Below are 55461 nucleotides of genomic sequence, written 5' to 3' on the forward strand. Positions count from 1 at the left end.
CGATGCCGGGGCTGACCGCGATCTTCCTCGCGCTCACGATCCTCACCAGCGCCACCGGCTTCGTGATCCCGCCTTTGGTGACCGAGAAGCTGTTGCCGTCGCACATCATCGGCGGGCTTTCGCTGGTGCTGCTCGCGATTGCCTGCATTGCGCTCTATGCGATGCAACTCAAGGGTGTCTGGCGTCCGATCTATATCGTGACCGCGATGGTCTCGCTCTATCTCAACGTCTTCGTGCTGGTCATCCAGAGCTTCCTCAAGGTGCCGGCGTTGCAGGCGCTGGCGCCAGCCGTGCCGCCGAACCCGCCATCCGGGCCGGTCTTTGCCGTGGTGCAGGGCATTGTGCTGGTGTTCTTCGCCGTGGTGATCATCGGCGCCTGGCGCCGGTTCAGGCCGGTCACGTTCGCCTGATCTGATAACACCTCGTCATTCCGGGGCGACGCGCAGCGTCGAACCCGGAATCTCGCAATCTAATCTCTAGATTCCGGGTTCACGCTTCGCGTGCCCCGGAATGACGCATTGGCAACAAAGAGGAGCAATCAAATGCCCACCATCACCACCAAAGACGGCGTCGAGATCTTCTACAAGGATTGGGGCTCGGGGCAGCCGATCGTGTTCAGCCATGGCTGGCCGCTGTCGTCGGACGACTGGGACGCGCAGATGCTGTTCTTCCTGGGGCACGGCTTTCGCGTCGTCGCCCATGACCGCCGCGGCCACGGCCGCTCCGCCCAGGTCGCCGACGGTCATGACATGGATCACTATGCCGACGACCTCGCTTCCGTCACCGCGCATCTCGATCTGAAGAACGCCGTCCATGTCGGCCATTCCACCGGCGGCGGCGAGGTGGTGCACTACATCGCCCGCCACGGCGAGAGCCGGGTGGCGAAGGCTGCGATCCTGAGCGCGGTGCCGCCGTTGATGGTGCAGACGGCGAATAATCCCGGCGGCTTGCCGAAGTCGGTATTCGACGGCTTGCAGGCCCAACTCGCCGCCAACCGCTCGCAATTCTACCGCGATCTGCCGGCCGGGCCGTTCTACGGCTACAACCGGCCCGGCGCAAAACCGTCGGAGGCCGTGATCCAGAACTGGTGGCGGCAGGGCATGATGGGCGGCGCCAAGGCCCATTACGACGGCATCGTCGCGTTCTCGCAGACCGACTTCACCGAGGATCTGAAGAAGATCAACGTTCCGGTGCTGGTGATGCATGGCGACGACGACCAGATCGTGCCCTACGCCGACTCCGCCCCGCTCTCGGCCAAGCTTCTGAAGAACGGCACGCTGAAGACCTATAAGGGTTTTCCGCACGGCATGCCGACCACCGAAGCCGAGACGATCAACGCCGACCTGCTGGCGTTCATCAAGGGCTGAAGGTGAGAGGGGCTGTGCTCTGCACCGCGCGTCTCAACATTGCGCAGCCTCAATCCACCTCGCCCGGTGGCTCACTCCTCTCCCCACAAGGGCAGGGCTATCGCATATGGAATGAACCGATTCTTCCGCGCCGTCATGGCCGGGCTTGTCCCGGCCATCCACGTCTTCTCTTCGCGTGGAAACGAAGACGTGGATGCCCGGGACAAGCCCGGGCATGACGAGTTTGTGGGAACTCCGATCGCCTCAAACGGCCATATGCGATTGCCCTGCCACAAGGGGGAGGAGTCCGAAGCATGTGCTCGCCTTACGAGGACTATGTTTCGGAAGCGCCGTGATCGGCTCGCTCACTCAAAAATCGCGCGGATCGCGGCGAACAGGCGCTTGGCGACCAGGTCCGGCTTCTCGCGGGCGCCATCGTCGGCCCAGAGTTCGCTGCCGACGCGCATCGCGCCGGTCGTGATCATTGCGACCAGCCGGGCTTTCATCCGGTCGTTCTTGTGGTTGGCGCGCTTGAGCAACGCGTTGGCGAGCTCACGCTCAAGCCTTTCATATTTGGCCTGATCGCGCGCCTGCAGCGCTGGATTGTCGCGCTTCAGCCGCGCCAGCGCGACCGCCTCGCGCGGGTCGATCTGCTTGACCATGTCGGCGATGGCGTTCTCGGCGGCCTGCAGCATGGATTCAGTGGCCGGGCGCGCCGCAACGGCTGCGATCAGTGCCGCGGTACCGTCCTCCTGCCAGGCCAGCACCACGTCTTCCTTCGAGGCGAAATAGTGAAAGAAGGTGCGGCGCGAGACGTCGGCGGCGGCGACGATGTCGTCGAGCGTGGTCGCCTCAAAGCCGCGCTCGAGAAACAGCATCATCGCCGCCTTGGTCAGCCGTTCCCGGGTCTCCTGCCGCTTGCGTGCGCGCAGGCCCGCCGCCGGCGGCGCCGGATTCGCTTTGGATTGCATCGACTTGACCGGTTTCTTGGCCGATTTCCTGGCCGGTTTGCGCACGGGCGCCGGACGTTGCAATTTTTCACCCCTTGCAAAAATGCACTTAGTGCACATTTCGTCGGATGCGGCTGGACCCGCAAGAACCCGACAAGAAACCCGAATCGTGTCGCAAGGAGATATAAGCATGACCGGCTGGAGCACTGCAGACATTCCGCGGCAGGGCGGCAGGACCGCCGTGATCACCGGCGCTACCGGCGGACTCGGCTACGAGACCGCGCTGGAACTGGCGCGCGCCGGCGCCGATGTCGTGCTCACCGGCCGCAACGGCGCCAAGGGGCAGGACGCGCTGGCGCGGATCCGCTCGCAGCTTCCCGATGCCGCGGTGACCTATGAAACGCTGGACCTCGCGAACCTCGCATCGGTCGCCGATTTCGCCGGGCGCTTCGCCGCCACGCATACCGCGCTCGATCTCCTGATCAACAATGCCGCGGTGATGTCGCTGCCGAAGCGGCAGGTGACCGCTGACGAGTTCGAGATGCAGTTCGGCACCAACTATCTCGGCCACTATGCGTTGACCGCGCTGCTGTTGCCGCAGCTCCGCCGCGGCCACAACACCCGCGTCGTCAATCTCTCCAGCCTTGCGCATCGCTCCGGCGTCATCAATTTCGACGATCTGCAGGCCCGCCGTTCCTACGCGCCGTGGCGCGCCTACTGCCAGTCGAAGCTTGCGATGCTGATGTTCGCGCTCGAATTGCAGCGTCGCAGTGCGATCAACGGCTGGGGACTGATGAGCAATGCCGCGCATCCCGGCTACGCGCGCACCGAGTTGATCCCGAACGGTCCCGGCACCGACAGCCTGTCGTGGCGGTTCGGTCGATATTTGCAGCCGATCATGAGCCACTCCGCGGCGGCGGGCGCGTTGCCGACGCTGTTCGCGGCGACCTCAGCCGCGGCCCAGCCGGGCGGCTATTACGGGCCCAACGGATTCTATGAGTTGAAGGGCCCACCTGCGCCGGCGCGCATCATGCCGCACGCCAGGGACACCGCGGTAGCGGAGCGGCTATGGGATATCTCGGCTGCGCTGACCGGTGTATCGTTTGATCAGGTCGCAACCGCCGCCTGAACGGATCGGGCGGCAGCGGGGCAATCGAGATGAAGGTCATCCTGTTCGGCGCGACCGGCATGGTCGGGCAGGGCGTGCTGCGCGAATGCCTGCTCGATCCCGGTGTCGAGCGCGTGCTCGCGGTTGGGCGCAGCCCGACCGGGCAGCGCGATGCCAAGCTTGTCGAGTTGATCCACGACAATTTCGTCGATTACAGCGCGATCGAACCGCAGCTTGCCGGCTACGACGCCTGCTTCTTTTGCCTCGGCGTCTCCTCGATCGGCATGGACGAGGCACGCTACCGCCATCTCACCTACGACATCACACTGGCCGCGGCGACGGTGCTGGCGCGGCTCAATCCCGGCATGGTGTTCACCTATGTCACGGGACGCAGCACCGATTCCACCGAGCGCGGCCCGTTGATGTGGGCGCGGGTGAAGGGCAAGACCGAGAACGATCTGCTCAAGCTGCCGTTCAAGGCCGCCTACATGTTCCGGCCCGCCGGGATCCAGCCGCTGCATGGCGTCCGCTCCAAGACCGGCTGGGTGCAGGCGATCTATCTCGCGACCTCGCCGCTGCTTTCCTTTCTGGTGCGGGTCGCCCCGAGCTACATGACGACATCGGAACAGCTCGGCCGCGCCATGCTGAAGGTCGCCCGCGACGGCTACCCCAGGCCGGTGCTGGAGAGCGAGGACATCAATCGCCTCTGAAGCGCGGTGGCCGGTTCCCTCGAGCGGCGATTTCGCCAGGTCTCTTGGTACCTCCCGGGCCGCGAGGCGTTATAACCACCGTCATGTCCCCACCCGCGCCGCTGAAACTGATTGCCCTCGATGCCGATGACCTCGCGGTCATCTCGACCCATGTGCAGGACGCCCACGTCCAGCCCTCCGACATCGTCTGGCGCCAGGACGAGAAGCGGCTCGTGATCGGCCTGAACCGGCTGGACTGGGAGCAGACCCTGTCGGGCGGCACCTGCTCGCGGCGGCTGATCGCCGCGCTCAGGTTCGACCGGGTGCTGGCATGCAAGTCGCGCAATATCGACCTGGAGGCCCCGGAAGCCACCCTGGAACTGCTCGGGATCGAGTTCTATGCCTCCGACCTGCCGGGCGGCAGCGCGCTCCTGATGTTCGGCCATGGCGGGGCGCTGCGGCTGGATGTCGAGTGCCTGGAGTGCGAATTGACCGATCTGGGCATCGACGATCTCGGCGTGGCGCCGGGGTGATTGGGCACGTCATTCCGGGACGGTCCCAACGGGTCCGCGCAAAGCGCGGCCCGATGACAGGCTCCGGACCGAACCCGGAATCTCGAGATTCCGGGTCTGGTCCTTCGGACCATCCCGGAATGACATCCCCCAAGGGTTGACGGCCATTATCCGTCGCGCCATTGAGCAGGGACCCGAATTCCTCCTAAGAAAGCCGTCATGCCCGTTCGCCTGGACCGACAGAGCGCCGATTTCGAGCAGCGATTCCGCGATTTCCTGGCGGCCAAGCGCGAGGTATCGGCTGACGTCGAGCGCGCCACCCGCGCGATCGTCGACGACGTGGCGGCCCGCGGCGATGCGGCGCTGCTCGAGGCGACCAAAAAGTTCGACCGGCTCGATATCGAGGCGGCCGGCCTGCGCATTACCGCAGCCGAGATCGACGCCGCGGTTGCGGCCTGCGACCCCAAGACCGTCGAGGCCCTGAGATTCGCGCGCGACCGCATCGAGACCTTCCACCGCCGCCAGTTGCCGAAGGACGAGCGCTTCACCGATGCCGCCGGCGTCGAGCTCGGCTGGCGCTGGAGCGCGGTCGATGCGGTCGGGCTCTATGTGCCCGGCGGCACCGCGGCCTATCCGTCCTCGGTGCTGATGAACGCGGTGCCGGCCAAGGTCGCAGGCGTGCCGCGGGTGGTGATGGTGGTTCCGGCGCCGGACGGCAAGCTCAACCCGCTGGTGCTCGCCGCCGCCCATCTCGGCGGCGTGTCGGAAATCTACCGGGTCGGCGGCGCCCAGGCGGTGGCCGCGCTGGCCTACGGCACCGCGACGATCGCGCCGGTCGCCAAGATCGTCGGCCCCGGCAACGCCTATGTCGCCGCGGCAAAACGGCTGGTGTTCGGCAAGGTCGGCATCGACATGATCGCCGGGCCCTCCGAGGTGCTGGTCATCGCCGACGACACCGGCAATGCCGACTGGATCGCGGCCGATCTCCTGGCGCAGGCCGAGCATGACGTCAGCGCGCAGTCGATCCTGATCACCGACAGTGCACGGCTCGCCGCCGACGTCGAGCGCGCGGTCGAGACGCAGCTTGCGACCTTGCCGCGCGCAGAGATCGCCCGCACCTCGTGGAACGACTTCGGTGCGGTGATCAAGGTGGCAAAACTCGACGACGCGGTCGAGCTCGCCAATGCGATCGCGGCCGAGCATCTCGAGATCATGACTGCGGATGCCGAGGGCCTGTCGAACAAGGTCCGCAACGCCGGGGCGATCTTCCTCGGGGCTCATACCCCGGAGGCGATCGGCGATTATGTCGGCGGCTCCAACCATGTGCTGCCGACCGCGCGCTCGGCGCGGTTCTCTTCCGGCCTCGGGGTGCTTGACTTCATGAAGCGAACCTCGATCCTGCGGTGCGGGCCGGATCAACTCCGTGCGCTCGGGCCCGCCGCGATGACGCTCGGCCAGGCCGAGGGTCTCGATGCCCATTCACGTTCCGTCGGATTGCGCCTCAACCTCTCATGAACAAGCCACCAGACGACGAGGATTCCAACAATCGCATCGTCGCGGTGACGCTCGACGAGGAATCGATCGGCCGTTCCGGGCCCGATATCGAGCATGAGCGGGCGATCGCGATCTACGATTTGATCGAGCAGAACCTGTTCGCGCCCGAGGGCGCCGCCGGGCCGGGGCCTTACACCCTGCATATCGCGATCACCGGCAACCGGCTGATGTTCGATATCCGCAAGGAGGACGGCGCGCCGGTGGTCGCGCATCTGTTATCGCTGACCCCGTTCCGCCGCGTCGTGAAGGACTACTTCATGATCTGCGACAGCTACTATCAGGCGATCCGGACCGCGACGCCGGACAAGATCGAGGCGATCGACATGGGCCGCCGCGGCATCCATGACGAGGGCTCGCGCACGCTGCAGGAGCGGCTCAAGGGCAAGGTGCGCGTCGATTTCGAGACCGCGCGGCGGCTGTTCACGCTGATCACTGTGCTGCACTGGAAGGGTGAGGGCGCATGATCGGTGAAGCGGTGATTGACGGGGGCGTACCCCGATCGAAAAAAGCCTGATCGCATGGAAGCGCCGCGCGCGCGCAATCCCCAGGCCGTGCTGTTCGCATGCGGCCTGAACAGCGTGCGGTCGCCGATGGCCGAAAGCCTGCTGCAGCAGATGTTTCCGCAAGGCCTCTATGTCCGCTCGGCCGGCGTCAAGAAGGGCGAGCTCGACCCGTTCGCCGTCTCGGTGATGGCCGAACTCGGCCAGGACATTTCCAGCCACAAGCCGCAAACCTTCGAGGAGCTCGAGGACTGGGAGGGGCTGAACTTCGATCTCATCATCACGCTGTCGCCGGAGGCGCACCACAGGGCGCTGGATCTCACCCGCACGCTCGCCGCCGATGTCGAATACTGGCCGACGCAGGATCCGACCGGCACCAGCGGCAACCGCGAGCAGAAGCTCGCCGCCTACCGCGAAGTCTGCGACGGCCTCTTGCTGCGCATCCGCCGCCGCTTTGCCAAGGCCGGCGCGGCAAACCTGTGAGGCTCGGCGAGGCGAGCGGACCAGCGTGTTCCGATTCGCAGAACCGCCGCTTGTCGCCAGACTGACAAACAGCTGTGCTTATGGGGCCTGGTCTCCAGGCGGGGGCGCGATTCGCAGCCGGTTCCAAGGTTGTGCATCCATGCCCCATCCGATAGGTTCCGCCCGCGTCCGTCCTCCCGATTCAGCCCAAAAGCCCGCATGCTAGGCCGTCCCAAATTCGTTCTTGCTTCCGGTTCGCCGCGGCGGCTGGCCCTGCTCAACCAGGCCGGCATCGAGCCCGATGCGCTGCGCCCGGCCGATGTCGACGAGACTCCGCGGCGGGGCGAGTTGCCGCGCGCCTGTGCCAACCGCCTGGCGCGTGCCAAGGCCGACGCGGCGCTGAAATCGGTGCATCTTGACGACGACCTGCGCGGCTCCTTCATCATTGCCGCCGACACCGTGGTCGCGGTCGGCCGCCGCATCCTGCCCAAGGCCAATCTGGTCGACGAGGCCGCGCAGTGCCTGCGGCTGCTGTCGGGCCGCAATCACCGCGTCTACACCGCGATCTGCGTGGTGACGCCGCGCGAGGCATTCCGTCAGCGCCTGGTCGAAACGCGCGTGCGCTTCAAGCGGCTCAGCGAGGACGACATCCAGGCCTATATCGGCTCCGGCGAATGGCGCGGCAAGGCCGGCGGCTACGCGGTGCAGGGCATTGCCGGATCGTTCGTGGTCAAGATGGTTGGCTCCTACACCAATGTGGTCGGCCTGCCGCTCTACGAGACCGTGACCTTGCTCGGCGGCGAGGGCTTTCCGATCCGCCACGGCTGGCTCAACTCCGTCGCGGTGTGAGGTATCCACTGAGGTCGCATCGCAGATGCGATACGGGTGGGGCTCTTTCCTCCTGAACGACTCGCGGTGAGACCCCCCACCCCAACTGCTCCACATCGTCATGGCCGGGCTATGCAACGAGGCCGATAGCCGGACGCGATAGCCTGCCGCAGGGGGCGCGCTGCCAAAATATCGAAAACAACCCCATGCAAAGTAGCCGGCGGCTGCGGGCGTTCGACACGACAACTTGACTCGTCGGGCAAATCAGCGGCATTCTTCCATTATCCAGAAATCGCGGAGACGCCCCTCGCTCCGAGGCTTTCGCCCTGCGCTTGCGGGCGAGGTCGCCGTCTCGAGCCACGAGGCCAAGCACCTGCGCGGCCGGCGAAGACGCATATGCGATTGCCCTACCCGCAAGCAGAGGGGAGCGCAGCGGAACATGCGGCAGATGATGTAAACTCCGGCCCAGCCATGACCGACCAAGCCCGAACGCCCAAGGCCATACCCTCTGCCACCCCGCGTGCCTGCCCGATCTGCGGCAAGCCCGTCGAGCAGGCCTTCCGCCCGTTCTGCTCGGCGCGCTGCCGCGACGTCGACCTCAACCGCTGGCTGACCGGCCGCTATGTCGTCCCAGGCCGCGAGGACGACGCGGAGGACCCGGAATAGCCAAGATTTCCCAACAAGTTGGGGAAAGAGTGCCGGGCGGGCTCGCCGTGCCGAAGCCTTTGGCGAAGGCGGGTGGACACGGCGCCCCGACCTCTCTATAAACCGCCCGCTCGCTCCGGCCTTTCGGCCCCGCGGGTATGCCCAGGTAGCTCAGTTGGTAGAGCATGCGACTGAAAATCGCAGTGTCGGTGGTTCGATCCCGCCCCTGGGCACCATTCCTGAACAGATTTATGAAACCAAGGTTTGGGTTGACCCTTTCGGCCGAAAACGGACCGGATGTTGTCATTTGAGCCGACGGTCCTCCGACGCGATGATCGCGTCGACCACGCTTGCGAGATAGGCCTTCCGAGCAGCGACGTCGCCCGACACGAGTTGCTGACGCATCAGGCGGGTGAACCGATCGATAGCGATCGGGTCAATCTGGATGGGGGTTGCACTCGACTTCTTCGCACAATGGAGAGCCACAACGGCCCTACCCCGGCTTGCCATCAACGCGGCGATCCGGTTCTTGAGGGATCCGGATCCATCGGCACCGTCGATAGCGCCGGTCTCAATGGCCGCATAAAGGCGCTCCAGCCGTTCCTCGGCGTCGGAAGTTTGGCGTGCTAGCTAGAGCCTATCGCGCGAAAGGATCTTCATAAAGAGTCCGTCCGGCTGTCTCCGGCATGAAGCGCAGCGCGATCAGCCCAACAACGCATGTAGCCATCATGTAATAGGCCGGCATCAGCTCGTTCCCGGTAACAGAGATAAGGCCGCTGTTGATTGCCGGCGCCGTGCCGCCAAAAATGGATGTCGAAATGTTGTAAGCGCCGGCGAAGCCGGCGAAACGCACACGGGTGGGAAACATGGCCGGGAAAGTCGCCGAAATGGTCGCGAGTTGCGGTACGTAGAGCAGCCCGAGCAGAATGAAGCCGACACAGGCGCCGACGAGGCCCGTGCCCATGAGCATGTAGAGAGGGGCCACCAGCAGAAACAACCCGATCAGGGAGAAGCTCCACATCGGACGGCGCCCGATTCGGTCCGAGAGCCGGCCAGCAAATGGCAGGAACAGCATCATGAACAGCATGCCGAGGAGCGGCACCGCAAGCGCCTCATCCGGCGACAGGCCGATGCGGCTCTGAAGATAGGTTGGCATGTAGCTGAGCAGCGTATAATTGACGACATTGAGCGCAACCACCAGGCCGCCGACGACGAGCATAGGACGCCGGTGACGTGCCAGAAGGGCGATCAGGCCTGGTGAGGATCGTGCCTGGCTTGCGGTTTCGTGGGCACGGAAGACCGGCGTATCTTCCATTCTCGCGCGCAGATACGCGCCGACGAGGCCCATTGGCGCGGCGACCAGAAACGGAACGCGCCATCCCCAGTCGTGCATCGCCTGATCACCCAGAAAGAGCGAGAAGGATAACATCAGGAATGCGCCCAGCGAGAAGCCGGCCAGCGTTCCGAACTCCAGGAAACTCCCATAAAAGCCGCGTCGGTCATCGGGAGCGTACTCGGCCATGAACGTCGCGGCGCCGCCGTATTCGCCACCGGTCGAAAAGCCCTGTACGATGCGGAGAAGAACGAGCGACAGTGGCGCCCAGAAGCCGACGCTGTTGTAGGGAGGAATAAGCCCGACGCACAGCGTCGCGCCCGACATCAGCAGTATCGTTAGCGCCAACACGGATTTTCGGCCCACCCGGTCTCCCAGCGATCCCCAGAATATCCCGCCTAGCGGCCGTATGAGGAAGGAGATCGCGAACGTGGCCAACGCAAAAAGCACCGCTTCCCCGACGTCGCCGGGAAACAGTGCCGCGGAAATGTACGTCACGCCATACGCATAAATGCCGTAGTCGAACCATTCCGTCGCATTGCCGACGGCAGAGGCGGCAATCGCACGGCGCAACGTGGCGCGATCAGCAGTTGGATCAGGTGCGGAAACGGGGGCATTCACGATTGCTGTTCTCCGATCACCGCTGCGTCGGGCGTATTGGGGTCAAGCAGCGATGCAATCGGCGTCGTGCGTGGAAGAATCTGAAAGTCCTGCTGCTCGGGTGCAGGAACAGGTGGGGTTGCCGTCTGCCGCCACATGCCGAACGCGGCCGCGCCGCCGGCGCAAAGGGCGATGAAAAGGAAAAGCCCGCCGCTGCTCCAGCCTGTCATGAATATCGCTCCACCGATCGGCCCGAGCGCGGCGCCGACGGAATACAACAGCACCAGCCGTCCGCTTGCGGCGATACGTTGTGCGGCGTGCAGACGGTCGTTGCAATGGGCCACGCAGAGTGGATAGAGCGCAAAGCTGAGGCCACCAAACATTGTTCCGAGAATCAGCAGCCACGGGCCGACCGACGAGAGAAAGGAGATGCCCAGGCTGATACACAGGGTTGCCGCGAAACTGAGCACGATGACCTGGCGACGATCATAGCGGTCGGAAATGCGTCCGAGCGGCCATTGCAGGATCACGCCGCCAAGAATCACGATCATCATGAAGTGGGCTGTCTGCGATAAATCGAACCCTAGGCGTCGAACCTGCACTGCGGCCAATCCGTAAAATGCCCCTAACATCAAGCCGGTCGTCATTGCTCCGACAGCACCGAGGGGTGATGCGGCAAAGAGTGTTCGGGTTCCGAACGCCGCGGCTTCGGCAGGCGGCGGCGCCGAGTTGCGTGTGAGACAAAGTGGAATGATCGCGAGCGAGATTAGCATTGACGCTAGTTGAAACGGAACAGCAGGCAAATCACCGCTGGCTCCTAACAGCAACTGTCCCACCGCCTGTCCGCAATATAGTGCAACCATGTAGGCCGCTAGAATGCTGCCGCGCGAGGCCGCGTCAGCGCGTTCGTTTAGCCAGCTCTCGAGACAGACGAAGACGCCGGCGACGCAGAAGCCGTCGATCAGCCGCAGTCCCGACCAGAGCAGAGGATGGATGATTTGCGCGTAGCCGAGCGTGCTCGCGGAGAGAAGCGCAACGAACGCCGCAAAGGCGCGGATATGTCCCACGCGCCGGACGATACGCCCCGAGCGCAGGGCTCCGACGACCAGCCCGGCAAAATAGGCGGTCGCCACCGCGCCGATCACGATCGTGCCCTGTCCCGCCCGCTCGAGCCGCAAACTCAGGAGCGTCGCCATAAACCCGCTTCCCGCCATGAGCATAAAGATGGCGAGCAGCAGGCTACGAACCGGGGAGATTGCTGCAAGCATGACGATTGCGACGCGCGCCGTCAGGCCGCGCGCCGGCCTTCCGCTTCCCCGTCGGCCTCCACCGGGACACGATGCAGAACCCTGGCGCTAGCATCGAAGTGGCAAACGGTCACGACGAACTGAACGTCAGCATTGCGAATCTGATGCCGCGTCGCAATCACGTCGATTCGTGCGTTATCGAGGGCTCGCAGCGCATCGAACACCAAGCCTGGCCAAGCGATGTCGCTGTCGGCCATCGCTTGACGCCATCCGTCCGCGCCGTCATCGGCAACAAAGCGTGCATAGATACCGGGCTCGTAGGTCTTCTTGTGCTCCAGCAGCAGGTCAGTCATCCCGGCATAGGCGGAGACGACAAAGGCGCGATTGTAAAGGTCCTCGCCCTTGCGCTCCGCGATCGGAACGTCGTCGAATAGCGTGCCAGTCGCGGCCATCGATGTGCCGCCGATCTTCTCGACACTATGAAAACCGCTCATGCGAGAGCATCCTCCATCAACGGGCCGTGCTGAGGCACGAGAGCTTTCGGGTCGCTGCGCGCGGCAACGAAGCTCGGCCGCGGTTTTTTAACGCCGAATGGCGCCTGCAGCCGGTTGCTCACGGCGTTATAGACGAAGAACGCGTTAGCGCGTGGAAATGGCGTGATGTTGCCGTTCGATCCGTGCATCGTGTTGCAATCGAAGATCACCACCGTGCCCGCCTTACCGGTCGGCGCCACGATGCCGTGGCGGTGCGCCAACTCGGTCAGACTTTGCCGGTCGGGCACGCCATACTCCTGCTTCTTCAGTGACGTGCGATAGTGGTCTTCCGGCGTCGCACCAATACAGGTCAGGAAGACGCGGTGCGATCCGGGCATCAGCATCAGGGGGCCATTGTCCGGCGTATTTTCCGCCAGCAGGACTGACATGGAGAGTGCTCGCATGCGCGGCATGCCGTCTTCCACGTGCCAAGTCTCGAAGTCGGAGTGCCAGTAGAACTCCTTGCCTTCGAAGCCGGGCTTGTAGTTCAGGCGTGACTGATGGATGTAGACCTTGTCGTTCAGCAGGAACTGAGCGATGCCGGCCAAGCGTGCGTCGGCGGCGAGGCGCCCGATCACTCTACTCTGAGAGTGGATCTCGAAGACCGAACGGATTTCTTGGCTGTCCGGCTCGGCGATGATCGTTGCCGGATTGAGGCCGTTAGGGCTCGATAGCAGTTTCTTTGCCTGCGTCTGCAGGTGGTCGACTTCCTCGGGAGAGAGGACATCCTTGAGCACGAGGAAGCCATCGCGATCGAACTGCTCGGCCTGCTGCCGCGTTAGCGGTGCGCTCTCGCTCCAGTCGCTATGAATAACGGGATCGAGACGCGGAAGCATCTGGGCCTCCGAGGTGAGACGGGATGGGTAAATGTCTGTCAATGCCTTTCCCTCTTTCAGTTGTTTCAGGAGTTAACGGCCGCCTCGCGCGGCGCTTCGACATCGGTCGGATAGGCACCAGTCTCGTCGTGCACTTCCTGGCCGGTGACCGGCGGGTTGAACACGCAGGCCGTCAGGAGGTCAGTGTCCGGGCGAACGATATGCTGGTCGTTCTTGTCGAGTGCGTACATGATGCCCGGTGCGAGCTTGTGCGTTTCGCCGGTCCCGAGGTCTTCGATGGTCCCGGTTCCCTTCAGTATGAAAACCGCCTCGAGATGGTTCTGGTAGTGCATCTTGAGTTCTTCGCCCGCGTACATCGTCGTAATGTGGAAAGAGAAGCCCATGCCGTCGCTCTTGAGCAGAAGGCGGGCACTGTCCCAGCCCTTCGATTTGACGAGACGATCGGTCTTTCGAATGTCGCGGAGTTGACGAACGATCATTGTTCTTTCCTTTCGTTATTCGGCTGCAATGCCGTAGCTGCCGGTCCGCACCGCGCGGACCGACTCCTCGATGATGTCGAGGCCGGCCGAGAGAGCGGCGTCGTCGATAATGAGAGGTGCAAGCACCTTGACGATTTCGTCGTGTGAGCCGCTCGTTTCGATGATGAGTCCGGCGGCAAAACAGGCGCTGGTGATGGCATCGGCAGTTTCACCGGACCCGACGTCGATGCCACGCATCATGCCGCGGCCGCGTGTCGAAAGGCCGAATCCAGAAGCGATGGCATCCAGGCGTCGTGCGAGCAATCGTCCCTTGCGCTGGACGTCCTGCTCGAACTCATCATCCTTCCAAAAGTTCCGCAGAGACGCGGTTGCCGTGATGAAGGCGTGATTGTTGCCCCGGAACGTGCCGTTGTGTTCGCCGGGCAACCATTGATCCAACTCGGGTCGGAACAGTGTCAGCGCGAAGGGAAGCCCCATGCCGGACAGCGATTTTGCCATGGTGACGACGTCGGGCGTAAAACCCATGCCTTCAAAGCTGAAAAACGGACCGGTGCGCCCGCATCCGGCTTGAATATCGTCGACGATAAGGAGTGCGCCGTGGCGTTTTGCGATATCGGCGATTGCACGCAGCCAATCCGGCGATGCGGTGTTGAGACCGCCTTCGCCCTGAACCGTCTCGACTAGAATCGCGGCCGGCGCATCGAGCCCGCTGGAAGGGTCGGACAGCCGCCGTTCCAGTAGCGCGGCGGTGTCGAGATCCGGGCCGTGATAGCCATCGTAAGGCTCGTGGCTGACATGGCTGAGTGGTACGCCCGCGCCGGTGCGCTTGGCGGCATTGCCGGTGCAGGCCAGCGCACCGAGGGTCATGCCGTGGAAACCGTTCGTGAAAGCGATCACCAGTCCACGGCCGGTCACCTTGCGAGCCAGTTTGATGGCGGCCTCGACCGCGTTAGTGCCGGTCGGTCCGGTGAACATGACGCGGTAGTCCAGCCCGCGTGGCTTCAGAATCAGCGACTCGAATGTTTCGAGGAACTCCGCCTTGGCGTCGGTATGCAGGTCAAGCCCGTGCGTGATGCCGTCAGTCGAGATGTAGTCGATCAGCGCTTGCTTCAGCGCGGGATGATTGTGTCCGTAATTAAGCGTCGAGCATCCCGACAGGAAGTCCAGATAGCGTCCGCCCTGATTATCATACATCCAGACATTGTCAGCTCGGCTGAACTGGCGCGGCATGGTGCGCGCATAGCTCCGCACGACCGACTCCCGGCGTTCGTAAATGGATCGGTCCGGGATATGGCTGGTCGGCTCGGGTCGTGTATGGCGACCAAGTGTGGTTGTTGTGGTCATGTCGTCAGTTCTCCTGATCTCTGGCTCCGGGCTGTCGGTTTGGCAGGGGGCCAATGCGGGCCAGCCACTCTGTGGCGTGCTTACCGGCGAAATGCGCGTCGCACTCGAACATCACACTGCGGATCAGCGGAGCGCCCCACGCGCGGGCCAGTCCGTTGAACAATGCCCAGGATGGAGCGTTGTCGTCGGTCACTGTGGTGAGGAGATACTTGGCACTTTCGGCGGAAGGGCGATCCAGCAGCGCGTTGATCATGCGCTGAGCAAGGCCTTTGCCGCGCGCCGCCTTCGCGACCGCGACCTGCCAGACGAAGAAGCTGTTCGGTTCCGAAGGCGGGCGATAACCTGAAACCCATCCTAGAATTTGCGCGTGACGTTCCGCAACGAGGCAGGAGTCCATGAAGTGCGTGCACTGGAGGAGGTTGCAATAGGCGGAATTGGAGTCCAGTGGCGCGCAGGCTGCGACCAGGCGGGTAACCGCGGGGCCGTCAGCGGGCGACGGCTTTCTCAACTGGAACGCTTCGTTGGCATCCGGAGCGGCGTCGAAAGCCACTGGCGAGAATCCACCGAAAGCGTCGACCCGACGGCCGGCTATTGCTTCAGATTTCGAATTAATCGCTTCATTCTCCGAAATATATAGCGCGTTACTTTATAGGAAAATAAGTGGCGAAATCTTGAAAATCGGCTTGAGATCTCACATCAAAAGCTTCGTAGATATTTCGTTGTGCGAATAAAATTTGAAGGACTGACTTGGAACCGGTTACGATTCGCCTCGGCGCGGCCGTAGCTATAAGAAAAGCCACATGAAATCAGAGATCGCCTCACTGACGCTGCGCGCCCTGCGAAGAGTGCTGCGGGCAACTGAGATCGGCAGTCGCCAGCTGGCCATTGCAACCGGCCTTACGACATCGCAATGGCTCGTGTTGCGAGAGATCGACGCGCGCGAGAAAACCACGCCGGGTGTCATTGCGCAGGCGCTTCAGTTCGGTCAGGCAACGATCACGACGATCGTCGATCGGCTTGTGGCGCTCGATCTAGTGCAGCGCCAGCGTAACGCAAACGACAAGCGCCAGTTCCTTCTGACGGCGACGCCGGCAGGCAGGGACATCGTGGCCAACGCACCCGACTTGCTTCACCTGACGTTTACAGATCGCTTCGTCCAGTTGCCGCAATGGGAGCAGGCCATGATCCTTGCTGCAGTAGAGCGGCTGGCCATGCTGATGGACGCGCACAACATCGATGCCGCGCCATTGCTGGACAGCGGGGCCATCGATCGATCCCAACCCAGATAGGTCGATTGCCTCGACTGCGTGGACGGCTCGACAGAGCCGGATCTTCCCGCGCAGGTCACTTCCCCGGCTGAAGCAATTGCGGGGTGCGGGCGTTTCCTTGGTGGCCGACATATCGTCAGAAGCCGACGTCGGATCGGATGATTGCGGAGTCGGACGAGCCGCTCGGGCCGCTCGATATCCTGGTCAATAATGCTGGCGTCGCAGAACCGATCGTTCGTACCATCGATCAGAAACTCTCTGATTGGGAACGTGTCATGGACGTGAATCTCCGTGGCACCTTCCTCGCTTGTCGAGCTTCTTGCCGCGCGGCAGCGGAGGCGCCATCGTCAATATCGGCTCGTTGGCAGGGCTGGGTGGCATTCCGGTTCCAACGGGTACGGCGCTTCTAGGGCAGCGATCGCGCATCTGACACGAAATCTTGCCTGCGAGTGGGCCGCGAAAGGCATTCGGGTCAGTTGCGTTGCACCTGGCTATATCGAGGCGCCGATGTCGGCGGAGATGTTCGCCGATTCACGCGTCGAACCGCGGCCGGATCGAGCAGCGATTGCCAATGCGGCGGCTTGGCGCCGCGGATGAAATCGCGGCTGCCGTCGCTTTTCTCGTGTCCGATGATGCGTCCCACGTGGGTCCGGCGTCGTGCTCCCGGTTGACGGGGGTGTGCTTATGGCGGGCCGTAGGAGTTGCCGGCTGGTAGTGGCTACAGGCATCTTTTGACGGCGAGTCAAGCGCCAGGCGTGGCGGCCTTGGAAACTACATGGATATTTCAATGACATACGAGTTCGCAGGTTTGTTCTGAATGGCGCACCATTCAGAATAAGAATGCGAACTCATATGTTATTGAAATAACTATATAATTTAAGGCGTCAGCGCATGAGCCGCGTGCTCGGAGCTCTGCAACAGCAGTTCACTCGCGAGAGGCCGGATACATTTATGCAACTGAAATCGTCACCGACGACGTCACGACACCATGCATGGACGGGGCGGACCACACATGCCGACCAGACCATGGCGTCGACCAGCAACCGCTTCAGCCGTGTTCTCGTCTTCCAGCGTCTTCAGCCGCTTGGCTCCGACACCTCCATCCCGCCGAACTTCGCTCTTCATTTGTAGATGCTGGCGTCGCTGACGCCATGCTTGCGGCAGATCGGCGGGCCGAAACGTCGGCCTCATGCTCTTTCAAAATTCCGATGATCTGCTCTTCCGAAAGGCGGCTACGCTTCCGTGGTCGGGTCGTCGTGCGGCGCGTCATCACCGCAGTCCGCGTCGTAGCGTCGCATCATTCGGAACATTCTTGCCAAACCCCGGCGCAAGACTTTGACTTGTCCCAATAAAAAAGGGCCGATCCGCAAAGGATCGCTGTTCCAAGGGGGGAGGAGGCAGCCATGACCAAATCAAACAGGGGCAGCACTTCGAGCCGCCGCGGCTTTCTCAAGGTCGCTGCTGCGGGGGCCGCCGCGACGGTAGCCGCGCCGAGCGTCGTCAGCGCCCAGGGGCCGATCAGCATGCGCTGGCAAAGTACCTGGCCGTCAAAGGACATTTTCCACGAATACGCCCTCGACTACGCCAAGAAGGTCAACGACATGACCGGCGGCGAGCTCAAGATCGAAGTGCTGCCGGCAGGCGCTGTCGTGCCCGCCTTCGGCCTGCTCGACGCCGTCTCCAAGGGCGTGCTCGACGGCGGCCATGGCGTGCTGGTCTATCACTACGGCAAGCAGACCGCGCTGGCGCTGTGGGGCTCGGGACCAGGCTTTGCGATGGACGCCAACATGCTGCTGGCCTGGCACCGCTATGGCGGCGGCAAGGAGTTGCTCGCAAAACTTTATGAATCGATCGGCGCCAATGTCGTCTCGTTCCCCTACGGTCCGATGCCGACCCAGCCGTTCGGCTGGTTCAAGAAGCCGATCACCAAGCCCGAGGATATCAAGGGTCTGAAATTCCGCACCGTCGGCATCTCGATCGATGTGTATTCGGGGATGGGCGCTGCCGTGAACGCGCTGCCCGGCGGCGAAATCGTGGCTGCCATGGACCGCGGTCTTCTGGACGCGGCGGAGTTCAACAATGCCACCTCGGACCGCGTGCTCGGCTTCCCCGACGTCTCCAAGGTCTGCATGCTGCAGAGCTATCATCAGAACGCCGAGCAGTTCGAGATCACCTTCAACAAGGACAAGTACAACGCGCTGCCGGACAAGATGAAGGCGATCATCGCCAACGCGGTGGACGCAGCCTCGGCAGATATGTCCTGGAAGGCGATCGACCGCTATTCCAAGGACTATGTGGAGCTGCAGACCAAGGACAACGTCAAGTTCTACAAGACCCCCGATACCATCCTGAAGCAGCAGCTCGAGATCTATGACGGCGTGGTGCAGAAGAAGGCGGCCGAGAACCCGCTGTTCAAGGAGATCGTGCAGTCGCAGATCGCGTTCGCCAAGCGTGCGACACAATGGGAGCAGGACACGGTGGTGAACCGCCGCATGGCCTACGACCATTATTTCGGGCCCAACGCCGCGGCCAAGAAACTCTGATGCCGAAATAAACCCGGCACGGGCGCCGTCCGGACCACCCTCCGGACGGTGCCGTGTGTTACGTTGGGATCGTTTTTATGCCGAACCATTTCACATGAGCGTCCAGAGTTTACTGTACAAGATCGACGGTATCTCGACCTGGGTCGGCAAGGCGACCGCCTGGCTGATGATCCTCCTGATGAGCGTTGTCTGCATCGAAGTGTTCAAACGTTATGCCGTCAACATGCCGACGGCATGGATCTTCGACGCCGAGAACATGCTGTACGGGTCGCTGTTCATGCTGTGCGGCGCCTATACGCTGGCGCAGAACGCCCATGTCCGCGGCGACTTCCTGTACTCCTCGATGCGCCCGCGCACGCAGGCCGCGCTCGATCTCGTTCTCTACTTCGTCTTCTTCATCCCGGGCATCGCCGCGCTGATCTATGCAGGCTATTTCTACGCCGCGGATTCCTGGCACATCAACGAGCATTCCAACGTCACGGCGGACGGCCCGCCGGTCTACCACTTCAAGACCGTCATCCCGATCGCGGGCGCGCTGATCATGCTGCAGGGGATCGGCGAGATCATCCGCTGCATCGTTTGCCTGAAGACCGGCGAATGGCCGAGCAGGCTTGCCGACGTCGCCGAGACCGACGTCATCGGGGAGCAGCTCGCGCACTCTGAATTCGTGGACGAGGAATCGCGCAAGCTCGCCATCGAGGGCGCGGCGCGCATCGATGAAATGGCGCGGCAGCGCGGCATGGGCGGGGACCTGAACACATGAGCGATCCCGCGCTCGGCCTGTTGATGCTGGCGCTCATCGTCGTCGTCATCATGATGGGCTTTGCCACGGCGTTTACGCTGATGGGCCTCGGCATGTTCTTCGGCTTCATCGCCTTCTACGATCCGTCGCAGAACTGGACGCACAACAAGGTTTTCGAGCTGATGGTCCAGCGCACCTACGGCGCGATGACCAACGACGTGCTGATCTCGATCCCGTTGTTCGTGCTGATGGGCTATGTGATGGAGCGCGGCGCCCTCGTCGACAAGATGTTCTATTCGATCCAGCTCGCCTTCCGCCGCCTGCCTGCCTCGCTCGCGGTTGCGACCCTGATCGTGTGCACGTTCTGGGGCATCGCCTCCGGGCTCGTCGGCGCGGTGGTGGTGCTGATGGGCGTGATCGCCTTCAACCCGATGCTGCGCGCCGGTTATGACGTGAAGCTCGCCTCCGGCGTCATCACCGCGGGCGGCACGCTCGGCATCCTGATCCCGCCTTCGGTGATGATTATCGTCTATGCCGCGGTCGCCGGCCAGTCCGTGGTCAAGCTCTATGCGGCGGCGATGCTTCCCGGCTTCTTCCTGGCGTTCCTCTACCTCGTCTATGTCGTGGGCTGGGCGATGATCAACCCGAAGATCGCCCCGCCGCTGCCGGAGGAACAGACCCGCGTCAACGTGCCCGAATGGATCAGGAATTTCGCGGCGCTGTATTCGCCGAACCTGTTCGTCGGCCTGTTCAAGGCACTGCTCTCGCCCGCAAAGGCGAAGACGCTCCGGATCGACGGCAAGCCGATGGGCTATGGCGCGATCGTGCAGAACTTCCTCATTTCGCTGGTGCCGTTCCTGACGACCGCAGCCGCGCTCGGCACGGTCTGGTGGTACGTCGTGATCCACCAGCAGCCCGGCGCCGCGAGCGGAGCCGTCGAAGGCCTGCAGCAGCTCGGCAGCCCGGTCGAGCCGAAGGAGCTGTCGCCCGCTGAAAAGGGACCGGACACCCAGTTCTACATCTGGTTCGCGATATCAGTCGCCGTGCTGGCGGCGTGGACGGCGCGCTCTTACTTGCGCATGGACGGCGAACGCTTCGAAGTGTTGAAGCTCTTGACGTCGTCGGTGATGCCGCTCGGCATCCTCACCGTCGTGGTGCTGGGCGTGATCCTGTTCGGCATCACGACCGCGACCGAGTCCGCCGGCGTCGGCGCCGCCGGCGCCTTCATCCTCGCTTTCCACGCCCGCACGCTCGACTGGAAGCGCACCAAGGAAGCGGTGTTCCTGACCGCAAAGACGACCGCGATGGTGTGCTGGCTGTTCGTCGGCTCGGCGCTGTTCTCGGCGGTGTTCGCCATTCTCGGCGGTCAGGCGCTGCTGGAAAGCTGGGTGCTTTCGCTCAACATGACGCCCGTGCAGTTCATGATCTTGTCGCAGGCGATCATCTTCGTGCTGGGCTGGCCGCTCGAATGGACCGAGATTATCATCATCTTCGTGCCGATCTTCCTGCCGATGCTGAAGCACTTCAACATCGATCCGATCCTTTGGGGCACGCTGGTGTTCGTGAACTTGCAGGCCGCGTTCCTGTCGCCGCCGGTCGCGATGTCGGCGTTCTATCTCAAGGGCGTCGCCCCGAAGCACGTTACGCTGAACCAGATCTTCGCCGGCATGATGCCCTACATGCTGATCGTGATCCTGTGCATGGTGATCATGTATCTCTGGCCGGGCATGACGCTGTGGCTGCCGAACTATCTGTACGCGAGTTGAGGCGCAGCGGGGGGCACCGGGCGCTTGTCAAACGGAAATGGCGCACCATTCCCCCCGATGCGATCGTAGCCAGCCAACGCGCGGCATTCGCGGATGAAATGGGCCTGATCGAAGTCGCCGAGCTCGTGGATGATGTCGGTCCAGGGCCTGTTCGGTTCGTCGCGGCGGGCGATCAACGCCCTGTCGAACCGGATCGTTTGTGCAAGCAGTTTTGGTGTCATCCCGACTTCTGTCGCAAAACGACGCTGGAACTGACTGGTGCTGAGACCGGATTTTGCAACGAGGCCGCCGATCCGCGCACGGCCCCGGACGGCGATCATCCGGCGTGACGCAAGGCCGACGCTACTACCGTAATCAGCAATCGAAGCGTCGATGGCTCACGCGCGAACGCGAGCTGCAGCCGCGCCGGCGACGACGCTGCCGCTAGCAACAGGGCAAGAGAAGCAGGCGGCCCATGCAGGCCGCCTGGATCAATTAGCCTGAGGGCGGAAGAGCCCTATTGGCAGAGATGCGGGAGTCCGTCGGACCCCTTGAAAGTGGTACCGGGCCTGCAGACGATGCCGTTGTGCGACGCGTAAGTGTTCCAGTCGCCGTTCCACGCATAGTAGTCGCCATATGCGGCGGACCGATCGTAGGTGCCGTATCCGGGCCGATCGTAGGTGCCGTATGCGGCGTAGGAATTGCGCCAGCCGCCGAAGGGAGCGGTCGCGATCGCCGCGGCGGTTCCGACGGCAGCGCCGGCCACGCCGGCAGCGGCTCCCACCGGCCCCACGGGTTCGCGATAGGCGGCTCGCCGCTGATAATAGCCCCTCCTGCTGTCGTACGGGCTCCCGGCTCCTCGGTTGAGGCAGTTGGCACTGGCGAATTGAGATGAACAGGCGGCCGGGTTGGAGAAGACCGCTTGCGCCGATGCGGGGCTCGAAACTGCGGACGCCACTATCACGGCCGCGCCAAGAACTCTTAGACTCATCATGGCTTGCTCCCTGGATTTGGTTTGCTTGCGACGCTTGGCATGACTGAATGCCAAGTCTGCAAGTTGGCTTGCGAGTTCCCGTTTTCTCGCACCTAACCAAATGCAACCTCCGGAAGTGGTTCCTGCGCATCTCGTGCGCGGCATCAAATCGACGTGACTTGCCGATCGATTTGGAATGCGACCTCAGCAGAGGCGGCATGGGTGCGGCAGGGAGTCGCGGCGAGCAAGGAGAACGCGCCAAGTTGCGTCGGACGTGCGCGCGACGTTTGGCACGAACTGCATAAGTTGTGTGATACGAAAGCATCAACTCCCAACAAACGGCAGCACGCGTTACGGATCGCCACATTCGAGTTGATCTTCGTCCTGATAGTCGGATGATGATTTGCGATCTTGAATTGTAGCCGCTTCTGCATTTTGCACCGCGACCAAGCAACCCGTTCTTTTCAATTTGACGTTGTTGAGAACGACAGGTTTGGAAGGCGGCGCAAATGAAGTGCTTTACCGGCTCGACTCTCCTTGGATTTTGCGCGCGCAATCGCATGGAACAGGCGTCGGCGCGCGCCGCCCTGCAATCATTGGTCCAGTTCTTCAGGAACAAGCAGAGACCATGTGTCGCGGCCTGTCGGAGCCGGTTCCGGCTCGCCGCGCTTGTCGTGATTTTGTCGGGCATCGTGATCGACACGGCGATGGCTCAGACTTGCACCGTGGCAGCCGGTTCCACCGTAACGCTCACGATGGGAAATTGCACAATTGCGTCCGGTACGACGCTCACGGGGACACCCGCCGTGCACGCCAGCAATGCCACCACTCAGATCACCACCAACAACGTCACCATCAATCCCAACAATGGCGGCAGCGTCGGCGGTCTGGCCGATACACTTGGCTCGATCATCTTCAACTCGGGATCCAGCATCAACGGCAACTGGAGTACCGCCGCGTCCGCGCAAAGCGGTGGCACGATCGTCTTTCAATCGGGATCCGCCATTAACCCGGCTTTTGGCGGAGGAGGAACTGCGCTGAGCGCCGACGGATCTGGCAGCGGGATTAGCGCGTCGGGACTTACGGTGAGCCTCAACGGCGCTGGAAATAATGTGGCCGCGAAGTCGACCAATGGCGGCTTGATCGCCATGCAGGACAGCTCGATCACCTACGCCGCGGGCGGCGGCGGCAATACAGGTCTGTGGGCGACCGGCGCCGGCAGCAAAGTCAGCGCGGCGAATACAACCATCTCGATGCCCGGTGGAGGTGGCAACGACGTTGGCGCGCGAGCGGACACGAGCGGGACCGTCACGCTCAACGGGGGAACTGTCTCCGTTGAGGGTAATGGCGGCGGGGAGACCGGCCTGCTGGCGCAATCTGCAGGGAGCACGATCACGGCGACCGGTGTTGCGGTCACGGTCGCCGGCGGCGGCGGCGATGTCGGCGCCAAGGCACTCGACGGCGGCGCGATCACCTTGAGCGGAGGCAGTGTCGCCGCGACGGGCAGTGGTGGCGGCGAGATCGGCCTGCAGGCGAGCGGTGCCGGAAGCACGCTCACGGCGAGCGGCGTGACGGTAACCGTTCCGAACAGCAGCGGAGGCCGCGGCGTACAGGCCGACAATTCGGGCAGCGTCACGCTCGACGGCAACTCGACGGTCACCACATCAGGCGCAGGCACCCACGCGGCCGGCGTGACGAGCGGTGGTACGCTGAGCATGACCGGGGGCTCATTGACGGCCAATGGAGCCGATGCCAACGCGCTCAACATAAGCGGCGGTGCTGCGACGCTCTCCGGAGTCACCATGACCAGTCCGAACGGTGCGTCGATCGCCGCGCCAGGCGGCACCAGCGGCGTGAGCCTGACCGGCGTGACTGCGGTCGTGAACAATAATCAATGGCTCAACGTCAGCGGCGGCTCTACGCTCAACCTCGTCGCGGACAGTTCCACCTTGCAGGGTGTTGCGCTCACCGACTCCGGCAGCACCTCGAGCGTCGCGCTGAAAAACAATTCGCTCTGGACCATGACCGGCAACTCTAACGTCACCAATCTGGTCAACGCGTCGAGCCTGATCCAGTTCACGTCGCCCGTCGGCGATCCGACGCAGCTGTCGAGCTACAAGACGTTGACGGCGGTCAACTATGTCGGCCAGGGCGGTACGATCGGGCTCAATACGTACCTCGGCACGGACGGTTCGCCCTCCGACAAGCTCGTCATCAACGGCGGCACGGCAGCCGGCAACACGTCTCTGAAGATCGCGAACACGACCGGTGGCGGCGCGCTCACCACCGGCAACGGTATCCTCGTCGTCGACGCGATCAATGGTGCGACGACGACGGCTGGTGCCTTCAGCCTGTCTCACCCGGTCTTGGCCGGCCCTTACCAATATTCGCTGTATCGTTCGAGCGTCGACTCCAGCAACCCGCAAGCCTGGTATTTGCGCGACACCCTCGACTGTGCCGGTCATCCCAATCTGCGTGCCTGCGGCGGTGGCGGTCTTATCAACTGCACCAATCTGCCCAACTTGCCTAGGTGCGGCGGCGGAGGCGGTGGCGGCGGAGGAGGCGGCGGCGGCGGCGGAGGCGGCGGCGGCGGCGGCGGCGGTGGTGGCGGCGGCGGTGGCGGCGGCGGTGGAGGCGGTGGAGGCGGTGGAGGCGGAGCCGACGGCGGCGGCGGCGATATTCCCGACTACCGCGAGGAGACTTCGCTCTACGCGGCAATTCCGTCGATGACGCTGTTGTACGGACGCAGCCTGCTCGACACGCTGCATGAACGCGTGGGCGAGGAGGAGGACGAACGCTTCCGCGCCAATCCCGAGAACGCCAGGGTCGGATGGGGTCGCGTGCTTGGCGTCAACGGCGTGCATCAGGGCGACAGCTTCGGCGTGTTGGGCGGCGAAGCCGGACCGCACTTCAGCTATGATTTCCTGGCGCTGCAGGCGGGCATGGATGTCTATCGACACGACAGTCCCGACGGTTCGCGCGACCAGGCGGGGGCGTATTTCGCGATCGGCGGCGCGCGCGGGCGGGTCACCCATTTCGATGGCAGCCAGGGTGACAACACCTTCGCCGCCTACACGCTCGGTGGCTACTGGACGCATTTCGGGCCGACCGGCTGGTACATCGACTCGATCCTGCAAGGCACATTCTACGACATCACGAGCAGCGCAAATCGCGGCCTTCCGCCGCTCAAGACCGGTGCTCAGGGGGGTGCTGCGTCGGTGGAGGGCGGATATCCCTTCAAGTTCGCCGGCGGCTTCTTCATCGAGCCGCAGGCGCAACTGGTGTATCAGAACATCCACATCAACGACGCCAGCGACATCGCGGCGCAAATCCGCTTTGCGGACGTGGATTCGCTCGCGACCCGGATCGGTGCCCGATTTGGCCGAACATGGGCGGTCGATGACAGTCCGCGCACGCTGACGGCCTGGATTCGTCCGAGCCTGTGGAACGAATTCCTCGGCAACCCGAAAACGCTGTTCTCGTCGGACACCGGCTTCGTTCCATTCCAGGCCAGCCTCGGCGGCCTGTGGGGCGAGATCAATGCCGGCATCAGCGGACAGGTCACCACGAACACGTCGCTTTATGCCAACGCTTCCTATCAGAGCCGGTTCGACGGTGGCGGCTTCTCCTACAGCGGAAAAGCCGGACTGCGCGTGAACTGGTAGCGCGCGAGGGCGTGACGCCGACCCAGACGGGGTCGGCGATCGCACGCGCGCGGACTTCAGACGCAAACTCACCTGCCGATCGACGCGGCCACGGACTTCGTTGTCGCAGTTCGCGCACACCCGGCCAGATTGGCCGGACGCTCCGTGATCTCGAACGCGGTGGAAATGCAGTCAGTCCGGCATCGGACGAGGCGATGCCTAACAGACCCTTACGCTTTGCTGAACATACGCGTAACCGTTCCAAACGTTTTGCGTCTGATAGCAGGAGTTGTAGGCCGTCGCGGCTCCGATGGCTGCGCCAGTCGCCAAACCGGCTGCGGCAGCTCCGACCCCCCAGCCGCCTCCATAGTAACGGCCACCGCGATAATATCCGCGGCCGGCCCAACGCGCGCCGCCGCCGTGCCAGCCACCGCCATGCCATCGCGTGCCGCCGCCGTGCCAACCAGGCCGCATTCCTCCGCCGTGGAAGTGAGCCGCTCGAGCACCGGCTCCGGGCCGGGCCTGTGCGTCATAGGGAAGTATCATTGCTGCAGATGCGATGAAGCTGAGAACCAGCAAAGCCTTGGTTGGTCGCATTTCCGGACTCCTTACAAGGGTGTCCCCATCAATCCCGCTGAACGAGCTTCGTTCCGTTGGTTCAACTGTGTACCCCGCTGGCACAAAATGCACATTCCAAAAAAGAGCGTCGCGCAAAAAGGAGCGTCGCGGCTTTGGGGGCAAGCGCAGCGAGCGGTAATGCCGAGCTCGATCCTTCGGACCTCGGCTGCGCAAGGCAGGTACGCAAGGCAGGTACGAACGTGTTCGTACCTTGATGACCGCCCCGCGTGAAACAATGCTGATGCTCTCGTGCCGGCGCAGCAGGATTGGCGAGCTGGTACGGCAGCTGGTCCACGACAGGGAGAGACGACCATGTGGAAGACAGGAGTGCTTGGCGCGTTGCTTTTGTTCGTTGCGGTTCCCGCAGACGCTGCTCCCAAGAATAGTGGCAAGAACGTCGATGCAATTCGTGCTGAATGCTTCAGGCAGGCGAATGAAGCCGCTGCCGCCGGCGGTGCGAACATGACGAGCGGGGCGACTGCCGCCCGAAACTCGGCGGGCTATTCCGCCTATCGGGATTGCGCGCGAAAGAACGGCATTCGCCCGTAAGCATCGCTTTGGTTTGCGCTAACCCATGGAGGGCCGCCTTCGGGCGGTCTATTCCATGCGCAATGAAAAACGGCGACGGCGGGATGGCCGTCGAAAGCCGAGGATGCTGGTTGAGCTGCGTCGAAACTGCAGGGAACGTCAGCTTGCGACGAGAGCCTGGGCTTTGCGCAATCCGGTCATGAGGGCGTCGACAACCTGATCTGCGGCTCCGTTGCGGCGCAAGAAGCCGGCCGGATCATCGGCTAGCGCTTTGTACTGCGACATTCCTTTCAAGGCCGTTTGGGTCGCATCGCGGCGCCCCAGCTCTGTATTCGCTATCGCAATCAACAGTTGGCTGAATCCGGAATCGCGCAACGATGCCGTCTCGGCGACATCGAGCATCTGCTTGTATTCACCCTTCAAATAAAGGTCGACTGCAACAAAATGAAAATACCATCCCGGGGGATGCATCGTGCGCTCGATCGCGCGTTTGAGCATCGGAACGCCTTCCGAGAAGTTCCCGCGGACGGCAAGACGCCAGCCGAACTGGGCAAGTATGTCGGGATCGTTGGGATTGAGATCGATCGCCAGATGGCTGATGCGATCGCTATCGGCGTAGCGTCCCGTGAAATGGTAGGCCGATGCCAGGGCCTTCAGCGCCAGGGGATTGTTCGGCTGCAGGACGATGGCGCGCGACGTCGCCTCGAGGGCCTTGCCATACTCGGTTTGCGGATTACCGTCACCTGAATAGCCCAACCGACCGGCGTCGAGATGCAGCCACCCAAGCATGGCCCATGCATCGCTATACTGCGGATCCCGCTGAACGGTTTGCTGAAGGCACTGCATGGCCGGATCGAAGTCGACGCGCCGGAACGTGCTGCGATAGACCTGAGCGCGCAGGACGCAGAGATAGCTTTCCATATTCCTCGGTGGATCCGCGCGAATGTCGTTTCTGACCACGCCGTAGGACTGGCCGACGACAGTTGCGATTTCGCTTGCGAGCCCGCGCTGGACATTCATGAGCGACTGAGGATCGAACGGTCGAGCATATGTCCGCATCCATACGATCTCGTCGTTCTCGGCATTGAGGACGGTCGTTGTGACTTGCACTTCTTCGGCGCTCGTTTGAACGCTTCCACGGACGATATAGGAAGCACCGAGAGGACGCCCCGGTTGGGGCGCTTCGTCGCCTTTCGTAGAGGACGCATTCGCGGGCGACGTGTAGAGCCGGAATCCTCCGAATCGAAACAGGTTGCTGGTCAGCTCCTGCCCCATGCCGACGGCGAAGAGGCGCGTGTTCTCCCCCGGAGTTAGTGGCTCGAATGGCATCACGACGACCGCGGGTTCGCGTGGCGTCGACGGAGGCGGTCTTGCTGCAAGCCATATCCAAGCCGCCACGCCGGCTGCCAGCGCGGCAGCGACGGGCGCATAGCGCCTGATGCCGAGTTTGGTCGTCCAATTCGCACGTGTAGCAGCAGTTGTCGAATGATCGTGGAGTTCAAGGGCAGGTTCGCGAGATGGAGCGTCGGCAATATCCATTTTGTGCCACTCAAAATGGGGCACATAGGAGCCTTTTGGAATTGTGATGCGTACCGGATCATCCCGGCCCGAATCCACGTAGTAGCTATCGAGGTCGCGGCGCAATCGTCGAGCTTCAAGACGAACGACAGGGTCAGCCTGGGGGTCGAAAGAATGGTCGCGCCGAAACACGGCCAAGGCAATTGTGTAGCCTTTCAGGCTTTCAGCGCGGCCTGCAAGCGTCTCGTCGACGATGAAGCGAAGGAAGGCTTGCCGCCGTTCGCTCGCCTGGAAATGCGGACTCGAGAGGATGCGGTCCAGCTCTTTCGCTACATGCGCCGGCGGCACCGCGGAATCATCACGCGGCGGGACCTTGGATGAATCGCCGGCGGGATCGTGAGCGAAGGGTACATCAGTCATCAACCGGCAACCCCAATCGTCGGTCGAGCGTAGGCCTTTCTATTCTGCATTGCAACTCGCAAGCGAAGCGGGGATCGCCTCCGGCTCCGATGCAACAGCCTTCAATCATCAGAAACAAAGAGTTCCTGAGATCAGCGACAGCTGGTCGCATCAGCCTTGAAGATCATCGCGGCCGAGCAACACGCGCACGCCGTGTACGAACATGTTCGTACCTTGAAGCCCCGATGAACCAGCAGCAAAGGTCACGTCGGCCACAAGCGAGTTCATCATGGAGGAGTTCCGCGCGATTGTGACCCGCTTTCCGCAGCGCGAATTCGAAATTCGGCGCTGCTTCAATCGCGATGCGCAGTTTAGAGCGATTTGCGCAGATTATGACGAAGCTGTGAAAGCGCTTCACCGTTGGCAACAAGCGGCAGAGCAAGGAGACCGCGAAGGAAGTCGGAAGGCCGCGGACTACGAACGGCTGGTTGCCGAACTGGAAGCCGAGGCCCTGGTTCATCTGAACCGGCCGTGATCGAGGGGACGTTCGCTTAACTGGAGCAGTGCGTGAACAATACGATTCTTATCAACCTTTCGAGATCGGGCGTGCTTGCTGCGGGCATGATGCGTGCTGCGATCGGTCAGACACAGGGCTTGCGCAGCGAGGCCGCCGAACCGGCCAAGCACGCAATCGGCCGCAACGAGTAACTGGAGGCAACCTTCTTGAATATTGCCGAGAGACCGGTCGCGAACGTGGACGAAACCGGCGCGTCAGACAGCATCTTCATTCCCGGCGGCACGTTCCGCATGGGATCGGATCGGCATTATCCGGAAGAAGCGCCGTCCCACATGGTGAGCGTCGACGGGTTCTGGATGGACCGCACGCCGGTGACGAACCGGCAATTCAAGCAGTTCGTGCGTGCCACGGGCCACGTCACCTTCGCCGAGGTCGCTCCGGATCCCAAGGACTATCCGGATGCGCTGCCGCACATGCTCTTCACCGGATCGCTGGTCTTCACGCCCCCGGATTATCCGGTCGATCTGCGCGACTACAGCCAATGGTGGACGCTGCTCAAGGGCGCGAATTGGCGCCATCCCTATGGCCCGAGAAGCAACATCAAGTCGCTGGACGACCATCCGGTGGTGCACGTCACCCATGCTGACGCACTCGCCTATGCGCGATGGGCCGGCAAGGATCTGCCGACGGAAGCAGAGTGGGAGTTTGCCGCGCGCGGCGGCCTCGATGGTGCTGAATATGCCTGGGGCGATGAATTCGTGCCGGGCGGCGTGCATCAAGCCAATACGTGGCAGGGTCACTTTCCGTTCGAGAACCGGTGCGAGGACGGCCACGCGCGGACCTCGCCGGTGATGACCTATCCGCCGAACGGCTACGGCGTGTTCGACATGATCGGCAATGTCTGGGAGTGGACCAGCGACTGGTGGGCTCCGAAACACCGCGCCGACGCCAAGAAGGCCTGCTGCATTCCGCAGAATCCGCGAGGTGGCGCGGAGCATGACAGCCACGATCCGTCGCTGCCACTCAGCAGGATTCCGCGCAAGGTGATCAAGGGCGGCTCGCATCTCTGCGCGCCGAACTACTGCCGGCGCTATCGGCCGGCGGCGCGCCATGCCGAGCCGATCGACACCTCGACCAGCCACCTCGGATTTCGTTGCATCACACGTTCAGGAGAAAGTGATGACTGAGAAGAAAACGACAGAGACCGTCAGCCGCCGCAATCTGCTCGCGGCCTCGAGTTCGCTCGCTACCATCGCCGCCTTCTCGGCGATGGCGCCCATCCAGACCGCCCAGGCGCAAGGGACAACGCAACCCTCGAGCGCGGCCGGCGGCGCAAAGCCGAATATCATCCTGATCCTGTCGGATGATTTTGGTTATGGTGACTCCGGGCCCTATGGCGGCGGCGAAAATCGCGGCATGCCGACGCCGAGCATCGATCGTCTTGCGTCCGAAGGAATGCAGTTCATGTCCTTCTATGCGCAGCCGAGCTGCACGCCTGGGCGTGCCGCCGTGCAGACCGGCCGGATTCCAAATCGCAGCGGCATGACGACCGTCGCGTTCCAGGGGCAGGGCGGCGGCCTGCCTGCGGCAGAATGGACGCTTGCCTCGGTTTTGAAGACCGGCGGTTACAAAACATTCTTCACGGGCAAATGGCACCTCGGCGAGGCCGACTATGCGTTGCCGAGCGCGCAAGGCTACGACGAGATGAAGTATGCCGGCCTCTATCATCTCAATGCCTACACCTACGCCGACCCAACGTGGTTTCCCGACATGGATCCCGAACTCCGGGCGATGTTCGAGAAGGTCACCAAAGGCGCGCTCTCCGGAAATGCCGGGCAGCCGGCGAAGGAGGATTTCAAGATCAACGGGCAATACGTCAACACGCCGGACAAGGGCGTGGTCGGCATCCCGTTCTTCGACGACTATGTCGAGAAGGCTTCGCTCGAGTATCTGGACCGCAACAAGTCATCGGGCCCGTTCTTCATGAGCATCAACTTCATGAAGGTGCATCAGCCCAACATGCCGGCGCCCGAATTTCAGGGCAAGTCGATGTCCAAGAGCAAGTTCGCCGACTCCGTGGTCGAGAACGACACGCGCATCGGCCGGATCATGGACAAGGTGCGGTCCCTCGGGCTCGACAAGAACACCTATGTGTTCTGGACGACGGACAACGGCGCCTGGCAGGACGTCTATCCGGATGCCGGCTACACGCCGTTCCGCGGCACCAAGGGCACGGTTCGCGAGGGCGGCAACCGCGTCCCGTCCCTTGCATGGGGACCGGGCATCAAGGCCGGCACCAAGAATTCCGACATCGTCGGCGGTCTCGATTATATGGCGACGTTCGCGAAGCTCGCCGGCGTGAAGCTGCCGGAGAATGACCGTGAGGGTAAGCCGATCATCTTCGACAGCGTCGACATGTCGCCGGTCCTGTTTGGAACGGGCAAATCGGCACGCAAGAGCTGGTTTTATTTCACGGAGAACGAGCTCACGCCCGGTGCAGCCCGCGTCGGCAACTACAAGGCGGTCTTCAATCTGCGCGGCGACGACGGCACAAAGACCGGCGGACTGGCGGTCGACAGCAATCTTGGCTGGAAGGGGCCGGAGTCCTATGTGGCCACCGTTCCCCAGGTGTTCGATCTCTGGCAGGACCCGCAGGAGCGCTACGACGTCTTCATGAACAACTACACCGAGCACACTTGGGTCCTGGTCACGATCAATGATGCGACCAAGGAGTTGATGAAGACGTACGTTCAATATCCTCCTCGCAAGCTGCAGAGCGAAAGCTATTCGGGGCCGATTACCCTTACGCAGTATCAGCGCTTCCAGTTTCTCAAGGATTCGCTTGCGAAGGAGGGATTTAGTCTTGGCCTGCCCTCAGGCAACTAACTCGCGCACTGAAACGGCCCCGAAGATCTCGGGGCCGTTTCATCCTCTTTCGGGGTGGCCTCATGATAGGACGTCTGGTGGACCGGCGCGCGGCTCTGACTGGATTGCTCGCGTCGGCAGCAGCGCTATCGCTTCCGAGCCGATCCGCAAGGGCACAGGGTGATCCTCTCCCTTCCTGGAACGAAGGCCGGGCGAAGCAGTCGATCCTGGACTTCGTCGCCGCGGTGACCAAGGAAGGAGCGCCGGATTTCGTGCCGGCGCCGGAACGCATCGCGACATTCGACAACGACGGCACGCTGTGGTGCGAGCAGCCGATGTATGTGCAGCTTGGGTTTGCGCTCGACCGGGTGAAGGCCCTCGCTCCCAAACATCCGGAGTGGAAGCAGAAGCAGCCCTTCAAGGCCGTTCTCGACAACGACATCGCAGCGCTGGCCAAGGCCGGCGAGAAGGGCCTGCTCGAACTCGTCATGGCGACTCATGCCGGCATGACAACGGCCGAGTTCGCACAGATCGCCGGCGACTGGATCAAGTCGGCACGTCATCCGAAGTTCGGCCGGCCCTATACTGATCTGGTCTACCAGCCGATGCTGGAACTGCTCGCGTATCTGCGCGCCAACGGCTTCAAGACCTTCATCGTGTCGGGCGGCGGCATCGAGTTCATGCGGCCGTGGACCGAGCGCGTCTATGGCATCCCGCCCGAGCAGGTCGTGGGATCGACCATCAAGACGCAGTTCAAGGTCGACAAGGATGGACCGGTGCTGATCCGCCTGCCGACGATCGATCTCGTCGATGACGGACCCGGCAAGCCGGTCGGCATCAACTCGCATATCGGCCGACGTCCGGTCGCGGCCTTCGGTAACTCAGACGGCGACTTCCAGATGCTGCAATGGGCGACGCAATCGCCCGGCAAGCGTTTCGGCCTGATCGTGCATCACACCGACGCCGAACGAGAATATGCATACGATCGCAAGTCCACGTTCGGCAAACTCGACAAGGCGCTCGATGCGGCGAGCTCCAAGGGCTGGATCGTCGTCAGCATGAAGGACGACTGGAAGCGCATCTTCCGTTTTGAATAGAGGCCGAAAGATTGCGCAGTCATCGCTGACGCCCGGCGCGGCGGAGCACGCCAGCGCCGCCGGTGATGCAAGCGAGACGAAGAACGAGGAGGCATCATGACAAAACTTCTTCCAGGATTGCGCCGGCTTACCTTCGCGAACGTGGCGCTGGCGGTTGGTCTGATGCTCGGGGGCCCGGCATACGCGCAGACACCCGCGGACCAGAAGCCGGCCCAGGACCAGGCTGCCGCGCCGGCGCCGGCCCCGACAGCCGGCAAGCTTCCGAACGGACAGATCGAGCAACTGGTCGCGCCGATCGCGCTCTATCCGGACGCGCTGCTGTCGCAGATCCTGATGGCGTCGACCTATCCCTTGGAAGTCGTCGAGGCGGCGCGCTGGTCGCAAGACAACAAGACCGTCACCGGCAAGGCGCTCGAAGACGCCATGCAGAAGCAATCATGGGATCCGAGCGTCAAGGCCCTCGCGGCGGTGCCGCAGGTTCTTCAGATGATGAACGACAAGCTCGACTGGACCCAGCAGCTTGGCGATGCCTTCCTCGCGCAGGAGCAGGACGTGATGAGCGCCGTGCAGACGCTGCGCCAGCGCGCGGAGGCTGCGGGCAATCTCAAGTCGACGCCGCAGCAGAAGGTGATAAAGAGCGCGCCTCCCGCCGGTGTGACCGCGCCCTCCGGCATGCAGCAGGCGATCTCGATCGAGCCGGTCGATCCCGACCAGTATTACGTCCCGGTCTACGATCCCGGTGTCGTCTACGGGGCCTGGGATTATCCCGACTACCAGCCGTTCTATTGGTCTCCGCCGGGCTATGTCGCCGCGGGCGTGATCGGCTTCACCGCCAGCGTGGCTGTCGGTGCTGCGATCTGGGGCGGCTGCAACTGGTGGGGCCGCAACGTCTACGTCAACGTCAACCGCTATAACCAGTTCAACCGCACCAACATCAGAAACACCAATTGGGCCCACAATCCGGCGCATCGCGGCGGAGTTGCCTATCGCGATGCCGGCGTGGCGAGGCGGTTCGGCAGCGGCAATACCCCCGCCGCGCGCGAGGCGCTGCGCAATCGCACCGGTGGTCCCGGCGGCAGGGTCTCGAATGCGGGTGCAGGCCGCGCTAGGACCGCGGTCTCGCAACGCGCCGGCAATCGCGGTGCCTCGGTATCGCGCCGCACCAGCAGCAGGAGTGTCACGCGTGCGCGCACGGGTGCCGGCAATCGCGCGGCGATCTCGCACAGGAGCGTCACGCGCTCGCGCGTCAGTGGGCGTGTTCACGCAGGCGGCCGGCCGGCCGCGATCCGCGGCGGCATGCGGGCCGGCGGCTTCGACGGAGGCGGCCGCGTGGGTGGTTTCCGCGGAGGTGGCGGCTTCCGGGGAGGCGGCTTCCGGGGAGGGGGCGGCTTCCATGGCGGTGGCCGGCGGCGCTGATCGGAGTGCCTGGGCTCGCGCGTCGACATCTGCGAGCCCAGGTTGCTGCATAATTACAATACATCGTTCACGAAGAGAGGTAACGTCCAGGCACATTTCAGCGGCACGTTTCAATTGATTGGGTTGGATCAATGATTTTTTCATCGACCTACGCAAGTCCGAGGTTATTCGCCATGGCCTTCGCAACCGCCGCCGCCGTCGTCGTGGCAGAAAAATCCGCCAGGGCCGAGCCACAGGTCCTGGCGCTGCCGTCCCTGAAGGTCTGGGAGGGCGACTTCGATGGCATGCTGAAGCGCAAACTCGTGCGCATTCTCGTGCCGACCGACAGGACATCGTTCTTCATCGACAAGGGCGAGACACTCGGCTTCGAAGCCGAGCTCGGCATCGAGTTCGAGGGCTGGCTGAACAAGCGGTACGGCAAGAAGAAGCAGAGGATCTATGTCGGCTTCGTCCCCACCAGGCGCGACAGACTGTTGGGTGATTTGATCGCCGGAAAGGGCGATATCGCCGCCGGCCTGCTCACGGTCACGCCGGATCGGAGCAAGCTGGTCGACTTCGCCGATCCCTGGGCATCCGGCGTTCGCGAAGTGCTCGTGACGGGATCTGCGGCGCCGAGCATCGGCTCGCTGAACGACCTCGGTGGAAAGACGATTTTCGTCCGGGAAGCCAGCAGCTATTTCGAGCACCTGAACGCGCTCAATGCGGACCGGGCAGCCAAGGGGCTGGAACGCATCGTCGTCAGGCCGGCCGACAAGAACCTCGAGGACGAGGACTTGCTGGAGATGGTGAGCACCGGCCTGTTGCCCTGGGCCGTCGTCGACCGCTTCAAGGCGCAGGCGTGGGCGGGCCTCCTGAATGGGCTGACGGTGCGCGACGATATTGCGATCAACGAAGGCGGCGACATCGCCTGGGCGATCCGCAAGGACAGTCCGGCGCTCAGGAAGGAGCTCGCTGAATTCGTCAGTACTCACAAAATCGGAACTGAATTCGGCAACGACCTGCGTGCACGCTATTTCAAGACGGCGAAGCCGCTGAAGAACGCCCTCGCGCACGCCGAGGCGGAGAAGTTCAAGGCGCTGCGCGGATCTTTCGAAAAGTACGGGGTGCAATACTCCATCGACCCCGTTCTGCTCGCTGCACAGGGCTATCAGGAGTCAGAGTTCGACCAGGCCTGCCACAATGCCTCCGGCGCCACCGGCATCATGCAGATCAAGCCTAGTACCGCGAAGGAGAAGCCGATCGAGATTACCGGCGTCGCGGCCAGTGCCGACACCAATATCCAGGCTGGCTCCAAATACCTGCGCTACCTGGCGGATACCTATGTCGACGCTTCGGTCACCGATCCGCGCGAGCGCGTGTTCATGGCCCTGGCGGCGTACAATGCAGGCCCGGGAAACCTGAAGCGTTTCCGGGACTATGCGAGCAAGCACGGCTTCGACTCGACCGTCTGGTTCGACAATGTCGAGAACGGCGCGGCTGCGATCGTCGGGCAGGAGACGGTTCAGTACGTCGGCAAGATCTACAAGTACTACATCTCCTATGAGTCGCTTCGTTCGCCCGCTCCGGCGAGCGCAACGGCCGACCCATCACAGAAATGATCGGTTTGTTCAAAGTGTTCGCTGGCTTGGGCGGCTAACCAAAATCAAGAGGAGACTAGATCGTGAAACGCAAATCCTTCGTGAACCAGATTGGGCTCAGCCTTGGCGCGCTCGTCATCTCGATTGCTTCTGTTCATGCCCAGGTCCCGCTCTCGACCTACATGGACTCGAAAGGGTTCATTGATGTTCAGGCTTTGACCTGCGCGCAACTCGCCAACACTTATCAGGAGGACGCCGACTTTCTCGCGATTTGGTACAGTGGCTGGTACAACGGCCTCGCGAAGAAGCATTTTGCCCATATTACGCGGACCAAATCTGGCGAGCACGAAGTCATTGTGTATTGCAAGGCCCACCCGGAACTCAAGGTGATCCAGGCCATCGACGTTCTCTTCAAGAACGAGAAATGATCGGCGGCTCCCCGAGGCAACCGGTGCGGCGAGACCGGGATGTCTCGCTGCACTGCCCGTTCACTTGCCAAGTATCGCAATGATCCGCATCAGGACGCGATGGTTGTGGCGACGTGTGCGGTCTGTTGACGCTCGGTGCGCCATGGCCGTTCTCGTGGATCCGGGCGAGTTCTTTCGGCTGTTGGCGAAAGGCCCGGCTTCAAACGGCGTGCAAATGGAGAGGCCGCGGCAATGAAGGAGTTTTTGAAAACGACTTTAATCGGAGGCGCACTGTTTCTCCTGCCCGTCGCTCTTGTACTGGCGATTCTCAGCCACGCGATGCGTCTGGCGGTGAAGGCCGCGCTTCCGGTGTCTCATGCCCTTCATTTCGACCAGATCGGAAAGATCGCGGGCATTGGAATTGTTACAGTCGTGGCAGTGGCTCTATTGATCCTGGTGTCGTTCCTCGCCGGCATCGTCGCGCGAACCAAAACCGGCTCTCAGATTAGCGCATGGGTCGAAAAATCATTTCTTGGCAGCCTTCCGCAGTACCAGATGGTGAAGAGTATGGCTCAAGGCCTTGCCCAGGCCGAAGGCGCCAGCGATGAGTTCAAGCCAGTGCTGGTGAACGTCGAGGGTGGCTGGCAGCTCGGATATCTCCTCGAGACACTCGAGAACGACTGGGTGGCTGTCTTCGTCCCGCAGGCGCCGACGCCGTTGGTCGGCATTGTCAGATATTGCCCGGTCGATCGCATTCGTCCTCTGAGCATGTCGATGTTGCAGGCGAGGGCAATCGTGACCAATGTCGGCATTGGATCCGCGGCGGCCCTCAAAGGAGAAGATCTGAGCAGGGCGGCAACTTGATTCCGCGGATCCACGTAAGTGACGAGGGAATCTGACCGAGCTTTCCGTTAGGCCTGCGCGTTGAGCAATGTAACTTGTAACTTGCTGCACCCGTTGCCGGTATCGCTCGTCAATCAATCCCGCTATCGAATTCCGGACGGTGGCGGCAAGCTTCCGGGATACCGCAACGCAGACCATCAATTTGCGGTTGAACCCCCAACGCGAGGCGGGAACTTGGCCGGCTGCCAGTTCGTTTGCTCCGGCGGGCTTTTTTAGTGCCGTGCCGTCGATTGGCGGCGTATCGTACGATCAATTTCGCGCCTGAAGGAGCCTGCAACGATGGCCAGGAAATTCAAGGTCGGGGATCACGTCAGCTGGAATTCCGAGGCCGGCCGCGTCTCCGGCACCATCATCGCGGTCCACATCAGCGATTTCGACTACAAGGGGCACACCCACCGCGCCTCGGAGGCCGATCCGCAGTACGAGATCAAGAGCGACAAGACCGATCACGTCGCGGCCCACAAGGGCAGCGCGCTGCATCATGCCTAGCAAAGACGTGGCGCTTCCGTTCTTCACGATCGGTCATTCCACCCGCAGCCTCGAGGATTTCATCGCTCTCCTCAAGGCGGCCACGATCGAGCGCATCGTTGACATCCGAACGGTGCCGCGGTCGCGAACCAATCCGCAGTTCAACAAGGATACGCTGCCCAAGCCGCTTAAGGCCGCGGGCATCTCGTATGAGCATCTGGCCGATCTCGGCGGGCTCCGCGGCAAGGCGCGAAGCGTGGCGCCGTCCGTCAACGGGTTCTGGAGCAACGAGAGTTTTCACAACTACGCCGACTATGCGTTGTCACCGCAGTTTCGTGCAGCGCTCCAGCATCTGCGCGACGAGGGCCATGAGCAACGCTGTGCGATGATGTGCTCGGAAGCGGTGTGGTGGCGCTGCCACCGCCGCATCGTCGCCGACTACCTCATCGCGTCCGGCGAGACCGTCGTCCACATCATGGGGGAGGGGCGCCTCGAGCCCGCCCGTCTCACCGAGGGCGCCGTCGTCCAGGGCGACGGCACGGTGGTCTATCCGGCCACGGGTGAACTCGATTTATGAAAGGAGTGAGGCTTGCGGCTGCACCATCGCGCCGCGCCCGCTCACTCCACGCTGCGTTTCCAATAGCCGGTGCCGAGCTTGCCGGTGATCACGGCAATGGCGTCGCGGATCTCGTAGGAGCCGCCGTCGCTGTAGTTCCTCAGTCCTCTCAGCGCATGCAGCGTCCAGCGGCCGTTGGCGAAGCTGACGGTGCCTTCGTGCGGGCGCGCGGCGCGCGAGGGCTCGGCGTGGAATTGGTAGGTGCCGTCGGCCATGATCCGCCAGATCCAGCGCGACTGGCCGCGACCACCTGGCACCATGATCTCCCAGGTGCCGACCAGCGCGGGATCGATCGCGCCGGCTGACGTCGCCGATGGCGCCGACAATGCGGCGGCTGCCGGCGTAGCGTTCGCCTGTTTCGTGGCGGCGGTGTCGGCCGGCGGCGCGGCCACGAGATAGATCGCCTTGCGCGACAGCGAGCCGTAGACGAAGGGCTGCTGCGCGTTGCGCGTCGCCTCCATCACGTCGTCCCGGACGTTGCGGAACATGAAGGTGACCTCGACGCCCGGCGTCTCGATGTTGCGCAGCAGCGCCGCGGCGAACGGACTGTTGCGGCCGTCGCCGTCGAGCGCGATGGTGCCGTCGCGCGCGGCATAGGCAACCAGCACATTGCCGACCGGCTCGATGCGGCCGAGCCCGCTGCCGGAGACGGCGCGGGTGGCGAGCGAGCGGCTCATCTTCGCCGCGAACGGATTGTTGCGACAGGCATCGAGGATGACGAGGCCGAGACTTCCGGTGTTGGAGACCTGCAGCATCACGCTTTGCAGGCTGATCGCTTCATTGGCGGCGTCGGTGTCGCGCTTCAGCTCGGCATCGACCGGGATCAGCCAGTTGTCGCCGTTGATCTCCATGCCATGGCCGGCGAAGTACACCGCCGCCATGTCGGCGCCGGCGGCATTGCGTCCGAATGCGATCAGGCCGCGCCGCATCTCGTCGAAGCCTGTATTGGTGATCAGCGTCACGGCAAAGCCGAGGCGCTTCAGCGCGGCGGCGATATCGCCGGCGTCGGTCGGCGGATTGGACAGCGCCGGCACGCTTTTGTAGGCACCGTTGCCGATCACCAGCGCCACCCGCTTGCCGTCGGCCGCAGCCGGCGCGGCGAAGCCCGCGAGCGCCGCGGCAACGGCCAATCCCGAGACAAACGCGCGGCGGTTCATGCGAGCCCCGATCGGAGGTGACGGGTGCATGGTATCGCAGCCGGAGCGAGCCAGCCACGGAAATGGCGCGCGATCAGGCCGCCTGCTTCGGCGTCCAGACGCCGGCCGGCACCGGCTCGGCCGGCAACAAACTGGCGCCGGCGGCGCCCGCGATCGACATCGTGATCTCGTGGATGTCCTGCACCGACCGCTGCATCGAGAAGCGCGGATAAAGCTCGCGCAAGGTGGTCGCGGCCGCCGCCTGCGCCGCTGAGGGATCGGCCAGCACGGCCTCGACGGCGGCGGCGATGCTCATCGCGTCCTGGCCGAAGCTGAAGCGGGCGAGATGCGGCATCTCCGCGGCCGAGAAGCGGTTGGCGTCGAACACCGGCACGGTGCCGGCGCCGAGCGCGAAGAACACCCGGTCATGCACCGACAGGTCGATATTGGGATTGAGCGAGACCGCGGCAAGGTAGCTGCCGAGGCCTTCGCGCATCGCATCGAAGGTCATCGCGCCGAGCACGCGGGCCGGACGTCCGCTGACGTCGAGATCGCTCCAGCCGCCGCCGATGAAGTCGACCGGATAGTCGGCGAGTACCGCACCCACCTCGCGGGTGCGCACGCCTCGTGTGTAGTTGTCGAGTCGGGTCAGGATCACGTTGAACAGGTCGCTGCCAGGCTTCAGATAGACCAGATGCTGCTCGGCGACGTCGACGATGATCTTCGGAAATGCGCCGCAGGTCTTGCCGCGCGCCTCGACGATCGCGTCGAACAGCAGCGCGAACAGCTTTGGCGGCATCGTCTTGCGCCAGCCGCGCTCGAGCGCCAGCGGATTCCAGCCGGACTTGGCGAAGATCAGCCGGCCGTTGCGCTGCTCGGGCGGCAAGCCGCTGAAGAAGCCGGGATCGGGAATGCCCATATGGGTCGCGAACACGGCGCCATTGGCCCCCAGATGATCGCGGTTGAATGCGGCATGGTCCGGGAACACGTAGCCATGCGCGGTGTAGCGGCTCTCGAGGCCATGACGCCTGGCGAAGTAGCAGGGGTGATCGCAGAACCAGGTGAAGACGGGAATCTGGGCGACGTCCCAGAACAGCCTGCCGTCCTTGGTGTGGATATCGAGCCCAATGCCGGAGAAGCCGAGCGCCATGGTCTCGGCGCGCCGCGGCAGCAGGGCGTTGAGCCGGGCCGAGAAATCCGGCGCCAGCAGATCGAGCATCCTGACCTCGTGCCCGAGCCGGTCGAGTTCGGCGGCCGCCATCGCCAGGATGCCGCGCAGCGAATCATAGGTGGTGTTGCTGGAGTACAGGACGCAGATCACGGACATGGGACCTCCGCGCTTGATGGTGTGGCTGCTCGCGCGGGCATTTCCGTCGCCTTGCATGCTGTCAGTTGAACGGCCGAGCCGGAAGTTCCGGGCTCGGAATTATCCTGATGAGCGGATTTATTTCGCCGGAAACGGTCGTGCCGGCACGTTGAAGCTCCGTCGGGCGCCGTCGCGATCCGACATGAGGGCGAGAGCGCATGCAGCTTGATGGCTTCGACGTCGTCGTGGTGGGGGCCGGCTTCTTCGGCGCCGTGATCGCCGAGCAGGTGGCGAGCAGGCTCGGCCGCTCCGTCTGCGTGCTCGACCGCCGTCCGCATATCGGCGGCAACGCCTATTCGGAGCTCGATCCCGACAGCGGCGTCGAGGTGCATCGCTACGGCACGCATATCTTCCACAGCAATTCCGAGACTGTCTGGCGCTATCTGCACCGCTTCACCGAGTTCACCGGCTACCGTCACCGCGTCTTCACGGTGGCGAAGGGCCGCGTCTATTCGATGCCGATCAACCTTGCGACCGTGTGCGCGGCGTTCGGGCGCGCCATGACGCCCGAGCAGGCCCGCGCCGTGATCGCGGCGGAAGCGGCCGCGCACGGCGCCGCGGGGAGGCGTGGTGCCTCCGGGATCGGCAATCTCGAGGACAAGGCAATCGCCTCGGTCGGCCGCACGCTCTACGATCTCTTGATCCGCGGCTATACGCAGAAGCAGTGGCAGACCGATCCGCGTGAGCTTTCGGCCGACATCATCGGCCGCCTGCCGGTCCGCTTCACCTTCGACGATCGCTACTTCGCCGACCGCTATGAGGGCATGCCGGCCAGTGGCTACACCGCGATCTTCCGCCGGATGCTCGATCATCCCGCGATCGACGTCCGGCTCGGCGTCGACTATTTCGACGTCGCCGATCGCATCAATCCGCGGCAGCTCGTGGTCTATACCGGTCCGATCGACCGCTTCTTCGGCTATGCCTGCGGCCATCTCGGCTGGCGCACCGTCGACTTCGCGCGCGAGGTGCACGACGTCGCCGACTACCAGGGCGCCGCGGTGATCAACCATGCCGACGCCGAGGTGCCGTACACCCGGGTCCACGAGTTCAGGCATCTGCATCCGGAGCGCGCGCATGCCGAAGCGCGGACGACGATCTACCGCGAATATTCCCGCTTCGCGGGCCGCAGCGACGAGCCGTATTATCCGATCAACACCGCCGCCGACCGCGCCATGCTCGCCTCCTATCACGCCATGACGGCGTCGCGGCCGAATGTCATTTTCGGCGGCCGGCTCGGCTCCTACAAATATCTCGACATGCACCAGGCGATCGGCGCGGCGCTGAAGACGTTCGAGCACGAGGTCGAGCCGTTCTTCGCGCAGCAAGGCATGCACCTGCGAGGCGCGGCCGCGCGCCGCGAAGTCTTGTCGCCCTTGCCGGCGTGATCTAATCCTGCGAGCTGCGGGCAACGAACGCCATAACAAATCGCCCGCGGTCCCCGGTGAGGAAACAATGAGAAAAACCGTTATTGCCGCGGCTGCCGCCGCCACTAGCCTTGCTGTCAGCATCGCCCACGCCGCGCCGCTTCCGGAGACGTCGGCGCACCAGGTCGGTTTCTCGGAGCAGGGGCTGGCGCGGCTCGACGACTTCTTTGCACGCGAGATCGCGGCCAAGCGCGTGCCCGGTGCTGTCGTGGCGATCGCGCGCGACGGCAAGCTCGTGCATTACAAGGCGTATGGCCAGCTCGATCCGGTGAAGGGCACGCCGATGCCGATCGACGCGGTGTTCGCGCTGGCGTCGATGACCAAGCCGATGGCGGCGGTTGCAGGCCTGACGCTGATGGAGCAGGGCAAGCTGCCGCTGCAGGCCAAGGTCGCCGAGTTCTATCCGGCGTTCGCCGACATGAAGGTCGGCGTGCAGCAGGCCGACGGCTCGCTGAAGATGGAGCCGCAGGCGCAGCCGATCTTCATCCACGATCTCTATCGCCACACCTCCGGCCTGATGTATGGCGGCCGGCCCGACAGCTCGAGCGCACTGGCGCGGCTCTATCCCGACGGTACCGCGCCGGCGGTCGAGGGCGACACCCAGGCCTTCATCGACCGCATCACCCAGCTGCCTCTGGTGCATCAGCCCGGGACCGAGTTCGAATATGGCTTCTCGATCGACGTGCTCGGCGCCGTGGTCGAGAAAGTCTCCGGCCAACGGCTTGGCGATTATCTCGCGGCCAATGTCTGGAAGCCGCTCGGCATGAAGGATGCGACGTTCCACCCGGCCGATGCACAGCGCGCGCGGCTGGCGCGTCCGTTCCCGAACGATCCGCTCACCGGCAAGCCGCAAGCCATCAAGCTGCTCGATACGCCGACCAGGTTCGATTGCGGCGGCGCCTGCTCGTTCGCGACCGTCGGCGACTATCTGCGTTTCGGGCAGATGCTGCTCAATGGCGGCGAGCTCGACGGCAAGCGCATCCTCAGCCCTAAGACGGTGCATCACATGACGTCGAACCATCTCGGGCCGGAGATCAAGAACAACGTCGCCGCGGTCGAACCGCATCGTGGCGGCTTCGGCTTCGGGCTGTCGGTCGCGGTGCGGACCGGCGAGGGGCTGTCGTCGGTGCCGGGCAATCCCGGCGAGTTCACCTGGAACGGCGCCTACGGCACGCAGTTTTTCTGTGATCCGAAGGAGCGCCTTGTCGTCGTTGTGGGAACCGCAGCGCCGGGCGAGCTGCGTAAATATTATCGCGAGAATGTGCAGGACATCGTCTACGGCGCGATGGTGAAGTAACGCCTCAGCGAAAAAGTCGAACCTCACGTTCCCACGTTTGCATATGTGGAACGTGGAACAGCAAAAAGGCCCGTCGCTCAGGCCGAGCGACGGGCCTCAAATTCGCGGGCCTACCAGCGCCTGTACACGCCGGTCAGCGTACCGTTGTTGTTCCCTTCAGGACCCACGTCGCCCTGGGTCGAGCTCGGCGTCGGGTGGTTGGTGCCGTTGAATGAACCGTACCAGCCCGGCTCCGCTGGAGAGTACATCACGTCAGGCTGCACGGCCTGATAGCGGGGGCCGCCGTAATATCTCGGACCAGGGTTCCCGTAAGGATAGTAGCCTTGTGCGAACGCGCCTGCCGTTGTTGCGATCAGGGACGCCGCGGCGAGGGACAATATCTTGGTCTTTCGTTGCATTCACACTCTCCTTGCTGGTGTCCCGACCAACGACCGCCATGGAGCGGCGTTCCTGATCTGCCATGCATCTCGCAAAGGCAAATCTGCGCGGGCGTGGGATCAGGTTCTTGTGAAGGGGCTTGTGTTCCGGGAGGGCACTGCCGGGCTCTGCCCGGCAGGATGCATCCGTCGCCGGCCCGTTATGCTTCCATGGCTATAACGGCGTCTGCGCGAGCGGCGCCTCGAAAAGCCGGGGCGGTTCGTAAAAGGAAGCCCGCCACTGCGGCGGGCAAGGTCTCAGGGAGGAAAGCGCCCTGACAAGGGAGCATGCAGCCAGTCTCCCCGATTCGTGCGCGGCTGCGAAGATCGTATAACTACTGTCATCAGGGCCGGCATTATGCGAATGCTGCTGCGGGCCGCGGCCGGTCGGCAAGGGAATGACAAGGCGCGCTAACACTGCGCAATTACAGGGGAAGTTTCATGAGCACGTCTGGAGTTTTTGCCCGCGTCGTCGCGGCGATCGGGGCCGGCGCCCTGGCGTGGCGGCGGATGCAGGGCGCGCAGCCCGCGCCCGCCTGGGGCGGCGCGCCAGAGATCCCGCAGGCCAAACCGCAGGGCGCGATCCCGACGCTCAAGATGCCGACGGCGCGGGGCTGGGACAGGGATCAGAAGCCGGTCGCCGCGCCCGGGCTCAAGGTCAACGCCTTTGCCGCCGGGCTCGATCATCCGCGCTGGATCAATGTGCTGCCCAATGGCGATGTGCTGATCGCGGAAGCGACGCAGATCGCAGGAAAGCCGCGCAGCGTCTTCCACTACGCGATGCAGGCGACGATGCGGCGCGCCGCGGCGCTCGGCGTCAGCGCCAATCGCATCACGCTGCTGCGCGACCGTGACGGCGACGGCGTCGCCGAAAGTCGCGGCGCCTTCATGGAGGGGTTGAGCCAGCCGTTCGGCATGGCCCTGGTCGACGACACCTTCTATGTCGGTAACACCGACGGCGTCGTGGCGTTTCCCTACACTGCGGGCGCCGATCGCATCACCGCGCCGGGACGCAAGCTCGTCAGCTTCAAGCCCGACGGGCACTGGACGCGCAGCCTGCTGCCGAGCGCCGACGGCAAGAAGCTTTATGCCGGCGTCGGCTCGCTCAGCAACATCGCCGAGAGCGGTTTTGCGGTCGAGGAAGGCCGTGCCGCGATCTACGAGCTCGATCTCGCAGGTGGCACCAGCCGCATCTTCGCCGGCGGCCTGCGCAATCCGGTGGGCATCGCGTGGGAGCCGACTACCAATGTGCTGTGGACCGTCGTCAATGAGCGCGACGGCCTCGGCGACGAGACACCGCCGGACTATCTGACCTCGGTACGCGACGGCGGCTTCTACGGCTGGCCCTATTGCTACTGGGGCAAGACAGTGGACGATCGCGTGCCGCAGGATCCGGCGATGGTCGCCAGGGCGATCCAGCCGGACTACGCGCTCGGCGGCCACACCGCCTCGCTCGGCCTGTGCTGGATGCCGCAGGGCACGCTGCCGGGTTTCCCCGACGGCATGGTGATCGGCCAGCACGGCTCGTGGAATCGCTCGACGCTGTCAGGCTACAAGGTGGTGTTCGTGCCGTTCGCGGACGGCCGTCCCGCGGGGCCGCCGCGCGACATCCTGTCGGGCTTCCTCGCGCCCGACGAGAAGGTGTCGTACGGCCGCCCGGTCGGCGTCGCGCTCGGCCCCGACGGCTCGCTGCTGGTGGCCGACGACGTTGGCAACGTGATCTGGCGCGTGACGGCGGCGTAAGCGCCTGCACTTGCGGCAAGACGACTTGAACGGCGCGGCTTCGATCGGAGCCGCGCCGTTTCATTTGGAACCGAGCGTTAGCCTTGACTTACCGTAAGTGTTGACTTACGTTAAATCCAACAACGGACGATACGATCATGATCAGCGCCGAACGCGCGCTCGACGCGCTGGGGGACCCGACCCGTCGCATGGTGTTCAAGCGGCTGCGTGAGGGCAATCGATCGGTGCAGGAGATCGCGGACGGCCTCAAGGTGAGCCGTCCGGCAGTGTCGCAGCATCTTCGGGTGCTGAAGGAAGCCGGCCTTGCCGTGGTGCGGATCGAAGGCACGCGGCGGCTCTATGCCATCGACACCCGCGGGTTGGAGAGCCTGCGCGGCTGGCTCGACGGATTCTGGGACAAGACACTCACCGCCTTCAAGCACGCGGCCGAACGCGAAGCCGCCAAAGAGAGGAGATCCCGATGACGATGCAAGCGACCTCCGACAATTACGATCCCTACAGCGTCCGCAAGGTGATGAACGTCGAGGCGCCGCCGGCGGTGGCCTGGCGCGTCTTCACCGAGCAGATGGGCACGTGGTGGCCGCTCGCGCATTACAAGATCGGCAAGACCAATGCGGTCGATGCAATCATGGAGCCGCGTGTCGGCGGCCGCTGGTACGAACGCGGCGACGACGGCAGCACCTGCGATTGGGGCAGCGTGCTGCTCTGGGAGCCCCCGTCGCGCCTCGTGCTGTCGTGGGACATCACCGCGGACTGGCAGTACGATCCGAACCTGAAGACCGAGATCGAGGTCCGCTTCATTGCCGACGGCAAGGACGCCACCCGCGTCGAGCTCGAGCACCGCAAGCTCGACCGTTACGGCGCCCGCGCCGCCGAGATGCGCCGCATCTTCGATACCGAAGGCGATTGGGGCCGCCTGCTCGCGATGTTCGCGGCGCGCGCCGCGCAGGGGCCGAAAGCATGACCGCGCGCGCATCGGCAATAGCGCGGCGATGTCAGACAGTCCTGATCTCGCCGCCATCCATGCGCAGCACGGTGCCGGTCATCCAGCGCGCCGGCGGCGACACGGCATAGGCGACGAGGTCGGCGATCTCCTCCGGCGTGCCGAACCGCCTGATGCCGGCCTGCCTGAGGAAGCCGACCTTGGCGGTGTCGACATCGACTTGCCTGGTTGCGGCGGCCTTCTCCAGCATCGCGAGGCGGCGGCCGGTCATCACGGCGCCCGGGGACACGCAGTTCACCTGCACGCCGTCGTCGATGCCGCGCTCGGCGAAGGCTTTTGCAAGTGCCTCGATCGCGGCGTTGATCGTGCCCACCGCGGCGGCGCCGGCGCGGGGCAGCACGGCGGCATTGCCTGAGGTGAAAATGACAGCGCCTTGCGATGCTTTCAGCGCGTCCCAGGCGCGGATCGTCAGCCGCCTGGCGCCGTGGAACTTGAGCGCGAGGCCGGCGTCCCATTGCGTATCAGTCATCTCGAACAGATCGAGCCCGGGCACTGAGCCTGCGACATTGACCAGCGCGTCGATGCGGCCGAAGCGATCCAGCGTGGCCTTGACGATTTCATCAGCGGCATCAGGCGCGGCGAGATCGAGCTCGAGCGCCAGCGGCGTGCTGCCGCGTCTTTCGATCTCCTGACCGGCCTCGCGCAGCCTCTCGCCGCTGCGCGCGACGAGGACGATGGCGGAAAAATCCCGCGCGAGCCGCAGCGCGGCGGCGCGTCCGATGCCGGAGCTGGCGCCGGTCACGATGGCGACGGATGTAGTCATGTGTACTTCCTTGCAGTGGTCGGCGCGACTGAGTGGATGTGAGCCCGTCATTGCGAGGAGCGACGGCGACGAAGCAATCCATCCTTCCGTTGTGCGGAGCTATGGATTGCTTCGCTTCGCTCGCAATGACGCGGATAGAGTTGTGGGTGCCGACATCCTTGAGTCAGCGGCTCAGGAATACGCGGATGGCTTGCGCGATCTCGGCGGCATGCGTTTCCAGCGCAAAGTGGCCGGTGTCGAAAAATTTGACGACCGCCTTCGGATTGTCGCGCTTGAACGCCTCGGCGCCCGGCGGCAGGAAGAACGGATCGTTCTTGCCCCACACCGCGAGGAACGGCGGCTGGTGGGTGCGGAAATAGGTCTGGAAGGTGGGGTAGAGCGCGACGTTGGTCTTGTAGTCGCCGAACAGATCGAGCTGCACGTCGTGCGCGCCGGGCCGCGCCATGTAGTAGTTGTCGAGGTTCTGTCCGTCCGGCGACACCGCCGCCGGATCCGATGTGCCGTGGGTGTACTGCCAGCGCGTGGTCTCCGGCGTCAGGAACGCACGCAAGGCGTCGCGGTTCGCCGGCGAGGGATTCTGCCAATAGGCCTTGATCGGCGTCCAACCGTCGCTGAGGCCTTCCTCATAGGCGTTGCCGTTCTGGGAGATGATCGCCGTGATCCGCTCCGGATGCTTGACCGCGATGCGGAAGCCGGTCGGCGCGCCATAGTCGAACACATAGACCGCGAAGCGATCGAAGCCGATCACCTCGGTGAAGCGATCGATGACGCCGGCGATGCGCTCGAAGGTGTAGTTGAACTTGTCGTGCGGCGGCATGTCCGATTGGCCGAAGCCGGGCAAATCCGGCGCCACGATGTGGAATTTGTCCGCGAGCTGCGGGATCAGATCGCGGAACATATGGCCCGCGCTCGGGAAGCCGTGCAGCAGCAGCAGCTTCGGCGCGCCGGGCGAACCGGCTTCGCGATAGAAGATGTTAAAGCCGTCGACATCGGCGGTGCGGTACTTGATCTGAGACATCTGTCACTCCTTGTGGTCGTGCGCTGGTGAGTTCTGGGACTTAGGATTTGATTTGCCTGGCGAGCCCGCTGATCGCTTCGGGACGCAGATAGAGCAGCAGGGCGCAGCACACGGTGGCAAAGCCCAGCAGCGGCATGAACGGGGCGATGGCGGCGCCGGCCGCGAACACCAGCAGCGCGAGCAGCGTGCGGCGCTGCGTCCAGGTCCGCACGCGCTCGGAGATCGCGCTCTGGTCCGCCTGCGCCAGCACCGCGCGTTCGAAGGCGAGATAGGCGAGGTCGATCAGGAGGAAGATCACCGCATAGACCACCACCGGCGCAGCCGCCATGTGCGATCGCGCGACCCATGCGGTGGCGAACGGCAGCAGCGAGACCGCGAACAGGTGCACGAAGTTCAGCCAGATCAGCCGCGGCGTCGGCTGCCGCACCAGATGCAGCAGATGGTGATGATTGACCCAGATCACCGCGATGAACAGATAGCTCGCAGCGTAGCTGATCGCGGTCGGCCACAGCGGCAGCAGGTCGGCGAGCCGCGAGCCCTCCGGCGGCTTCAGTTCCAGCACCATCACCGTGATGATGACGGCGATCACCGCGTCGGAAAACGCGCCGAGCCGGTCGGCCGAGAGACGTTTCTCCTGCATGGCAGCTCTCCTGTCCGAAATCGTGGGAAGAGGTCAGTGCTCTGTAACGCTCTCGACCGCTTCCCGGATGATGTCGGTGACGAGCTTCGGCGCGGTGACGATCGGGGTGTGATCGACGGGGTGTGAGCGCACGGTCGCCTGCATCCGCGCCGCCATGCTGCGCTGGGTCTCGGGCGCGATCATCCGGTCGTCCTCGGCAACCAGGAACCAGCTCGGGACGTCCTTCCAGAGCGGGCGGCCGACCGGCACGGTGATGCAGGCCGGCGAGATCGGCCGCTGCACCGCGGCGAGCACCGCGAGGTCCTCGGACCGCGCGCCTTGCGCGAAGGCCGCTGCGAAGGCCGACTCCGGCAGCCAGATCAGGCCATTGGCGTCGGGCGCGAGCTTCGGCGCGAACGGATGCGGCGGCAGCCGGTAGAATACGTCGGCGACCGTCTCGCCTTCATCCGGCGCCAGCGCCGCGACATAGACCAGCGCCTTGACGCGCGGCGAGCGGGTCCCGGCGATCACGGCGCCGGCATAGGCGTGGCCAACCAGCACCACCGGGCCCGCGACGCGGTCCAGGGTGCGGTTCAGCGCGGCGACGTCGTCGGCGAGCGAGGTGAGGGGCAGCGGCGCCGCCACCGCCGTCATGCCCTCGGCGTCGAGCGCCGTGATCACCCGCGCCCAGCTCGAGCCGTCGGCCCACGCGCCATGGGCAAGCACCACGCTGACATTCTCGTTCGACATTGTCCGCTCCCTCGTCTCAGGCCGGTTTTGGCCGTAACCTCTAAAATGCAAATTGATGGGTTACTGCGCTTATGGGCTGGGGCTCGTAACTTGTCAAATGGATTTTATCAGGTTACTATTTCCGTGACTGAGGAAGCCGTCAGAAAGCCGCCAGGAGGGCGTCACCGTGCAATCCCATCCGCCCGCGATGTTCATCGCCGATAGCCTGGGCCTCGATTTCATCAATTCGATCGCGACGCCGGTCGATACGCCGGTGGACTGGATCGCCGATGGCGACGGCCTGCTGCGCTGGCTCGCGCAGGCGCAGCTGGTGCCGCCCGATGTGCTCGACGAGCTCAAGGCGCGCGCGACGCCTGGCGAGCTCGACAACGCCGCCGGTCAGGCCCGCGATTTGCGCGAATGGTTCCGCGGCTTCGTCCGCAAGCATATGGGCCGGCCGCTGACGCCGCGGGCGCTCAAGGAGCTCGAGCCGCTGAACCGGCTGCTGGAAAGCGATCAGGCGTTCAGCCGGATCGTGGCGCATCGCCGCAAGGACGGCGAAGACGGCCATGAGGGTTTCGCGCTGGAGCGGACGCGGCGCTGGCGCTCGGCCGAAACATTGCTGCTGCCGATTGGGGAAGCGATGGCCAGGGTCGTCTGCGAGGAAAGCTTCTCCGACATCAAGGCGTGCGAGGGCCCGGCCTGCACGCTGATGTTTGCCGACCACACGCGGGCGCGTGCGCGCCGATGGTGCAGCATGGCGATCTGCGGCAACCGCGCCAAGCAGGCCGCGCACCGCAGCCGGATGAAGGACAGGGGCTGAGAACCAAACCCAACCAAACGGAGAAAAAAATGGCACTTCCCCTGGTCGTGTTCGACGTCAACGAAACCCTGCTCGACCTCGAGACCATGGAGCCGGTGTTCGCGCGCATCTTCAACGACAAGAGCGCGATGCGGCTGTGGTTCGCCAACTTCATCATGTACTCGGCCTCGCTCACGGTGGCCGGGTGCTACGTGCCGTTCACCGATATCGGCGCCGCGGTCATGAAGATGCTGGCCGACACCCGCGGCATCAGGATCGACGATGCCGACAAGCAGGAGCTGACCGAGAAATTCTCCACCATGCCGCCGCACGGCGAAGTGCCCGGCGCGCTGCGCAAGCTGCGCGCGGCGGGTTTCCGCCTGTTCACGCTGACCGACAATCTGCTCGAGGTGCAGACCCGGCAGCTGACCCATGGCGGCATCGTCGATCTGTTCGAGCGGCGCTTCTCGGCCGACGGCGTCAAGCATCACAAGCCGTCGCGGCAGGCCTATGGCTATGTCGAGAAGGAGCTCGGGGCAAAGCCCTCGGAGTTCTGCCTGATCGCCTGCCACACCTGGGACACGCTGGGCGCGGTCGCGGCCGGCTGGGAGGCCGCGCTGATCAAGCGTCCCGGCAACGATGTCCTCGGCGTCGGCCCGCAGCCGCAGGTCGTCGGCAATGATCTCGACGATGTCGCCGGTCAGCTGATCCGCCGCTACGGCGCCAAAGGGTAACGACGCCTGACGGATTCCCGCGCGGAGAAGAGGGCAAAACGCCCCTCCAGGCCCGATCGCTCGGAAGCGCATAAAACCGGAATGAAATCCATAGCGCTTTTCAACCATGCCCCTTGAGCTTTCCTCAACTTCCGCGGCCGATGCTGCATCCGCCGCAGGGATCGAAGGAGCTCACAGCATGCCGGCCAAGGGACGAGCGACCGCGACCAACGCCACCGCGCAAGGGCGCGAGGACATCCTTAACGCGCGCGCCATCAGCACGCTGGGCGCCGGCGTCGTCAGCGCGATGAGCGCCGTCGGCGCCGCCGTCATCAAGAAGAACAAGCCGGCACTCGGCAAGAACGCGGACTGGTTCTGGCACATGTTCGCGAAATGCGAGGCCAGGGCCGCGCGCATCGCCGAGCAGGCCGCGCGCGATCCGGAGGCCTGCGGCGATGCCACCTTCATCGAGGTCTATGCCGCGCAATTGCCGAAGCTGATGACAGCGGCGCTCGAGAGCCACGAGAAGGCGCTCAAGGCGAAGTGATGCCGCGTCCGGGGAGTCCCGCAACGGCGCTCGTCCCGTTCTCGTTCCTCTTGACCTCTCAAATGCGCCAAGACGCCAAGTAGCGACGGCTTTCGCCGATCGGACGGTCTTGCGGATCAGGCGAAGCCGTCACCCGCCATCGCGCTGACCGGCCCTACGGCCCCGATCGGGCAGTCCGGCTGATCCGCGCGCCAGCTTTTCTGCGACGGGGGCATGGCGATTTGGCGCTTCTTGGCGTAAAGCACCCCAAATCGTCATGCGGCTGTGCCGCCTGCCGGGTACGCAGCTCCAGGTCGTCCCGCTCGACGTTCTGCGCCCGGACCAATCAAGGTTTCCCATCTCGTGCCCTTTCCGACCACAAGTTTGCCGCTCGCCCGCGCCTTGGCTGAGCGCAACTACGATCAACCGACCCCGGTCCAGTTCGCCGTGCTCGCGGACGACGCTGTGGACCGCGATCTCCTGGTTTCAGCCCAGACCGGCTCGGGCAAGACCGTTGCCTACGGTTTGGCCATGGCAAAGGACCTGCTCGACGGCGCCGAGCGGTTCGAGCCGGCCGCCGCCCCGCTGGCCCTGATCGTCGCGCCGACGCGCGAGCTCGCCTTGCAGGTCCAGCGCGAGCTTGCTTGGCTTTATGAACAGGCCGACGGCCGCGTCGTCTCCTGTGTCGGTGGCATGGACCCGCGCCGCGAGCAGCGCGAGCTTGCCGAGGGTGCCCACATCGTGGTCGGGACGCCCGGCCGGTTGTGCGACCATTTGCGGCGCGGCCGTCTCGACATTTCGGAACTCAAGGTCGTCGTGCTCGACGAGGCCGATGAGATGCTCAATCTCGGTTTCCGCGAGGATATGGAATTCATCCTCGAGACCACGCCGGACACCCGCCGCACCTTGCTGTTCTCGGCGACGTTTCCGCGCGGCATCGTCGCGCTTGCCAAGCAGTATCAGGAGCAGGCGTTCCGGATCGAGGTCGCGGGCGACGAAGGCGGCCATGCCGATATCGAGTACCGCGCCATCCGGGTGGCCGCCGACGATGTCGAGCACGCCGTCGTCAACGTGCTGCGTTTCCATGAGGCGCCGAGCGCGCTGGTGTTTTGCAACACCCGTGAGGCCGTCAGGCATTTGCAGGCGGCGCTGCTCGAGCGCGGGTTCTCCGTCGCCGCGCTGTCGGGCGAAATGACCCAGAACGAGCGGACCCAGGCGCTGCAGGCGTTGCGCGACGGGCGGTCGCGGGTTTGCGTCGCGACCGACGTCGCGGCGCGCGGCATCGACCTGCCGAGCCTCGATCTCGTCATTCACGCGGATCTGCCGAAAGACCCGGAGGTCATGCAGCATCGCTCGGGCCGCACCGGCCGCGCCGGGCGCAAGGGCGTCAGCATCCTGCTGGTGCCTCCGGCACGGCGGCGGCGCGCCGAATTGCTGCTCGATCTCGCCGGCATCGATGTGGTCTGGGGCTCCGCGCCGCAGGCGGAGGAGATCCGCAAGCTCGACCATGATCGCCTGCTGCAGGATGCGGTGTTCTCCGAGGAGGCGACATCAGACGATCTGGCGCTGGCGCAGGCCTTGCTCGCCGAACGCGCGCCCGAGGCGATTGCCGCAGCGCTCGCCCGGCTCTACCGCGCGCGGCTGCCTGCGCCCGAAGACATTCTCGATCCCGGCGAGGGACGCGGCCGGGACCGCGACGATCGCCGCGGCGAGCGCGCCTCGCGCCGCGATGATCGTGCCGTCGGGCCGCGATCGAAGACCGGCAAGTCATCCGCGCGTCATGGCATGGAGGAGGCGACCGTCTGGTTCCGCGCCGCGATCGGACGCCGGAAGAATGCCGAAGCCCGCTGGCTGCTGCCGATGATCTGCCGCCGTGGCGGCATCGACAAACGCGACATCGGCGCGATCAAGATCATGGACACGACCACCGAATTCGAGATCGCCGCGCGGGTCGCGGATTCCTTCGCGGTCAAGATCAAGCGTCCGGACAAGGAAGACAGCATCCGCATCGAGCCGCTGGCGGGCGCGCCGCAGGGAGAGGCGCGCGAGAAGCCGGCGCGCAAGCCCTGGCGCGACGATGGCGACGGCGGATACAGCGCGCCGCGCGCCGAGGGTGCAGGAAAGCGGCGCGGCACGCCGGACCGCGAGGCCAGAGCATTTTCGAGCGAAGGCGCGAGCGGTTCGCGTCAGGAATACGCGTCAAGGAAGGAATCCAGGGACTCGTTCCGATCCGATCGGGACGGAAAAGGCTTCAAGCCGAAATCCGGCGACGAGCCGCGGTTCGGAAAGAAAAAGAAGCATCCGGGCAAGTCCAGCCACGCCGGACCTACGCAGTGGCCGGACGTGTCGGCGAAGCCGAAGTTCGGCAAGAAGCCGAAGAAGAAGCGGCGGGGCTGAGGTGGCGCCGGCGGCGCCGCAGCGTTCAGAATGCCCATGTCTGAGTTTCGACGCCGCAACAAACTCAGTGTCGTCCCGGCGAAGGCCGGGACCGATTACCCCAAATGCTCATTGTTGCGCGACGCTGGGGCCACAGCTCGCTTCGACGACGAGGGCCTGTGGTTATGGGTCCCGGCCTTCGCCGGGACGACGATGCGGAGAGGGCTTCGCGTCTAATTGATTGCCTGTGAAGCCCGGCATTTTGCAGCCGCTTGGCCCCTCACGCCACCAGCGCGATCTTCGGCACGGTTGCGAGCACCGACTGGTCGCGGCCGTTGGCCTTGGCGGCGTAGAGCGCCTTGTCGGCAGCCTCGATCAGATCGGACCATTGCTGGCCCGCGGTCGGCCGCATGCTGGCGACGCCGATGCTGACTGTCGTGATCAGTTCGCCCGCGCACCATTGCTGGACCTTGTGGCGGATGATCTCGGCCAGGTTGAAGGCCTCGAGCGCGGTCATGTTGGGCAGCAGCACGGCGAACTCCTCGCCGCCGAAGCGCGCCGGGCAATCGCCGGCGCGGCGCACCGCGTCCGAAATGCAGATCGCTATCCCGACCAGCACCTGGTCGCCGGCCTGATGCCCATAGGTGTCGTTGTAGGCCTTGAAATGATCGGCATCGATCATCAAGAGCGCGACCGGCTGGCCGTAGCGGCCGGCACGGC

The 55461-nt window shown here is 64.0% G+C and carries 57 protein-coding genes, 1 tRNA gene and 1 pseudogene (2 of these 59 cut by a window edge); 39 read left to right on the forward strand and 20 right to left on the reverse strand.

The genetic code is table 11. From position 1 onward, the window contains the following. Together QA635_RS05140 and QA635_RS05145 are read left to right on the forward strand one after the other, a co-directional pair. Positions 1–410, forward strand: partial view of a hypothetical protein gene (locus QA635_RS05140; protein ID WP_283067479.1) — the 3' portion only. 91 nt of this gene lie to the left of the window's left edge; the window shows 410 of its 501 coding nt (coding positions 92–501); the start codon falls outside the window, past its left edge; it ends in the stop codon at positions 408–410. 132 nt (positions 411–542) lie between these two features. Continuing rightward, positions 543–1367, forward strand: a complete 825-nt coding sequence (locus QA635_RS05145; protein ID WP_283067481.1) for an alpha/beta fold hydrolase — start codon at positions 543–545, stop codon at positions 1365–1367. A gap of 344 nt (positions 1368–1711) precedes the next feature. Here QA635_RS05145 and QA635_RS05150 read toward each other — a convergent pair whose 3' ends face one another. Beyond that, complete coding sequence (locus QA635_RS05150; RefSeq protein WP_283067483.1) at positions 1712–2317, reverse strand: TetR family transcriptional regulator; 606 nt, start codon at positions 2315–2317, stop codon at positions 1712–1714. A 169-nt stretch (positions 2318–2486) separates the two neighbouring features. On the opposite strand from QA635_RS05150, the gene QA635_RS05155 reads away from it, so the two are divergent. The 9 genes from QA635_RS05155 (at position 2487) to QA635_RS05195 (ending at position 8830) form a co-directional block, all read left to right on the forward strand. Beyond that, positions 2487–3425: an SDR family oxidoreductase gene (locus QA635_RS05155; RefSeq protein WP_283067486.1), complete on the forward strand. Its 939-nt coding sequence runs from the start codon at positions 2487–2489 to the stop codon at positions 3423–3425. A 29-nt stretch (positions 3426–3454) separates the two neighbouring features. Further along, positions 3455–4114: a Rossmann-fold NAD(P)-binding domain-containing protein gene (locus QA635_RS05160; protein WP_253638532.1), complete on the forward strand. Its 660-nt coding sequence runs from the start codon at positions 3455–3457 to the stop codon at positions 4112–4114. Positions 4115–4197: 83 nt separating this feature from the next. Further along, positions 4198–4626: a DUF2948 family protein gene (locus tag QA635_RS05165; protein WP_283067491.1), complete on the forward strand. Its 429-nt coding sequence runs from the start codon at positions 4198–4200 to the stop codon at positions 4624–4626. A gap of 198 nt (positions 4627–4824) precedes the next feature. Then, positions 4825–6120 (forward strand): histidinol dehydrogenase, encoded by a 1296-nt coding sequence (gene hisD, locus QA635_RS05170; protein ID WP_283067493.1) that lies wholly within the window; start codon positions 4825–4827, stop codon positions 6118–6120. Then, complete coding sequence (locus tag QA635_RS05175; protein WP_016841326.1) at positions 6117–6623, forward strand: UPF0262 family protein; 507 nt, start codon at positions 6117–6119, stop codon at positions 6621–6623. Before hisD ends, QA635_RS05175 begins: the two co-directional genes overlap by 4 nt. Before the next feature lie 54 nt (positions 6624–6677). Continuing rightward, the gene (locus QA635_RS05180) at positions 6678–7142 is read left to right on the forward strand and encodes an arsenate-mycothiol transferase ArsC (RefSeq protein WP_141342973.1); all 465 of its coding nucleotides are present in this window, start codon (positions 6678–6680) and stop codon (positions 7140–7142) included. Positions 7143–7340: 198 nt separating this feature from the next. Then, a complete protein-coding gene (locus QA635_RS05185; RefSeq protein ID WP_018269043.1) occupies positions 7341–7970 on the forward strand; it encodes a Maf-like protein in 630 nt (209 codons plus the stop codon). 450 nt (positions 7971–8420) lie between these two features. Continuing rightward, positions 8421–8615, forward strand: a complete 195-nt coding sequence (gene yacG, locus QA635_RS05190; RefSeq protein WP_057018155.1) for a DNA gyrase inhibitor YacG — start codon at positions 8421–8423, stop codon at positions 8613–8615. A 139-nt stretch (positions 8616–8754) separates the two neighbouring features. Next, a tRNA-Phe gene (locus tag QA635_RS05195) sits at positions 8755–8830 on the forward strand. A 401-nt stretch (positions 8831–9231) separates the two neighbouring features. On the opposite strand, the gene QA635_RS05200 is transcribed toward QA635_RS05195, so the two are convergent. From QA635_RS05200 to ectA, 7 genes are all read right to left on the reverse strand, one after another. Beyond that, a complete protein-coding gene (locus QA635_RS05200) occupies positions 9232–10548 on the reverse strand; it encodes an MFS transporter (RefSeq protein ID WP_283067499.1) in 1317 nt (438 codons plus the stop codon). Then, a complete protein-coding gene (locus QA635_RS05205; RefSeq protein WP_283067501.1) occupies positions 10545–11795 on the reverse strand; it encodes an MFS transporter in 1251 nt (416 codons plus the stop codon). Before QA635_RS05205 ends, QA635_RS05200 begins: the two co-directional genes overlap by 4 nt. A gap of 20 nt (positions 11796–11815) precedes the next feature. Continuing rightward, the gene (locus QA635_RS05210; RefSeq protein WP_283067503.1) at positions 11816–12226 is read right to left on the reverse strand and encodes a hypothetical protein; all 411 of its coding nucleotides are present in this window, start codon (positions 12224–12226) and stop codon (positions 11816–11818) included. A 38-nt stretch (positions 12227–12264) separates the two neighbouring features. Further along, positions 12265–13143, reverse strand: coding sequence for an ectoine hydroxylase (gene thpD, locus QA635_RS05215; protein WP_283067505.1), 879 nt, complete (start codon positions 13141–13143; stop codon positions 12265–12267). Between the two features lie 65 nt (positions 13144–13208). Next, on the reverse strand, positions 13209–13622 hold the full coding sequence (locus tag QA635_RS05220) for an ectoine synthase (RefSeq protein ID WP_283067507.1): 414 nt from the start codon (positions 13620–13622) through the stop codon (positions 13209–13211). Between the two features lie 15 nt (positions 13623–13637). Beyond that, positions 13638–14966, reverse strand: a complete 1329-nt coding sequence (ectB, locus tag QA635_RS05225; RefSeq protein ID WP_283067509.1) for a diaminobutyrate--2-oxoglutarate transaminase — start codon at positions 14964–14966, stop codon at positions 13638–13640. A gap of 4 nt (positions 14967–14970) precedes the next feature. Next, entirely contained in the window at positions 14971–15516 is a 546-nt protein-coding gene (gene ectA, locus QA635_RS05230) for a diaminobutyrate acetyltransferase (RefSeq protein ID WP_283067511.1), read from the reverse strand. 250 nt (positions 15517–15766) lie between these two features. Here ectA and QA635_RS05235 point away from each other — a divergent pair, with 250 nt between their 5' ends. The 3 genes from QA635_RS05235 (at position 15767) to QA635_RS41695 (ending at position 16831) form a co-directional block, all read left to right on the forward strand. Then, entirely contained in the window at positions 15767–16255 is a 489-nt protein-coding gene (locus QA635_RS05235) for a MarR family winged helix-turn-helix transcriptional regulator (protein WP_057017678.1), read from the forward strand. A 137-nt stretch (positions 16256–16392) separates the two neighbouring features. After that, positions 16393–16644, forward strand: a complete 252-nt coding sequence (locus QA635_RS41690; protein ID WP_425249133.1) for an SDR family NAD(P)-dependent oxidoreductase — start codon at positions 16393–16395, stop codon at positions 16642–16644. Beyond that, complete coding sequence (locus QA635_RS41695; protein ID WP_253606499.1) at positions 16526–16831, forward strand: SDR family oxidoreductase; 306 nt, start codon at positions 16526–16528, stop codon at positions 16829–16831. Before QA635_RS41690 ends, QA635_RS41695 begins: the two co-directional genes overlap by 119 nt. A 425-nt stretch (positions 16832–17256) precedes the next feature. Here QA635_RS41695 and QA635_RS05245 read toward each other — a convergent pair. Further along, positions 17257–17504 (reverse strand): annotated as a pseudogene (locus tag QA635_RS05245) (transposase); the annotation flags it as partial. Positions 17505–17637: 133 nt separating this feature from the next. Between QA635_RS05245 and QA635_RS05250 the strand changes: the two are divergent. The 3 genes from QA635_RS05250 to QA635_RS05260 all read left to right on the forward strand — a co-directional run bounded on the left by QA635_RS05250 (position 17638) and on the right by QA635_RS05260 (position 21285). Next, positions 17638–18777, forward strand: coding sequence for a TRAP transporter substrate-binding protein (locus QA635_RS05250; RefSeq protein ID WP_283067514.1), 1140 nt, complete (start codon positions 17638–17640; stop codon positions 18775–18777). Between the two features lie 94 nt (positions 18778–18871). Then, positions 18872–19540 (forward strand): TRAP transporter small permease subunit, encoded by a 669-nt coding sequence (locus QA635_RS05255; RefSeq protein ID WP_283067516.1) that lies wholly within the window; start codon positions 18872–18874, stop codon positions 19538–19540. Beyond that, the gene (locus tag QA635_RS05260) at positions 19537–21285 is read left to right on the forward strand and encodes a TRAP transporter large permease (protein WP_092080283.1); all 1749 of its coding nucleotides are present in this window, start codon (positions 19537–19539) and stop codon (positions 21283–21285) included. The genes QA635_RS05255 and QA635_RS05260 overlap by 4 nt, the downstream gene beginning before the upstream one ends. On the opposite strand, the gene QA635_RS05265 is transcribed toward QA635_RS05260, so the two are convergent. Both QA635_RS05265 and QA635_RS41560 read right to left on the reverse strand, forming a co-directional pair. Next, a complete protein-coding gene (locus QA635_RS05265; protein ID WP_283067519.1) occupies positions 21267–21605 on the reverse strand; it encodes a helix-turn-helix domain-containing protein in 339 nt (112 codons plus the stop codon). The two genes, QA635_RS05260 and QA635_RS05265, sit on opposite strands and share 19 nt — an antisense overlap. A gap of 176 nt (positions 21606–21781) precedes the next feature. Further along, entirely contained in the window at positions 21782–22057 is a 276-nt protein-coding gene (locus tag QA635_RS41560; protein WP_341850414.1) for a hypothetical protein, read from the reverse strand. Between the two features lie 986 nt (positions 22058–23043). Here QA635_RS41560 and QA635_RS05275 point away from each other — a divergent pair. Further along, the gene (locus QA635_RS05275) at positions 23044–25902 is read left to right on the forward strand and encodes an autotransporter family protein (protein WP_283067523.1); all 2859 of its coding nucleotides are present in this window, start codon (positions 23044–23046) and stop codon (positions 25900–25902) included. A 909-nt stretch (positions 25903–26811) separates the two neighbouring features. Continuing rightward, positions 26812–27048: a hypothetical protein gene (locus QA635_RS05280; protein WP_283067525.1), complete on the forward strand. Its 237-nt coding sequence runs from the start codon at positions 26812–26814 to the stop codon at positions 27046–27048. A 138-nt stretch (positions 27049–27186) separates the two neighbouring features. Here the strand turns inward: QA635_RS05280 and QA635_RS05285 are convergent, their stop codons facing one another. Next, a complete protein-coding gene (locus QA635_RS05285) occupies positions 27187–28965 on the reverse strand; it encodes a tetratricopeptide repeat protein (RefSeq protein ID WP_283067527.1) in 1779 nt (592 codons plus the stop codon). A gap of 268 nt (positions 28966–29233) precedes the next feature. Between QA635_RS05285 and QA635_RS05290 the strand changes: the two genes are divergently transcribed. The 11 genes from QA635_RS05290 (at position 29234) to QA635_RS05340 (ending at position 38771) form a co-directional block, all read left to right on the forward strand. Further along, on the forward strand, positions 29234–29479 hold the full coding sequence (locus tag QA635_RS05290; protein WP_283067529.1) for a hypothetical protein: 246 nt from the start codon (positions 29234–29236) through the stop codon (positions 29477–29479). 32 nt (positions 29480–29511) lie between these two features. Beyond that, positions 29512–29652 (forward strand): hypothetical protein, encoded by a 141-nt coding sequence (locus QA635_RS05295; RefSeq protein ID WP_283067531.1) that lies wholly within the window; start codon positions 29512–29514, stop codon positions 29650–29652. Positions 29653–29751: 99 nt separating this feature from the next. Continuing rightward, positions 29752–30648 carry a formylglycine-generating enzyme family protein gene (locus QA635_RS05300; RefSeq protein ID WP_283071477.1) on the forward strand — a complete coding sequence of 299 codons (897 nt, stop codon included), beginning with the start codon at positions 29752–29754 and terminating at the stop codon, positions 30646–30648. After that, on the forward strand, positions 30641–32347 hold the full coding sequence (locus QA635_RS05305; protein WP_283067533.1) for an arylsulfatase: 1707 nt from the start codon (positions 30641–30643) through the stop codon (positions 32345–32347). Before QA635_RS05300 ends, QA635_RS05305 begins: the two co-directional genes overlap by 8 nt. A gap of 62 nt (positions 32348–32409) precedes the next feature. Beyond that, positions 32410–33423 carry an HAD family hydrolase gene (locus QA635_RS05310; protein WP_283067535.1) on the forward strand — a complete coding sequence of 338 codons (1014 nt, stop codon included), beginning with the start codon at positions 32410–32412 and terminating at the stop codon, positions 33421–33423. 96 nt (positions 33424–33519) lie between these two features. After that, on the forward strand, positions 33520–34839 hold the full coding sequence (locus QA635_RS05315; RefSeq protein ID WP_283067537.1) for a DUF3300 domain-containing protein: 1320 nt from the start codon (positions 33520–33522) through the stop codon (positions 34837–34839). A gap of 173 nt (positions 34840–35012) precedes the next feature. Next, positions 35013–36437 carry an MltF family protein gene (locus QA635_RS05320; RefSeq protein ID WP_283067539.1) on the forward strand — a complete coding sequence of 475 codons (1425 nt, stop codon included), beginning with the start codon at positions 35013–35015 and terminating at the stop codon, positions 36435–36437. 62 nt (positions 36438–36499) lie between these two features. Further along, positions 36500–36844 carry an HdeA/HdeB family chaperone gene (locus tag QA635_RS05325; RefSeq protein WP_225160851.1) on the forward strand — a complete coding sequence of 115 codons (345 nt, stop codon included), beginning with the start codon at positions 36500–36502 and terminating at the stop codon, positions 36842–36844. Positions 36845–37075: 231 nt separating this feature from the next. Further along, positions 37076–37687 (forward strand): DUF502 domain-containing protein, encoded by a 612-nt coding sequence (locus tag QA635_RS05330; RefSeq protein ID WP_283067541.1) that lies wholly within the window; start codon positions 37076–37078, stop codon positions 37685–37687. Positions 37688–38005: 318 nt separating this feature from the next. Next, positions 38006–38215: a hypervirulence associated TUDOR domain-containing protein gene (locus tag QA635_RS05335; protein WP_057017689.1), complete on the forward strand. Its 210-nt coding sequence runs from the start codon at positions 38006–38008 to the stop codon at positions 38213–38215. Beyond that, entirely contained in the window at positions 38208–38771 is a 564-nt protein-coding gene (locus tag QA635_RS05340; RefSeq protein WP_425249134.1) for a DUF488 domain-containing protein, read from the forward strand. The genes QA635_RS05335 and QA635_RS05340 overlap by 8 nt, the downstream gene beginning before the upstream one ends. A gap of 41 nt (positions 38772–38812) precedes the next feature. Here QA635_RS05340 and QA635_RS05345 read toward each other — a convergent pair whose 3' ends face one another. Both QA635_RS05345 and QA635_RS05350 read right to left on the reverse strand, forming a co-directional pair. Then, positions 38813–39967, reverse strand: a complete 1155-nt coding sequence (locus tag QA635_RS05345) for a caspase family protein (RefSeq protein ID WP_283067546.1) — start codon at positions 39965–39967, stop codon at positions 38813–38815. 73 nt (positions 39968–40040) lie between these two features. Then, positions 40041–41273 (reverse strand): hypothetical protein, encoded by a 1233-nt coding sequence (locus QA635_RS05350; RefSeq protein WP_283067548.1) that lies wholly within the window; start codon positions 41271–41273, stop codon positions 40041–40043. 197 nt (positions 41274–41470) lie between these two features. Here QA635_RS05350 and glf point away from each other — a divergent pair, with 197 nt between their 5' ends. Next, positions 41471–42697: a UDP-galactopyranose mutase gene (gene glf / locus QA635_RS05355; RefSeq protein ID WP_283067550.1), complete on the forward strand. Its 1227-nt coding sequence runs from the start codon at positions 41471–41473 to the stop codon at positions 42695–42697. A 67-nt stretch (positions 42698–42764) separates the two neighbouring features. Continuing rightward, the gene (locus QA635_RS05360) at positions 42765–44033 is read left to right on the forward strand and encodes a serine hydrolase domain-containing protein (RefSeq protein ID WP_283067552.1); all 1269 of its coding nucleotides are present in this window, start codon (positions 42765–42767) and stop codon (positions 44031–44033) included. A 110-nt stretch (positions 44034–44143) separates the two neighbouring features. Here the strand turns inward: QA635_RS05360 and QA635_RS05365 are convergent, their stop codons facing one another. After that, positions 44144–44431, reverse strand: coding sequence for a hypothetical protein (locus QA635_RS05365; protein ID WP_075969423.1), 288 nt, complete (start codon positions 44429–44431; stop codon positions 44144–44146). 459 nt (positions 44432–44890) lie between these two features. On the opposite strand from QA635_RS05365, the gene QA635_RS05370 reads away from it, so the two are divergent. The 3 genes from QA635_RS05370 (at position 44891) to QA635_RS05380 (ending at position 47156) form a co-directional block, all read left to right on the forward strand. Further along, positions 44891–46192, forward strand: a complete 1302-nt coding sequence (locus tag QA635_RS05370; RefSeq protein ID WP_283067557.1) for a PQQ-dependent sugar dehydrogenase — start codon at positions 44891–44893, stop codon at positions 46190–46192. 137 nt (positions 46193–46329) lie between these two features. After that, the gene (locus QA635_RS05375) at positions 46330–46656 is read left to right on the forward strand and encodes an ArsR/SmtB family transcription factor (RefSeq protein WP_283067559.1); all 327 of its coding nucleotides are present in this window, start codon (positions 46330–46332) and stop codon (positions 46654–46656) included. Continuing rightward, positions 46653–47156 (forward strand): SRPBCC family protein, encoded by a 504-nt coding sequence (locus QA635_RS05380; RefSeq protein WP_225646597.1) that lies wholly within the window; start codon positions 46653–46655, stop codon positions 47154–47156. Before QA635_RS05375 ends, QA635_RS05380 begins: the two co-directional genes overlap by 4 nt. A 31-nt stretch (positions 47157–47187) precedes the next feature. On the opposite strand, the gene QA635_RS05385 is transcribed toward QA635_RS05380, so the two are convergent. From QA635_RS05385 to QA635_RS05400, 4 genes are all read right to left on the reverse strand, one after another. Then, positions 47188–47958 carry an SDR family oxidoreductase gene (locus tag QA635_RS05385; protein WP_283067563.1) on the reverse strand — a complete coding sequence of 257 codons (771 nt, stop codon included), beginning with the start codon at positions 47956–47958 and terminating at the stop codon, positions 47188–47190. Positions 47959–48121: 163 nt separating this feature from the next. Beyond that, complete coding sequence (locus QA635_RS05390; RefSeq protein WP_283067565.1) at positions 48122–48976, reverse strand: alpha/beta fold hydrolase; 855 nt, start codon at positions 48974–48976, stop codon at positions 48122–48124. Between the two features lie 40 nt (positions 48977–49016). Then, positions 49017–49616, reverse strand: coding sequence for a TMEM175 family protein (locus QA635_RS05395; protein ID WP_283067567.1), 600 nt, complete (start codon positions 49614–49616; stop codon positions 49017–49019). Between the two features lie 33 nt (positions 49617–49649). After that, positions 49650–50345 (reverse strand): alpha/beta fold hydrolase, encoded by a 696-nt coding sequence (locus QA635_RS05400; protein WP_283067570.1) that lies wholly within the window; start codon positions 50343–50345, stop codon positions 49650–49652. Between the two features lie 187 nt (positions 50346–50532). Between QA635_RS05400 and QA635_RS05405 the strand changes: the two genes are divergently transcribed. The 4 genes from QA635_RS05405 (at position 50533) to QA635_RS05420 (ending at position 54762) form a co-directional block, all read left to right on the forward strand. Then, positions 50533–51147 carry a CGNR zinc finger domain-containing protein gene (locus QA635_RS05405; RefSeq protein WP_283071478.1) on the forward strand — a complete coding sequence of 205 codons (615 nt, stop codon included), beginning with the start codon at positions 50533–50535 and terminating at the stop codon, positions 51145–51147. A gap of 29 nt (positions 51148–51176) precedes the next feature. Continuing rightward, a complete protein-coding gene (locus QA635_RS05410) occupies positions 51177–51860 on the forward strand; it encodes a haloacid dehalogenase type II (RefSeq protein ID WP_283067572.1) in 684 nt (227 codons plus the stop codon). A gap of 178 nt (positions 51861–52038) precedes the next feature. After that, on the forward strand, positions 52039–52386 hold the full coding sequence (locus QA635_RS05415) for a hypothetical protein (protein WP_076827336.1): 348 nt from the start codon (positions 52039–52041) through the stop codon (positions 52384–52386). A 342-nt stretch (positions 52387–52728) separates the two neighbouring features. Further along, on the forward strand, positions 52729–54762 hold the full coding sequence (locus tag QA635_RS05420; protein WP_283067575.1) for a DEAD/DEAH box helicase: 2034 nt from the start codon (positions 52729–52731) through the stop codon (positions 54760–54762). 259 nt (positions 54763–55021) lie between these two features. Here QA635_RS05420 and QA635_RS05425 read toward each other — a convergent pair whose 3' ends face one another. Beyond that, positions 55022–55461, reverse strand: the 3' end of a protein-coding gene (locus QA635_RS05425) for a sensor domain-containing diguanylate cyclase (RefSeq protein WP_283067577.1). The gene runs 1054 nt beyond the window's last position; the window shows 440 of its 1494 coding nt (coding positions 1055–1494); the start codon falls outside the window, past its right edge — the gene reads right to left on this strand; it ends in the stop codon at positions 55022–55024.

Source organism: Bradyrhizobium brasilense (assembly GCF_029714345.1).
In the GTDB taxonomy this organism is placed as follows: Bacteria; Pseudomonadota; Alphaproteobacteria; order Rhizobiales; family Xanthobacteraceae; genus Bradyrhizobium; species Bradyrhizobium australafricanum.

Excerpts from the sequence above, each read along its gene's own strand:
- QA635_RS05145 (WP_283067481.1), top strand. The coding sequence starts at position 543 with ATGCCCACCATCACCACCAAAGACGGCGTCGAGATCTTCTACAAGGAT.
- QA635_RS05150 (WP_283067483.1), bottom strand. The coding sequence starts at position 2,317 with ATGCAATCCAAAGCGAATCCGGCGCCGCCGGCGGCGGGCCTGCGCGCA.
- QA635_RS05155 (WP_283067486.1), top strand. The coding sequence starts at position 2,487 with ATGACCGGCTGGAGCACTGCAGACATTCCGCGGCAGGGCGGCAGGACC.
- QA635_RS05160 (WP_253638532.1), top strand. The coding sequence starts at position 3,455 with ATGAAGGTCATCCTGTTCGGCGCGACCGGCATGGTCGGGCAGGGCGTG.
- QA635_RS05165 (WP_283067491.1), top strand. The coding sequence starts at position 4,198 with ATGTCCCCACCCGCGCCGCTGAAACTGATTGCCCTCGATGCCGATGAC.
- hisD (WP_283067493.1), top strand. The coding sequence starts at position 4,825 with ATGCCCGTTCGCCTGGACCGACAGAGCGCCGATTTCGAGCAGCGATTC.
- QA635_RS05175 (WP_016841326.1), top strand. The coding sequence starts at position 6,117 with ATGAACAAGCCACCAGACGACGAGGATTCCAACAATCGCATCGTCGCG.
- QA635_RS05180 (WP_141342973.1), top strand. The coding sequence starts at position 6,678 with ATGGAAGCGCCGCGCGCGCGCAATCCCCAGGCCGTGCTGTTCGCATGC.
- QA635_RS05185 (WP_018269043.1), top strand. The coding sequence starts at position 7,341 with ATGCTAGGCCGTCCCAAATTCGTTCTTGCTTCCGGTTCGCCGCGGCGG.
- yacG (WP_057018155.1), top strand. The coding sequence starts at position 8,421 with ATGACCGACCAAGCCCGAACGCCCAAGGCCATACCCTCTGCCACCCCG.
- QA635_RS05205 (WP_283067501.1), bottom strand. The coding sequence starts at position 11,795 with ATGCTTGCAGCAATCTCCCCGGTTCGTAGCCTGCTGCTCGCCATCTTT.
- QA635_RS05210 (WP_283067503.1), bottom strand. The coding sequence starts at position 12,226 with ATGGCCGCGACTGGCACGCTATTCGACGACGTTCCGATCGCGGAGCGC.
- thpD (WP_283067505.1), bottom strand. The coding sequence starts at position 13,143 with ATGCTTCCGCGTCTCGATCCCGTTATTCATAGCGACTGGAGCGAGAGC.
- QA635_RS05220 (WP_283067507.1), bottom strand. The coding sequence starts at position 13,622 with ATGATCGTTCGTCAACTCCGCGACATTCGAAAGACCGATCGTCTCGTC.
- ectB (WP_283067509.1), bottom strand. The coding sequence starts at position 14,966 with ATGACCACAACAACCACACTTGGTCGCCATACACGACCCGAGCCGACC.
- QA635_RS05235 (WP_057017678.1), top strand. The coding sequence starts at position 15,767 with ATGAAATCAGAGATCGCCTCACTGACGCTGCGCGCCCTGCGAAGAGTG.
- QA635_RS41690 (WP_425249133.1), top strand. The coding sequence starts at position 16,393 with ATGATTGCGGAGTCGGACGAGCCGCTCGGGCCGCTCGATATCCTGGTC.
- QA635_RS05250 (WP_283067514.1), top strand. The coding sequence starts at position 17,638 with ATGACCAAATCAAACAGGGGCAGCACTTCGAGCCGCCGCGGCTTTCTC.
- QA635_RS05255 (WP_283067516.1), top strand. The coding sequence starts at position 18,872 with ATGAGCGTCCAGAGTTTACTGTACAAGATCGACGGTATCTCGACCTGG.
- QA635_RS05260 (WP_092080283.1), top strand. The coding sequence starts at position 19,537 with ATGAGCGATCCCGCGCTCGGCCTGTTGATGCTGGCGCTCATCGTCGTC.
- QA635_RS05265 (WP_283067519.1), bottom strand. The coding sequence starts at position 21,605 with ATGATCGCCGTCCGGGGCCGTGCGCGGATCGGCGGCCTCGTTGCAAAA.
- QA635_RS05280 (WP_283067525.1), top strand. The coding sequence starts at position 26,812 with ATGTGGAAGACAGGAGTGCTTGGCGCGTTGCTTTTGTTCGTTGCGGTT.
- QA635_RS05285 (WP_283067527.1), bottom strand. The coding sequence starts at position 28,965 with ATGACTGATGTACCCTTCGCTCACGATCCCGCCGGCGATTCATCCAAG.
- QA635_RS05290 (WP_283067529.1), top strand. The coding sequence starts at position 29,234 with ATGGAGGAGTTCCGCGCGATTGTGACCCGCTTTCCGCAGCGCGAATTC.
- QA635_RS05300 (WP_283071477.1), top strand. The coding sequence starts at position 29,752 with ATGGGATCGGATCGGCATTATCCGGAAGAAGCGCCGTCCCACATGGTG.
- QA635_RS05305 (WP_283067533.1), top strand. The coding sequence starts at position 30,641 with ATGACTGAGAAGAAAACGACAGAGACCGTCAGCCGCCGCAATCTGCTC.
- QA635_RS05310 (WP_283067535.1), top strand. The coding sequence starts at position 32,410 with ATGATAGGACGTCTGGTGGACCGGCGCGCGGCTCTGACTGGATTGCTC.
- QA635_RS05315 (WP_283067537.1), top strand. The coding sequence starts at position 33,520 with ATGACAAAACTTCTTCCAGGATTGCGCCGGCTTACCTTCGCGAACGTG.
- QA635_RS05320 (WP_283067539.1), top strand. The coding sequence starts at position 35,013 with ATGGCCTTCGCAACCGCCGCCGCCGTCGTCGTGGCAGAAAAATCCGCC.
- QA635_RS05330 (WP_283067541.1), top strand. The coding sequence starts at position 37,076 with ATGAAGGAGTTTTTGAAAACGACTTTAATCGGAGGCGCACTGTTTCTC.
- QA635_RS05335 (WP_057017689.1), top strand. The coding sequence starts at position 38,006 with ATGGCCAGGAAATTCAAGGTCGGGGATCACGTCAGCTGGAATTCCGAG.
- QA635_RS05340 (WP_425249134.1), top strand. The coding sequence starts at position 38,208 with ATGCCTAGCAAAGACGTGGCGCTTCCGTTCTTCACGATCGGTCATTCC.
- QA635_RS05345 (WP_283067546.1), bottom strand. The coding sequence starts at position 39,967 with ATGAACCGCCGCGCGTTTGTCTCGGGATTGGCCGTTGCCGCGGCGCTC.
- QA635_RS05350 (WP_283067548.1), bottom strand. The coding sequence starts at position 41,273 with ATGTCCGTGATCTGCGTCCTGTACTCCAGCAACACCACCTATGATTCG.
- glf (WP_283067550.1), top strand. The coding sequence starts at position 41,471 with ATGCAGCTTGATGGCTTCGACGTCGTCGTGGTGGGGGCCGGCTTCTTC.
- QA635_RS05360 (WP_283067552.1), top strand. The coding sequence starts at position 42,765 with ATGAGAAAAACCGTTATTGCCGCGGCTGCCGCCGCCACTAGCCTTGCT.
- QA635_RS05365 (WP_075969423.1), bottom strand. The coding sequence starts at position 44,431 with ATGCAACGAAAGACCAAGATATTGTCCCTCGCCGCGGCGTCCCTGATC.
- QA635_RS05370 (WP_283067557.1), top strand. The coding sequence starts at position 44,891 with ATGAGCACGTCTGGAGTTTTTGCCCGCGTCGTCGCGGCGATCGGGGCC.
- QA635_RS05375 (WP_283067559.1), top strand. The coding sequence starts at position 46,330 with ATGATCAGCGCCGAACGCGCGCTCGACGCGCTGGGGGACCCGACCCGT.
- QA635_RS05380 (WP_225646597.1), top strand. The coding sequence starts at position 46,653 with ATGACGATGCAAGCGACCTCCGACAATTACGATCCCTACAGCGTCCGC.
- QA635_RS05385 (WP_283067563.1), bottom strand. The coding sequence starts at position 47,958 with ATGACTACATCCGTCGCCATCGTGACCGGCGCCAGCTCCGGCATCGGA.
- QA635_RS05390 (WP_283067565.1), bottom strand. The coding sequence starts at position 48,976 with ATGTCTCAGATCAAGTACCGCACCGCCGATGTCGACGGCTTTAACATC.
- QA635_RS05395 (WP_283067567.1), bottom strand. The coding sequence starts at position 49,616 with ATGCAGGAGAAACGTCTCTCGGCCGACCGGCTCGGCGCGTTTTCCGAC.
- QA635_RS05400 (WP_283067570.1), bottom strand. The coding sequence starts at position 50,345 with ATGTCGAACGAGAATGTCAGCGTGGTGCTTGCCCATGGCGCGTGGGCC.
- QA635_RS05405 (WP_283071478.1), top strand. The coding sequence starts at position 50,533 with ATGTTCATCGCCGATAGCCTGGGCCTCGATTTCATCAATTCGATCGCG.
- QA635_RS05410 (WP_283067572.1), top strand. The coding sequence starts at position 51,177 with ATGGCACTTCCCCTGGTCGTGTTCGACGTCAACGAAACCCTGCTCGAC.
- QA635_RS05415 (WP_076827336.1), top strand. The coding sequence starts at position 52,039 with ATGCCGGCCAAGGGACGAGCGACCGCGACCAACGCCACCGCGCAAGGG.